At 46.7% G+C, this 57,671-nt stretch carries 47 protein-coding genes (2 of these 47 cut by a window edge); 23 read left to right on the forward strand and 24 right to left on the reverse strand.

Translation table 11 applies throughout. The features are described 5' to 3' along the window. Positions 1 to 191, reverse strand: the 5' portion of a protein-coding gene (locus FC652_RS07855; RefSeq protein ID WP_176298137.1) for a nitrogen fixation protein NifW. It extends 85 nt beyond the left edge of the window; the window shows 191 of its 276 coding nt (coding positions 1-191); its start codon is at positions 189 to 191; the stop codon falls past the left edge of the window. Positions 192 to 441: 250 nt separating this feature from the next. Here FC652_RS07855 and FC652_RS07860 point away from each other — a divergent pair, with 250 nt between their 5' ends. Together FC652_RS07860 and FC652_RS07865 are read left to right on the forward strand one after the other, a co-directional pair. Continuing rightward, positions 442 to 813: a MazG nucleotide pyrophosphohydrolase domain-containing protein gene (locus tag FC652_RS07860; RefSeq protein ID WP_176298138.1), complete on the forward strand. Its 372-nt coding sequence runs from the start codon at positions 442 to 444 to the stop codon at positions 811 to 813. A gap of 15 nt (positions 814 to 828) precedes the next feature. Beyond that, positions 829 to 1,284, forward strand: a complete 456-nt coding sequence (locus FC652_RS07865) for an NUDIX pyrophosphatase (protein WP_176298139.1) — start codon at positions 829 to 831, stop codon at positions 1,282 to 1,284. Between the two features lie 60 nt (positions 1,285 to 1,344). Here FC652_RS07865 and FC652_RS07870 read toward each other — a convergent pair whose 3' ends face one another. The 3 genes from FC652_RS07870 to FC652_RS07880 form a co-directional block, all read right to left on the reverse strand. Further along, positions 1,345 to 1,956, reverse strand: coding sequence for a sugar O-acetyltransferase (locus tag FC652_RS07870; protein WP_176298140.1), 612 nt, complete (start codon positions 1,954 to 1,956; stop codon positions 1,345 to 1,347). Between the two features lie 175 nt (positions 1,957 to 2,131). Beyond that, positions 2,132 to 2,806, reverse strand: coding sequence for a response regulator (locus FC652_RS07875; protein WP_176298141.1), 675 nt, complete (start codon positions 2,804 to 2,806; stop codon positions 2,132 to 2,134). Then, positions 2,803 to 4,368 carry a sensor histidine kinase gene (locus FC652_RS07880; protein ID WP_176298142.1) on the reverse strand — a complete coding sequence of 522 codons (1,566 nt, stop codon included), beginning with the start codon at positions 4,366 to 4,368 and terminating at the stop codon, positions 2,803 to 2,805. Before FC652_RS07880 ends, FC652_RS07875 begins: the two co-directional genes overlap by 4 nt. Positions 4,369 to 4,644: 276 nt before the next feature. On the opposite strand from FC652_RS07880, the gene FC652_RS07885 reads away from it, so the two are divergent. Together FC652_RS07885 and FC652_RS07890 are read left to right on the forward strand one after the other, a co-directional pair. Continuing rightward, positions 4,645 to 6,048, forward strand: coding sequence for an anion permease (locus FC652_RS07885; RefSeq protein ID WP_176298143.1), 1,404 nt, complete (start codon positions 4,645 to 4,647; stop codon positions 6,046 to 6,048). A gap of 155 nt (positions 6,049 to 6,203) precedes the next feature. After that, the gene (locus FC652_RS07890; RefSeq protein ID WP_176298144.1) at positions 6,204 to 6,992 is read left to right on the forward strand and encodes a lipase; all 789 of its coding nucleotides are present in this window, start codon (positions 6,204 to 6,206) and stop codon (positions 6,990 to 6,992) included. Positions 6,993 to 7,070: 78 nt separating this feature from the next. Here FC652_RS07890 and FC652_RS07895 read toward each other — a convergent pair whose 3' ends face one another. Both FC652_RS07895 and aroG read right to left on the reverse strand, forming a co-directional pair. Next, complete coding sequence (locus FC652_RS07895; RefSeq protein WP_176298145.1) at positions 7,071 to 7,325, reverse strand: nitrite reductase; 255 nt, start codon at positions 7,323 to 7,325, stop codon at positions 7,071 to 7,073. Positions 7,326 to 7,518: 193 nt separating this feature from the next. Beyond that, entirely contained in the window at positions 7,519 to 8,571 is a 1,053-nt protein-coding gene (aroG, locus tag FC652_RS07900) for a 3-deoxy-7-phosphoheptulonate synthase AroG (protein ID WP_176298146.1), read from the reverse strand. Between the two features lie 768 nt (positions 8,572 to 9,339). Between aroG and FC652_RS07905 the strand changes: the two genes are divergently transcribed. Further along, entirely contained in the window at positions 9,340 to 9,720 is a 381-nt protein-coding gene (locus FC652_RS07905; RefSeq protein WP_176298147.1) for an STAS/SEC14 domain-containing protein, read from the forward strand. Between the two features lie 95 nt (positions 9,721 to 9,815). On the opposite strand, the gene FC652_RS07910 is transcribed toward FC652_RS07905, so the two are convergent. Both FC652_RS07910 and FC652_RS07915 read right to left on the reverse strand, forming a co-directional pair. Continuing rightward, positions 9,816 to 10,184 carry a PilZ domain-containing protein gene (locus FC652_RS07910; protein WP_217904561.1) on the reverse strand — a complete coding sequence of 123 codons (369 nt, stop codon included), beginning with the start codon at positions 10,182 to 10,184 and terminating at the stop codon, positions 9,816 to 9,818. A gap of 215 nt (positions 10,185 to 10,399) precedes the next feature. Further along, the gene (locus FC652_RS07915) at positions 10,400 to 11,416 is read right to left on the reverse strand and encodes a signal recognition particle (RefSeq protein ID WP_255199148.1); all 1,017 of its coding nucleotides are present in this window, start codon (positions 11,414 to 11,416) and stop codon (positions 10,400 to 10,402) included. 492 nt (positions 11,417 to 11,908) lie between these two features. On the opposite strand from FC652_RS07915, the gene FC652_RS07920 reads away from it, so the two are divergent. Then, entirely contained in the window at positions 11,909 to 13,672 is a 1,764-nt protein-coding gene (locus FC652_RS07920) for a M4 family metallopeptidase (protein WP_176298148.1), read from the forward strand. Positions 13,673 to 13,757: 85 nt separating this feature from the next. On the opposite strand, the gene FC652_RS07925 is transcribed toward FC652_RS07920, so the two are convergent. From FC652_RS07925 to FC652_RS07955, 7 genes are all read right to left on the reverse strand, one after another. After that, entirely contained in the window at positions 13,758 to 15,032 is a 1,275-nt protein-coding gene (locus FC652_RS07925) for an MgtC/SapB family protein (RefSeq protein ID WP_176298149.1), read from the reverse strand. A gap of 141 nt (positions 15,033 to 15,173) precedes the next feature. Next, positions 15,174 to 18,269, reverse strand: coding sequence for an efflux RND transporter permease subunit (locus FC652_RS07930; protein WP_176298150.1), 3,096 nt, complete (start codon positions 18,267 to 18,269; stop codon positions 15,174 to 15,176). Then, entirely contained in the window at positions 18,269 to 19,348 is a 1,080-nt protein-coding gene (locus tag FC652_RS07935) for an efflux RND transporter periplasmic adaptor subunit (RefSeq protein WP_176298151.1), read from the reverse strand. Before FC652_RS07935 ends, FC652_RS07930 begins: the two co-directional genes overlap by 1 nt. 434 nt (positions 19,349 to 19,782) lie before the next feature. Beyond that, positions 19,783 to 21,819 (reverse strand): EAL domain-containing protein, encoded by a 2,037-nt coding sequence (locus FC652_RS07940; RefSeq protein WP_176298152.1) that lies wholly within the window; start codon positions 21,817 to 21,819, stop codon positions 19,783 to 19,785. Between the two features lie 323 nt (positions 21,820 to 22,142). Then, complete coding sequence (locus FC652_RS07945) at positions 22,143 to 22,988, reverse strand: mechanosensitive ion channel family protein (RefSeq protein ID WP_176298153.1); 846 nt, start codon at positions 22,986 to 22,988, stop codon at positions 22,143 to 22,145. A gap of 165 nt (positions 22,989 to 23,153) precedes the next feature. Next, on the reverse strand, positions 23,154 to 23,621 hold the full coding sequence (locus FC652_RS07950; protein WP_103185966.1) for a DM13 domain-containing protein: 468 nt from the start codon (positions 23,619 to 23,621) through the stop codon (positions 23,154 to 23,156). Between the two features lie 284 nt (positions 23,622 to 23,905). Next, positions 23,906 to 24,412 carry a copper resistance protein NlpE gene (locus tag FC652_RS07955; RefSeq protein WP_011152523.1) on the reverse strand — a complete coding sequence of 169 codons (507 nt, stop codon included), beginning with the start codon at positions 24,410 to 24,412 and terminating at the stop codon, positions 23,906 to 23,908. A 282-nt stretch (positions 24,413 to 24,694) separates the two neighbouring features. Between FC652_RS07955 and artP the strand changes: the two genes are divergently transcribed. The 5 genes from artP (at position 24,695) to FC652_RS07980 (ending at position 28,378) form a co-directional block, all read left to right on the forward strand. Then, positions 24,695 to 25,423, forward strand: a complete 729-nt coding sequence (artP, locus tag FC652_RS07960; protein WP_011152524.1) for an arginine ABC transporter ATP-binding protein ArtP — start codon at positions 24,695 to 24,697, stop codon at positions 25,421 to 25,423. Between the two features lie 123 nt (positions 25,424 to 25,546). Continuing rightward, complete coding sequence (locus tag FC652_RS07965) at positions 25,547 to 26,278, forward strand: arginine ABC transporter substrate-binding protein (protein WP_045595878.1); 732 nt, start codon at positions 25,547 to 25,549, stop codon at positions 26,276 to 26,278. A 1-nt stretch (position 26,279) separates the two neighbouring features. Continuing rightward, positions 26,280 to 26,969: an arginine ABC transporter permease ArtQ gene (artQ, locus tag FC652_RS07970; protein ID WP_176298154.1), complete on the forward strand. Its 690-nt coding sequence runs from the start codon at positions 26,280 to 26,282 to the stop codon at positions 26,967 to 26,969. Next, entirely contained in the window at positions 26,966 to 27,634 is a 669-nt protein-coding gene (artM, locus tag FC652_RS07975; protein ID WP_015728208.1) for an arginine ABC transporter permease ArtM, read from the forward strand. Before artQ ends, artM begins: the two co-directional genes overlap by 4 nt. A gap of 183 nt (positions 27,635 to 27,817) precedes the next feature. Further along, positions 27,818 to 28,378, forward strand: a complete 561-nt coding sequence (locus tag FC652_RS07980) for a pyridoxamine 5'-phosphate oxidase family protein (protein ID WP_011152529.1) — start codon at positions 27,818 to 27,820, stop codon at positions 28,376 to 28,378. A 58-nt stretch (positions 28,379 to 28,436) separates the two neighbouring features. On the opposite strand, the gene FC652_RS07985 is transcribed toward FC652_RS07980, so the two are convergent. Further along, a complete protein-coding gene (locus FC652_RS07985; RefSeq protein ID WP_176298155.1) occupies positions 28,437 to 32,054 on the reverse strand; it encodes an Ig-like domain-containing protein in 3,618 nt (1,205 codons plus the stop codon). A gap of 877 nt (positions 32,055 to 32,931) precedes the next feature. Here FC652_RS07985 and FC652_RS07990 point away from each other — a divergent pair. The 5 genes from FC652_RS07990 (at position 32,932) to FC652_RS08010 (ending at position 37,794) form a co-directional block, all read left to right on the forward strand. Continuing rightward, positions 32,932 to 33,315: a DUF3302 domain-containing protein gene (locus FC652_RS07990; protein ID WP_011082385.1), complete on the forward strand. Its 384-nt coding sequence runs from the start codon at positions 32,932 to 32,934 to the stop codon at positions 33,313 to 33,315. Continuing rightward, positions 33,315 to 34,445 (forward strand): HlyD family secretion protein, encoded by a 1,131-nt coding sequence (locus FC652_RS07995; RefSeq protein ID WP_011082384.1) that lies wholly within the window; start codon positions 33,315 to 33,317, stop codon positions 34,443 to 34,445. Before FC652_RS07990 ends, FC652_RS07995 begins: the two co-directional genes overlap by 1 nt. Positions 34,446 to 34,678: 233 nt before the next feature. Further along, positions 34,679 to 35,227 carry an ECF-type riboflavin transporter substrate-binding protein gene (locus tag FC652_RS08000; RefSeq protein WP_045619801.1) on the forward strand — a complete coding sequence of 183 codons (549 nt, stop codon included), beginning with the start codon at positions 34,679 to 34,681 and terminating at the stop codon, positions 35,225 to 35,227. A gap of 6 nt (positions 35,228 to 35,233) precedes the next feature. Further along, positions 35,234 to 36,958, forward strand: a complete 1,725-nt coding sequence (locus FC652_RS08005; protein WP_176298156.1) for an ABC transporter ATP-binding protein — start codon at positions 35,234 to 35,236, stop codon at positions 36,956 to 36,958. After that, positions 36,955 to 37,794, forward strand: coding sequence for an energy-coupling factor transporter transmembrane protein EcfT (locus FC652_RS08010; protein ID WP_011082381.1), 840 nt, complete (start codon positions 36,955 to 36,957; stop codon positions 37,792 to 37,794). Before FC652_RS08005 ends, FC652_RS08010 begins: the two co-directional genes overlap by 4 nt. A 58-nt stretch (positions 37,795 to 37,852) precedes the next feature. Here FC652_RS08010 and FC652_RS08015 read toward each other — a convergent pair whose 3' ends face one another. Both FC652_RS08015 and FC652_RS08020 read right to left on the reverse strand, forming a co-directional pair. Continuing rightward, positions 37,853 to 39,034 (reverse strand): MFS transporter, encoded by a 1,182-nt coding sequence (locus tag FC652_RS08015; protein WP_015727563.1) that lies wholly within the window; start codon positions 39,032 to 39,034, stop codon positions 37,853 to 37,855. Positions 39,035 to 39,185: 151 nt separating this feature from the next. Continuing rightward, entirely contained in the window at positions 39,186 to 42,452 is a 3,267-nt protein-coding gene (locus tag FC652_RS08020) for a S41 family peptidase (protein ID WP_176298157.1), read from the reverse strand. A 288-nt stretch (positions 42,453 to 42,740) separates the two neighbouring features. Between FC652_RS08020 and FC652_RS08025 the strand changes: the two genes are divergently transcribed. Beyond that, entirely contained in the window at positions 42,741 to 43,241 is a 501-nt protein-coding gene (locus FC652_RS08025; protein WP_176298158.1) for a GNAT family N-acetyltransferase, read from the forward strand. 49 nt (positions 43,242 to 43,290) lie between these two features. Here the strand turns inward: FC652_RS08025 and FC652_RS08030 are convergent, their stop codons facing one another. After that, positions 43,291 to 44,634, reverse strand: a complete 1,344-nt coding sequence (locus FC652_RS08030) for a DEAD/DEAH box helicase (RefSeq protein WP_176298159.1) — start codon at positions 44,632 to 44,634, stop codon at positions 43,291 to 43,293. A 353-nt stretch (positions 44,635 to 44,987) separates the two neighbouring features. Between FC652_RS08030 and FC652_RS08035 the strand changes: the two genes are divergently transcribed. Then, positions 44,988 to 45,266 (forward strand): Lpp/OprI family alanine-zipper lipoprotein, encoded by a 279-nt coding sequence (locus FC652_RS08035; RefSeq protein ID WP_176298160.1) that lies wholly within the window; start codon positions 44,988 to 44,990, stop codon positions 45,264 to 45,266. 20 nt (positions 45,267 to 45,286) lie between these two features. Here FC652_RS08035 and FC652_RS08040 read toward each other — a convergent pair whose 3' ends face one another. Genes FC652_RS08040 through FC652_RS08055 form a run of 4 tightly spaced genes read right to left on the reverse strand, consistent with a single transcriptional unit; the run spans position 45,287 to position 49,369 of the window. Beyond that, a complete protein-coding gene (locus tag FC652_RS08040; protein ID WP_176298161.1) occupies positions 45,287 to 46,204 on the reverse strand; it encodes a L,D-transpeptidase family protein in 918 nt (305 codons plus the stop codon). Then, positions 46,205 to 47,614 carry a deoxyribodipyrimidine photo-lyase gene (gene phrB / locus FC652_RS08045; protein ID WP_176298162.1) on the reverse strand — a complete coding sequence of 470 codons (1,410 nt, stop codon included), beginning with the start codon at positions 47,612 to 47,614 and terminating at the stop codon, positions 46,205 to 46,207. It abuts the gene before it with no gap. Positions 47,615 to 47,622: 8 nt separating this feature from the next. Beyond that, the gene (locus tag FC652_RS08050) at positions 47,623 to 48,426 is read right to left on the reverse strand and encodes a MerR family transcriptional regulator (protein ID WP_176298163.1); all 804 of its coding nucleotides are present in this window, start codon (positions 48,424 to 48,426) and stop codon (positions 47,623 to 47,625) included. Then, complete coding sequence (locus FC652_RS08055; protein WP_176298164.1) at positions 48,416 to 49,369, reverse strand: DUF523 and DUF1722 domain-containing protein; 954 nt, start codon at positions 49,367 to 49,369, stop codon at positions 48,416 to 48,418. Before FC652_RS08055 ends, FC652_RS08050 begins: the two co-directional genes overlap by 11 nt. Positions 49,370 to 49,782: 413 nt before the next feature. Here FC652_RS08055 and deoD point away from each other — a divergent pair, with 413 nt between their 5' ends. From deoD to FC652_RS08080, 5 genes are all read left to right on the forward strand, one after another. Continuing rightward, positions 49,783 to 50,493: a purine-nucleoside phosphorylase gene (gene deoD, locus FC652_RS08060; protein WP_011082389.1), complete on the forward strand. Its 711-nt coding sequence runs from the start codon at positions 49,783 to 49,785 to the stop codon at positions 50,491 to 50,493. A 51-nt stretch (positions 50,494 to 50,544) separates the two neighbouring features. Further along, positions 50,545 to 52,014, forward strand: a complete 1,470-nt coding sequence (locus tag FC652_RS08065; protein WP_176298165.1) for an IS1 family transposase — start codon at positions 50,545 to 50,547, stop codon at positions 52,012 to 52,014. Positions 52,015 to 52,175: 161 nt separating this feature from the next. After that, positions 52,176 to 53,648 carry a hypothetical protein gene (locus FC652_RS08070; protein WP_176298166.1) on the forward strand — a complete coding sequence of 491 codons (1,473 nt, stop codon included), beginning with the start codon at positions 52,176 to 52,178 and terminating at the stop codon, positions 53,646 to 53,648. A gap of 2 nt (positions 53,649 to 53,650) precedes the next feature. Further along, a complete protein-coding gene (locus FC652_RS08075) occupies positions 53,651 to 55,234 on the forward strand; it encodes a GGDEF domain-containing protein (RefSeq protein WP_176298167.1) in 1,584 nt (527 codons plus the stop codon). Positions 55,235 to 55,807: 573 nt separating this feature from the next. Beyond that, positions 55,808 to 56,146 carry a YggL family protein gene (locus tag FC652_RS08080; protein ID WP_176298168.1) on the forward strand — a complete coding sequence of 113 codons (339 nt, stop codon included), beginning with the start codon at positions 55,808 to 55,810 and terminating at the stop codon, positions 56,144 to 56,146. A gap of 105 nt (positions 56,147 to 56,251) precedes the next feature. Here FC652_RS08080 and FC652_RS08085 read toward each other — a convergent pair whose 3' ends face one another. Next, a protein-coding gene (locus FC652_RS08085) for an efflux RND transporter permease subunit (RefSeq protein ID WP_176298169.1) crosses the window boundary here: on the reverse strand, positions 56,252 to 57,671 show its final stretch. Its footprint extends 1,718 nt past the window's final position; only the last 1,420 of its 3,138 coding nucleotides appear in the window; its start codon lies beyond the right edge, outside the window; its stop codon occupies positions 56,252 to 56,254.

The raw sequence follows: 57,671 nt of genomic DNA on the forward strand, positions 1-57,671 counted from the left end.
TTTTTTAACGCGCGACGTGCAGAAAACCAATCGTCGGGTTTAGTTAAAATAACGTAGCCATTAAAGCGCTTGACCAGTTCGCTGCGGTACTCTTCAATGAAATGGCTGTCGTAGCCGATATCAAAGTAGTCGAGAGCCTGTTCGATGGCGGTAAAACTCGCGATAACCTGCTGGATGGATTCTCTACTCATAAAAATTCACTGACTCACTCAACGCTTTGCCGCACAGTGTAGAGCGAAATGCCACCCAGTTCTTTGACTTATGCTAGCTAAGCATAAGTCACTCTTTTTGACTTGGATCCAGTGACCTCACATATCGTGAATCACACTGAGCAAACTTAATGATTTTTCATCAAAAAATTCAGAAAACTGCTATTTAGATCGCTACAAAAAAACACCTTTGATCGTTACACTTCCGCCCCTCGAACATGGAGCACAAACAATGGATGAATTTGAACAATTCCTCGAAGTCGTGAGACGCAAAGCAAAATACGACCAGAGTAACACTTGGTATTTGGGCCCCCAGACTTATCTCCATGAACTTAAAAAAGAAGTGGATGAGGTGCTTGAAGAGATACCAAGAGCACGTACTTGCTACTTAGAAGATGAGCTTGCCGATGTGCTTTGGGATTACCTGAACGCCGTACTTGCCCTTGAAAAAGAGTCGGATGTTCGCTTGGACTCTATTTTACGCCGAGCGCATTTGAAATACGACCAACGTGTCGCGGCCATCGAATCCGGCAGCGACTGGGATAACGTGAAAGCAACGCAAAAACAAGCTCTTGAACAAGAGTTTTCCAACTCTTCCCACTAACGTATAGGAACAGATATGATCCCTTTTCAATCCCATGCTGTGTCGGGTGTAGCACTTTCCCGTTTTGATGGTCAGCACAAGATTCTGATGATGAAACGTACAAAAGGCAACTATTGGTGCCATGTGGCCGGTAGTATCGAAGACGGTGAGGCAGGTTGGCAGACCATCATTCGAGAGTTTGCCGAAGAGACTGGGATTCAAGTGGCAACGCTTTATAACGGCCAATATCTCGAGCAATTTTACCAAGTTGCAACGAACTCCATCGTCAACATCCCTGTCTTTGTGGTCTATTGCGATGATAATCAAACCGTTACGCTCAACGATGAGCATACCGAGTATTGTTGGTGTGATTTAGAACAAGCCAAATCGTTGGCCGAGTTTCCGGGGCAGGAAGCGCTGTATGATCACGTTTGGCAACACTTTGTACTGCGAGATCCTTCTCCACTCTCACGCATTCCACTCAATGGCTAGCGAGTTGAACGCATCCATCGATGAGGTAATTAGGTGGATGCGTTACTACCCCTATTCGTTTTAGGATTGGGGTAAATCGTCGATCGCCTTATCGCGATAAAAGAAACGTTTATCGTGTTCGCCAATTGGCCTCAACACTCGACATGGATTTCCCACCGCGACTACGTTTGCGGGAATGTCTTTGGTGACCACACTGCCTGCACCAATCACGCTGTTTTCGCCAATAGTAACGCCCGGCAACACCACACTATTTGCCCCAATCCAAACATTGTCTTTGATGTGCACAGGAATGTTGAATTGCGCCACTTTTCGTCGCAACTCTGGATCGATTGGGTGGCCAGCGGTTGCTATGGTGACGTTTGGTGCAATCATCACTGAGTTGCCAATGTAGATATGCGTATCGTCCACCAGCGTTAAGTTAAAATTGGCATAAACGTTGTTACCCAAATGTGTGTGCTTGCCCCAGTTTGTTCTCAACGGCGGTTCGATGTAGCAGTTATCGCCCATCTCCGCGAAAAGATCGCGTAATATTGCTTCGCGTTTCGCCATCTCTGATGGTCGGGTTTGATTAAAGTCATACAGCGTTTCAAGGCAGGCTTGCTGCTCCAACGCCACGCTTTCATCATCGCAAAAATAGATCTTCTGCTGATGCATCCGCTCTCTTACGCTCATCTTTCTCTCCATCAATACATGCATTTAAAAGTGATTCGATCACTAAGGTAGGCGAGTCAAAAACCGTCAATCAACACTCATCAATACGGTCACTCACTCTAACAGATGCGCAGGAGCACTTTGACTCTGTGCAATAAAAACAGAGAAGCAGATTGCAAAATTTCCACTGTTAAACTCATGGACTTAATGGCTTATTTCGGTAGCAACGTGTCGGTCGGCCAACTTTTCCATGCTCAAGGAAGGCGTATAAATCCCCCCGTTCCACCGCTTTGTCCAAATAACGCCGGGCAGTACTTTTGCTCACACCCAACAGCTCAGCGACACTTGCCGCAGTATGCTCACTGTGGGCATGTGGGAATAGGGAAATCACTTGTTGCAACGTAAACTCATCCACGCCTAAGTTTTCGTCACTGTTCATTTCAATATTGTGGAAAATACCATCCAACTCGCTCTGTTTTACCGTTGTTTGCGCAGCAAGCAGCTGCTTCATCTTCAACAAACGTGACAAGCTGGTTTGCAAACGACTGTAGTTGACAGGCTTCACTAAGTAATCAAACGCACCGTAACGATGAGCGAGATTGACCGTGGTCGCGTCATTTGCTGCTGTGACCAAAATGCACTCGGGCTTGGGGGTTAGTGTTAGACAATGTTTGACCAGCTCGACACCCAAACCGTCAGGCAAATAATTGTCGATAATGACTAAATCCGGTTTACCGACCTCTATCAGTGACTCAGCAAGAGACAGGGTGGCCGCCACGCCAATCACTTCAAAGCCGTCAATCTGCGTCACGAAATATTGGTGAAGCTCTGCAATTCGTGTTTCATCTTCAACGATCATCACTTTGATCATGATGTCTCCTTGGCCAGATAGACGGTAAAAAGGGTTTCTTGCTCATCGCTGTCGAGTTCAATGTGCCCACCAGCTAGTTGCACAATACTTTTCACAAGGTGAAGACCAATGCCACGCTCGCCATAACTGGCTTTGGAGGAAAAACCGTACTGACAGAGCGTTTCAAGGTCTTGCCCAACGACAGGACCATTGTTGGCAAAGGTCAACACAAACTCGTTGGTGAAAGCACTGAAGTTGACATTCACCGTCCCCTTTTCTTGGCCGAAACACGCCTCTAAGCCGTTATCGACCAGGTTGCCAACCAAGGTACAAAGCTGTTCTTCGCTGAGGCGATCGGTGATCCCCTCCAGCTCACTTTGACAGGCGATATTCAATACCACGTTGCTTTCTTGCGCTTTACTCAACTTTGCCAACAGTAACGCCGTCAGTTGCGGCAGTTTCTTAATACCCTGCAACGAATCAATACGCGTTTGGTTTTGATGCGCTTGCGCCAAACAGGCCGTTAGCGCTTTATCATACTCTCCCATTTGCAGTAGGCCTGAAATGATTGAGAGCTTATTTTGATACTCGTGGCGTGTGACTCGCATGCTTTCCATATATTTATCAACCTGACTAATACGATCGGACAGGGCTTGCAACTCAGAGTGCTGCCGCAGCGTAAACACGGCTCCCGCTCTTTCACCCGATGAGGTGTAGATGGTCACACGATTGATGATCACCGCCTTGCCGTTGACCTGCGCCATTTTGTCGAGGTAGTCATCCCCCTGTAAAGCAAACAAATTCGGTGTTGCCTCTATCAGATCCAAAGAGGTGCCAATCCAAGAGCAATGCCCCAATATCTGTTTAGCCGCATTGTTGGCGACGTAAATTTGACCGAGTGGATCAGCGGCTATTACCGCTTCATGAGTCGCATCTAGTACGCCTTGGTGTGTTTTTAGTGCCTGCTTAAGCTGCCAAGGTTCAAGATGTTGCATCTGCCGTTTCACGTAGCCAGAAAATCGCCACGACAACAACAGAAAAAGCGTCAAAGCGGTGAGTGCAAACAGCAGTAATGGCCATAACTTCTCACGATTCCACAGATCAAGCGTTTCCAGCAGGTAGCCCACTTTGACCATGCCGACAATCTCCCCTGTTGGAGAAAAAACCGGAGAAATGAAACGCACGGAAGGGCCAAGTGAACCGACACTTTGTGAGAGATACGCTTCGCCAATCGTCAATGCTCGTTGAATGTCGCCACCCACAACGGGTAAGCCAACACGGTCGCTGACGGGATGTGCCAAACGAATTCCTTGCTCGTCACTCACCGTAATAAAATCGGCATCACTGACTAGCTGCACGACTGAGATAATTTCGGACACTCGCTCACTGTTGTTGCTTTCTACCGCCTCAATCAAACTCGGTAGTTTGGCCAATTGCTGAGATTGCACCTGAGCTCGCAACGCGATTTGACTATTAAGGACATTCTCTAATTGATAGGCGCTGTAACTCCACCAAGCGGCAATCCCGATCAAAACGGTACAACTCAAAATAAACGCTAACTGTCGCGTAAAAGATAACGTCATGACGACCTACCAAAGAAAAATCCAACGAGGCAAAGAATAAACCGAATCGTGCGCGTCAAAGCTGATCTTGAGACCAAAACATGACGCTGATCGCCAGATTAAATTTTATGAGTTTTATTTATTTAACGTTTCTAATCTCAGCGTTTTTTCAGGACAACTATTCGCTCACCGACAGAATCAAAACGGAGTTTATCAATAGTAATATGAAATTGATTTTGCTCACTTTATCTCACCCACGCCCTCCTATTATCGCTGTAACTATTTGGAGGTTTTAATATGAATAATACCAACTTAAAACTGCTCGTTCTGTTTGTTCTGGGCGTGGTGATGTGGTTTTTACCCGTCCCTGAAGGGCTTTCTGAGCCTGCATGGCAAATGATGGTCATTTTCGTTGTTACGGTACTCAGTTTGATTCTCGCACCACTGCCACTAGGGGCAATGGCATTACTGGGTTTAACCGCGGCGACCCTAACTGGTGTGCTGCCAATTAAAACCGCGTTAAGCGGCTTTGCCCACCCAACTATCTGGATGATTGCGGCCGCTTTCTTTATTTCTCGCGGATTTATCAGCACTGGCTTTGGTCGCCGCGTTGGTTACTGGTTCATCTCAAAACTGGGCCATAACTCATTGGGGTTGGCCTATGGCTTAGTTCTGACCGATCTCCTGTTCGCTCCAGCTACTCCGAGTACCACCGCTCGCTGTGGCGGCATCATTGCACCACTTTTTCGTTCAGTCGCTAGCGCGTACGATTCTGATCCAGAAAAAGGAACACAAAACCGTATTGGTGCATTTTTAGTACAGTGTATTTTCCAATGTAACGCGATTACTTGTGCCATGTTCTTAACTTCCATGGCTGGTAACCCGCTGGCCGCTAACTTCGCCAAAGAGCAAGGAGTAGAAATTACGTGGGCAGGTTGGGCCGCCGCCGCGATTGTCCCTGGTCTACTTTGCCTTTTCCTTATTCCTTTAGCGATGTATCTCTTTTTCCCACCTGAGTTGAAAAAGACGCCCGAAATGCGCGCTATCGCCAGAGAAAAATTACAGCAAATGGGCGCGATGAGTCGTGATGAAATCATGGTTTGCGTAACATTTATCGGCATGGTGACATTGTGGGTACTTGGCCCAACGCTAGGGATTCACGCCACGGTGACGGCGCTGATGGGCTTGGTCTTCCTTCTACTTAGCCGCACCATTACTTGGGACGCAGTACTTAGTGAGAAAGAAGCGTGGCACACCATCACTTGGTTCGCCGTACTCATTATGATGGCTTCTGAACTGAATAAACTTGGCTTTATCAAGTGGTTCAGTAATGGCATTGGGGAATCTTTATCTGGGTTTGGTTGGGCAACCACCGTGATTCTATTGCTGTTGGTCTACTACTACAGCCACTACTTGATGGCGAGTGCTATGGCTCACATCAGCGCCATGTACTCCGCTTTCCTTGCCATTGCGATCTCCGCAGGCGCACCTCCGATGCTCGCTGCAATCGTGCTGGGTATTTTTAGTAACTTGTACATGTCGACAACCCATTACTCTTCTGGCCCTGCGCCCATCTTATTTGGAACAGGATTCCACACCCTACAAAACTGGTGGAAAATTGGCTTTGTCTTCTCGCTGATTGTGATTCCAGTCTTTATCTTTGTTGGAGGAATGTGGTGGAAAGTGCTCGGACTGTGGTAAAGCACATCGTCTCGCTTTCACCTTCTCAAACCACAGAGCAATGCGCTCTGTGGTTTTTCTTTACAGAGACACACATCGTCATTTTAGCTTCACACTCACTTTGCACAATTGCCATCAAATACGCTCTTCCAAATCAAATAAGTGAAATCAAATCCGTGAAGCCACTTAAACGATACCAGTATGAACGCTACGCCGTTTTATGTAACCTCGCCTATCCAAGAGTATTTAAACAGACACGTTATGGTTTTGATCCCAACGGACAACGCATTATTAAGAATCAGTTTGGCAAAACCATGATTCGGGTGCTTTGGAGTAAAGAATCGGATGAAGTGGTGGTCGTAATTAAAGGCTCACATAGCCTGAGTGATTGGCTGCTTAACTTCGCGCTATGGACTCAAAGCGTCACACAACTGGGGTTACCCTATCGAATCCATGCGGGTTTTTATCACTTACTGATGCAAGAAAGTCAGCCATCACGTAATCAAGACAAGCTTGGCATGAGCGTGCTTGAGAAACTCGAACAAACCTTGCTTGAACGACTTTTTGAGGGAAAAAGGATCGCCATTACTGGCCATTCTTCTGGAGGTGCGATTGGTTGTGTGTTTGCCGATTACTTTGAGCGAAAATACCCCAAAAGCATCAAACGCGTGGTCACGTTTGGTCAACCCGCAATTGGCGATTGGCGTTTTGCAAAACACTACTCATTGGCGCATAAAACCTATCGAATTTGCTGCGATCTCGACATTGTCACCTTTATGCCGCCGATACCTTTTGTTTATTCACACAGCGGAAAACTGCTATGGCTCTACAACGGCAGAATTTACGAAAACACACCCACTTATGAACGCTTGGGACGTTCTGTGTTGAGTTGGCTGATAAGGCCTTTTACCTATCATTTGATGAGTAAATACATTCGCAACAAAGACTTTTTTGACGAACGATAAACACAGATATGTCAAGAAGAGGCGCCGACCTCTTCAACGTTATGTTTGCTGATTCCGCGAAAACGGCATGGTTGAAGGTTACAGAGAAGCGATCTCTTTTTCCAACTGGTATTTCTGGTCCGTAACGATTTTCTCTAGCACAATGACGCGTTGTGTGAGTTTGTCGATCTGCTGCTGCATCGCTTGTTGCGCTTTTGTCGCTTCACCTTCCGACTTCGTCAACTCAAGTGCTTTGACTTTTTCCCGGTGATTCAAAAAGATCTTCAGCATGCCACTACCAAAAATGGCAGTGAAGATGATCAAGACAATTAGAACATTCCCTACTTCTTCCATGTTGTTCCCTTAAACTCAAAAACGTTAACTCATTTATAAAATATAACTTTTGCCAAAACAACCGGCTCTGTAACACAAATCGAAAAGCGCCATTTATTATTCATAATCTTAGCGAGGCTATTAAGAAGAAGGGTTGTTGAGAAAGTAAAAAAGCCAGCAACGCTGGCTTTCAATATAGACATCATTCGTTAAGTTATCGCGCTCGTCTATCTGCAACCGCTCTTGCAAGCTGACGCAGCACCGTTTCGGTATCGTCCCAACCAATACAGGCGTCAGTGATAGATTGGCCATAAGTGGCGGTTTTTCCATCGATAAGATCTTGTCGCCCTTCAACAAGATGAGATTCAATCATTACACCGAAAATGGCCTCTTCACCCGCAGCAAGCTGCTCGCAAATGTCATCAGCCACCAACATTTGACGTTTGTATTGCTTGGAGCTATTTGCGTGGCTGAAATCAATCATCACTTTTTGTGGCAAGCCAGCCGCCGCCAGCTCTTCCTTGACAGCAGAAACGTGGGCAGCACTGTAATTAGGCTCTTTGCCACCACGTAAAATGATGTGGCAATCAGGATTGCCCGTTGTTTCTACAATCGCAGAATGGCCATATTTGGTGACTGACAAGAAGTGGTGAGAAGAGCTGGCTGAACGAATCGCATCACTGGCGATCTTAATGTTGCCATCGGTACCGTTTTTAAAACCGACTGGACAAGATAGGCCAGAAGCAAGCTCACGGTGAACCTGAGACTCTGTCGTACGTGCTCCGATCGCTCCCCAACTAATCAGATCGGCCACATACTGAGGTGTAATCATATCTAAGAATTCGCTGGCCGTTGGTAAACCCATGTCGGTTAAGTCCAGCAATAGTTTTCTTCCCATACGCAAGCCGTCGTTGAGCTTGTAGGTGTCATTAAGGTACGGGTCATTAATCAGGCCTTTCCACCCTACTGTTGTACGTGGCTTCTCGAAGTAAACACGCATTACAATCTCAAGATCACCTTTTAACTCATCACGTAATGCTTTAAGGCGTTTGCCGTACTCGACCGCAGCGGCAGGATCGTGGATAGAACACGGACCCACGATAACCAGTAAACGATCATCGTTACCAACCAGAATATTGTGGATATCATTTCTAGATTGGAATGTTGTAGAAGAAGCCGTTTCTGTTGCAGGGTACTTCTCTAATACAGCTACTGGTGGAAGTAACTCTTTTACTTTATTAATTCTTACATCATCAGTTTGAAACATTGCTTCTTCCTATCACTATTGAGTGGGGCAACAGTACGTACCATAGGTCTTTGTGTGCCCGTTCGCTTTTCTTATCTTTGCCAAGTAACTTATCGGCTGAGAACAATTACCGCAAGCACTTTTTTAAAAATAAAGCAAACTTAGTGTTAAATTTACAATTTACACAGAGTGTAAATTAATAATTACACGACCAATAACAAACTAAGTGCTGACTCTGTTCCACGTTTAAACCGACAAATCGATGGTGTTCAAACGTGAAAAGGGCTGACATTGCTGCCAACCCCTTTACATCTTTGCATTACACTGCGTGTTATTCAGGTCAAACGCTCGCTTCGTCGCTCTTCACATAAACAGCAGGAAACCAGCAACGACACCCAGAGCGAGAAGGCAAGTTCGGCCGATAACGCCAAAATGAGTGGGTTGAACCATTTCTTGATGCTGCATATCCATACTCCTCACGTTACTGTTTATTCACATCCTGTTGACAGTATTGATATGTCTTCACTGGAACACAATCCATAAATAGATGAAATTTTTATGACGACTCGGTGAATCATTAGTGACATTTTATTCAGGGATATTATCTCGCTCCCAATCACCCCCTCTCACCATTTACTTACGCTTGTCAGCAAAGCGAGTCGATCAGAATCGTATCGAGCTTGACGGTATCGAAAGGCCTTGAGCCACTGAAATTCTAAATACAATCCTCGTGATTGTCCCGATTGTCCTCTATGCTGAAGTTAAAATTCACAATAAGGAATAAGAACTATGAATACTCAGCGTCACGGCATAACCTTTGGTGTAAATCGTATCGGCTCTGAATCCATATTAGTCTTTAAGGCGACTGGCACATTAACCCATCAAGATTATCAGGCGATCACCCCAATTCTGGACAATGCGCTTCAAGGCATTGATCCCCAACAGATGAAAATGTTGGCAGACATCACCGAGTTTTCAGGTTGGGAACCCCGCGCTGCGTGGGATGACTTTCAGCTTGGTTTAAAAATGGGTTTAAATATCAAGAAAATTGCCATTTACGGAGACAAAAACTGGCAAGAGCTTGCAGCCAAAATAGGCAACTGGTTTATATCTGGCGAAATGAAGTCATTTTCAGATTATGAATCTGCCATTGAATGGCTTAAGAATTAGTCGATCCTAAGCAAACCGACATCAATGATACCCTTGCTACAATCAATCTCGGGTTGAAGGAAATAGCACGCTTCAACCCATCACTAAGCACTATACTAAGCAACTTGATTAGCAGAAGCTCGACGCAGCATACGGACATGAGTAGGAAAATGCTGCAAAAGATATCGTTGCTCTGCGGCCATGTGTTTAAAGCTCGGCCCTTTAGACAGTTTTAACACCAATTCATCTTGATCGAAACGTAGAATTCGCCCCTCAATGGCCAGTACACAGTTGAGTAACTGCAAGGTACCTCGAATGAGTAGACCTTGATGGAAATGATGGATGCTGGAAAGCGTAACCCGTAAGCCCCCTTCTGACACTTCGTTCACATTGTAAACATCTCCATTAATGCGAATACGAGGTAGTGCTTTTAGTGGATATTTGAGTCGGTAATACTTTCGCTTTTGATCGTCATTGTTTTGCATACTGATTGCCTCCCTGTATCGGTGTTACCTATCAAAAACGCCGTCTTGTATCTCAAATCGATTCTCAATTTGAGAATCTGATAACTCACGGCAACGTTTTTCATGGCAAACCAAACTCAATGTATTCTTTAAGCAAAAGTCGCGCCAAATTGGAGAGAATGACATCAAAAAAAGCCAACTTGAACAGCAAGTTGGCTTTTTCTAATTCAAGGGAGTTAATTCCCCGTGATATGCGTGAGAAGCTGTGTGCGTTGAGACCAATGAATGATCATCGCTTCGTTGACGTCTGCTTCTGTCATGTGAGCAATGTGAAACTCGAATAAACGCAACTCATCCGATGGTTGAACATAGATTCGATTGAAACGAATTGCTTTGGCGATCTCGTCGGCTTGTTGAGCCGTTGTTGACTTCAGTTCTCTTTTCAATCGTTCATGACGTAACTGAACTTGAGCTGCAAACTCATCAGCAGAAACATTCCCATTGCGTGCATTGTGCAGTGCAGCAGAGAGCACTTCTTTTGCTTGTGAGATCTGACTGGCATCATTTAGCTCTACGATAATACTGCTGATCAGTTGGACACGATTCCAACGCTCTGTTGCTTTAACAGATACAACAGCCACGTTGGCATCGATCAGTTGTTTCTCAACACGAGCGACAAGTACATCATCCGCCAAATGACGCTTAGTGGCTTCTTTACGATACATTTTACTGTCGTCATCCATCTCATCATGAGCGCTCGTGGCAATAAGACGCACGGCGACAGCTTGTGTTTCCTCTGTCGCTTTTGGCGTAGGGTTAAACAGGCTTACAGGCGCTGAATTAGACATCTCCGCCGAACTAAACACGATGTCGATTTGGTCAATCGCATCTTTTACATTCACATCGCCAACCAAGATGAGGGTTTGAGTGCTGTTTGGTGTCGATGGGAGCTTGCCGTTCACTTCGATTTGCTCGCGAAGTTGCAACAACCCCTCTTTCAACTGGGTTTGCGACAAATCCGCTTCTTGCGCAACCAACCAAGTTTGATTGGTCGAGGTTTGTAACTCGAAACGTAGAGAAAGGGCGTTTTGTGCCGCTCGCGAAGGCATGACAACAAAACGCATTCCGTTGTCTAATGTACCGATTTTCATTTGCCTGGGTAGGTTGAGGTCGGTCACTGGCATCCAGTTTTGATCAGGCGTCAGAATACGAGTTTCAGAAGTGGCGGCGACCGAAAAACTTGCGGATGCCAAGAGTAACCCCGCTAAAGCACTACACTTTAACGAAGAAAAAAATAAGTTTGATATAGACAACAAAGCGGAAACCTCAATCAGTCCAAATATACAATACAAGCCAACTTGTTATTTCGGTTGATTAAGACGTCTAAAACTGACTTCCTTGTTTATACTCTACCAAAGTAAGCAATCCAGTGACAAAACCACAAGTAGAGAAAACTGATTTATGGGACATCTTAGAAAAATTCGCTGAGATTATAGTTCATTTATTTATCACATCAATCACTCTCTCCCATTCGTCTCATAAATAACACAATTAACAATATATCCACTTCATTATTCAGATAAATTATTATCAACTCCGCAATGAGGTTTGATCCCACCTACTTTCCTTCCTAAGCTTAGAAGTAAAGGTTATTGCAACCATGACCGTTGCTCTACTCGCTTAACTCTGGCCGACTTTCTTATCTCTGGCGGACAGACATAACGGCTCCTCATCCGGAGGTTAGAATGAAACTCGTCCCTATCGCTGCCGCATTTGTGGTTGCAACATCGCTACAGGTTGCCTCTGCGGCCAATGATTCTTCTCACACTGCACAGGCACACGTACTGAAAGGCAAAGCCGCAGCCCATTTTCGCTTGCCCGATCACGCCACGCTGATAAAGAACTATTCACTCAATGCTGATGGTATGCAGGCAAATCGATATCAGCAACGTTTTGAAAATGCGACTGTGTTTGGTGGAGAGATCAGTGTCATCGTCAATGCCCGTGGAGAAACCGCCGCTGTAATCGGTCGTCCTTACGAAAAGCTGTTGTCGAGCAACGAGGTTCAACTCAAAGCCGAAGCAGCGAAGGGCATCGTGATGATGAAGATCGGTGGGCATGGAAAGTGGCACGTCGAACTCTACATTGACCCCAATAACGGCCGATTTTTCTACATCGTCGAAAATCAACGTGTCGACAGTCGTTGGCACTATTGGATTGATGCGGAAACGGGCGAAGTCCTCAATGCTTATGACGGTCTCACCACTGGCAGCGGCACCGGCGTTCATGGTGATACCAAAGATCTGACCAGCCTAACGACCTATAATCGTGGCAAGTTTGAGATGGTTTCGAGCGATGGTCGTGTGACCACCTACGATGCCGGTGGGCGAAGCCGATTGCCCGGGACTCTAGCCACCGACGATGATGACAATTGGGTAACGCCCGGTCGCACTTCTCCAGGCCAAGCAGCACTCGTCGATGCGCATTTTTTTGCCAACGTCACCGATCACTATTTCCGTACGGTTCTTTTATTTGATTGGGTAGAGCACTACGCTCAGGGCATGGTTTCATCGGCTCACGTCCGCAACAACTATAACAACGCCTATTGGAATGGCTCTCAAATGGCTTATGGTGATGGGGACGGCGTCACCTTCGTCAATCTGTCTGGTGATTTAGATGTGGTCGGACATGAGCTTTCACACGGTCTGACCGACGCCACTAGCGATCTCATCTATCAAAACGAATCTGGCGCATTAAATGAAGCTTTCTCTGACATCATGGGAACCAATATCGAGTTCTTCTATGGCAGCGGCAACTGGACGATCGGTGAAGACATTACCCCTAGCACCAATGGTATCCGCAATATGGCCGATCCGGGAGAAGATGGCGACCCATCTCACTACAACGAACGTTACACCGGAACAGGGGACAATGGAGGCGTCCACATCAACAGCGGGATCATTAATCACTGGTATTACTTATTGGTCAACGGAGGACAAAATTCCGATGGGCAATTTGCTTCTGGTACGGATGTCTCTGGCATTGGTTTGAGCGCAGCAACGCAAATTGTCTTCAGCGGCTTTACTACCCTTCCTCCCAATGCCGATTTTTGCTTGGCGCGCAGTGCGACCGATGCGGTTTCTGGAACTTACTCTTCAAATGTTCTGGCTGCCTGGAATGAAGTGGGGGTGACTGAAACCCTCTGTAGTGGCGGCGGTAGTGGTTCAGGCGGCACTGGCGGTGATATCGCGATATCCAATGTCAGTAGCCGCACCATCAAAGGAGTGAAATTCCAAATTAGTTGGGAAACCGATGTGGCTTCTTCAACTGAAGTGACGTTCAGCTGCTGTGGAACCTACGTCAAAAATGAACAGGTGACGAGTCATTCGTATAACTTCAATGGTTCAAAAGGGGTGGCTTACGAATATTACGTCACTTCAAAAGTCTATGATGCTGCTGGTAATGTCACCTCAAGCGCCACTGCGGGGCCTTTTGTTCACCAAAACTAGCAGAATCATATTGTCAACCTTCCATAATGTCCTAGGCCCAGCTCATGCTGGGCCTCTGTTTCAACACGGCTGTTCAGGTTTTCGTTTAGTTCGTCAGCCAAAAAACCAAAGCGCCAATCACCACACTGGACAACATAATAGGCCCAACACGGATCCAGAGTTTGCGATCACCAATGGCCATCACCATGCCACCTTTGACTAGCGTATTCACCGATGCGGCGATAAAAACTCCCAGTGTTGCAGTGGTAACACTTAACCCCTGTGTGCTTTGTCGCCCCAAGGCCAGCGATATCGCATCCACATCGGTGATACCCGAAAGCGCAGCCAGCATGAGCGTGCCCGCACTTCCAAACCAATCAGACAGCGCATGTGAAAGCAACATGATCACCGCCAAAATGACACCAAAGAACAACGCCGACTGTAACGCTAACGGGTTAGTCTGTTTGCCAGGTTGTTCGTTAAACGCCACTTCACTGTAGCGCCATATCCACCAAGCTGGTAGATAAAGCGCGGCCATCATGACCAAGACAATCGGCCATAAATGAGCCACTAAAGCCGGATTGAGCACAGACAAAACAATGAGTAAACGAGGAAACATAGTACCGCAGCTCAATAAAATGCCACTCGCCAGCAAAGGGCTAATATTGGGCTCCTCCCGCGATAGATTGGAGAACTGTAAGGTTAATGCCGTTGAAGAACTTAAGCCTGCAAAGACCGAGGTGAACAGCACGCCACGTTTCGCACCACCGATCTTAATCGCGAAGTAACCGACAAATGAAATGCTAGCGATCAACACCACCATCCACCAAATCTCATAAGGGTTAAGGGCGTTCCAAGGACCATAAGTTTGATTGGGTAACAAAGGCAATAACACCACGGAGATCATCATGAGCCGCAATGCGGCGTCTAGCTCGTATTCTTGCAATCGTTGTAGGCCTTGGTGTAGCTCTTTTTTATTGTCTAGCACCACCGCGGTAATTACGGCGGCAGACGCTGCCAACACAGCTTCCCCAGCAACCGCAAGGCTGCCAATGACAAAAGTCACGAGCAGGCTCACCACACCAGTAATACTGATGTCTTTGCTATTTTTCTGCTGAATGATGAAGGCGATAGAGGCAAGCGCAACCAACGCAATAAGGGCAAAGCCAAGCACAAACGGTGAGGTGTGGCTGGCCAGTAGCGTGGTTAAACCACCAAAAAGACCCACCAAAGAGAACGTCCGAATTCCAGCAACACGACTGCCTTCGGCGCTGTTTCTCATTACCCAGCCACGCTGTGTACCAATGATGGCACCGAGCAACAAAGCGATAATGACATTCCAGACTTGATGTTGACCACTGACCAGTTCATTGAAATCCATAAGAGACTCCTTTGACGATGGGGTAACTTAAGTTTAACTACTTTTGTAAAAGGTTCTGTGAAGTGGCATCCGTTGCATACAATCGGTGAGAAAAAGCTGAAAAAACAAACGCTACCCTGTTGAATAGCGTTTGTCTTTGCCTTAGCCGTGGGTCACTATTTTCGCGGGTGACGCCATCTGTGTCTCTTTTCCGTCCAGGGGTCTAACACGAAACAAGATGGCGTAAAACAGCGGGATAACCACCAATGTCAACAGGGTTGCAAACAACAAACCAAACATGATGGTGACCGCCATACTCTTGAAAAATGGATCCACCAGCAATGGCGCAACGCCTAAGATGGTGGTCAATGCGCCCAATAATACTGGCCTTGCTCGGCTCATCGCAGCATCAATGATGGCTTGGAATGCTGGCTTACCCAATCGAGCTTCCACATCCGCTTGATCCACCAAAACTATCGCATTTTTCACCATCATACCGATCAAACTCAAAAAACCGAGAATCGCCATGAACTCGAACGGGGTTTGAAAGACAATTAGGCCGATGGTCACACCTATCACGGCGAGTGGTGCAGTGAGCCAAATCACCAGCGGTTGTCTCAAGGCGTTAAACATAAAGATGACCGAGAGAATCATGGCAGAGAACCCATATGGTGCTGATATCACCAAACCTTCATTGGCGTCATTCGAAGCCTTGTACTCACCATACCAAGTTAGCTCATAACCCGGAGGCAAAGGAATCGCCTCAATTTTCGCTCTAATGTGCTTAAACGCATCGCCAGTCATGACTCCCGGCGCAGGATCGGCTTGCACCAATATCGTTGGTACGCGATCGATGCGGCGTAAAATCGCGTCTTGCCACACCACATCCACCGATTCAATCAGTTGACTAACGGGCACGGATTGGCCAATTGAATGGCTAAACACCAACGTATTTTCAATCGCTCTAGCGTGTTGGCGTTCTTCTTGCGGTGCGCGCAAAACAATCGGAATTAAGTCATCTCCTTCACGGTAGACACCCACATTTTTGCCCGACAGCGTTTGGCTGATCGCTTGGTTAATCTCCTGATTCGTTAAACCATAGCGTTGCGCCTTTTCGGTTGAGTAAACCGGTCTCACCACTGGCATTTGTTGACGCCAATCATCTTGCACCGCGATCAGATCATTGTCTGCCATCATCAAGGATTTTGCTTGCTCAGCTAAACCACGCAGCACCGCACTATCCGGGCCTCTAAAGCCAGCTTCAATCTTTTTGCCACCACCACGGCCCAACATGAACTTCCACACTTTAATCGACGCATCGGGATACTTGGCGTCTAACTCGCGTTGCAAATCGGGTAACAGCGCCGCGATCTTTTGATAGTCGTCAATATCTATTAACAACTGACCATAGCTGGTGTTGCGTGCTTCTGGTGAGTAGGTCAGCATAAAGCGCAAACCACCACCACCGATAAAACTGGTGATGTTTGTGACACCCTCTTTGCTTGCCACATCTTGCTCAATGTCTGCAACCATTTGCTCGGTTCGACGAATATCCGATCCCTGAGGTAAGTAAACATCTACGACAAACTGCGCACGTTGTGAATCCGGCATAAAACCAGGTGGAATGAATTTCATGCCCCATAGCGACGTGAACAGCATGGCAAGAATTGCCATCACGCTCACCACTCGATGTCGCAACACCCATCGGAGCAACCCACGATACGCACTCATCATACCGCCAACGGGTTGATCGCTCGGCACCGTTTTGACCTTCAAGAAGTCATGACAGAGCATCGGCGTTACTGTGACAGCAAACACCCAGCTTAACAGCATGGAATAGAGGATCACCCAGAACAATGAGCCTGCGTACTCCCCCATATCGGAAGGTGAAAGACCAATCGCACTGAAGGCGCAAATGCCCACCACCGTACCACCCAATAGTGGCCATTTAGTCGCATCCACCACCTCATTGACGATCGTCAGCTTGTCAGCCTTTGGCTCTTGCTGCAATCGCACCAAAATACCGTCAGTCACCACAATCGCGTTGTCCACCAGCATCCCTAACGCAATGATCAAAGCACCGAGTGAAATGCGCTGCATCGCGATGTCATCGATGAGCATGATGCACAACGTTCCTGCTACCGTCAGCAACAGCACAAACCCAATGATGATGCCCGAACGCATCCCCATGAACAGCAGTAGCACCACAAACACGATAGCAACAGCAGCAATCAAGTTGTCGATAAAGTTAGCCACTGAGGCACGTACCGAATCCGATTGCATCGAGATAAGATGAAGATCCATCCCCAGTGGCCGCTGGCTTTCCAATTCAGCTAGGCGTGCTTTCACCGCATCGCCCATTTCCACCACATTGCCCCCCATCACATTGGAAATACCAAAGCCAATGGCGCGCTCACCATTGTAACGCATCAACATTGTTGCTGGCGTCTTGTAGCCACGAGTCACCTCAGCGATATCAACTAAGCGAATCACTTTGCTGTCACTTCCTAGCCCAACTTGCAGGTTGCGAATGTCGTCTAAAGAGCGGATCGAGCTATCGGGAATCACTGGTAAGCGCATCGCATCGGTTTCAATGCTACCCGCCACTGTAATCAGGTTCTGCTTTTGCAGCACTTGAGTCACTTTATCCAGCGACATGCCCAACTGTTTCAAACGCTCCGAAGAGATCTCGACGAAAATTTGCTCTTGTTGTTCCGCCAATGTCGCGGTTTTGGCAACACCAGGCACCAGCACCAAATCACGGCGCAATGTATCAACATAATCTTGCAGCTGTTTATCAGAAAAACCGTCACCGGTTACGGCAAAGAAAAGGGCGTAAACATCTGAGAAATCGTCGTTGACAATCGATGGCCCAGCTCCCGGAGGCAGTTGACGCTGTACATCGGAAATCTTACGACGTAGCTTATCCCAAACCTGCTGGAGCTCCGCCGAACTCTTAGCGAACTCGAGTTTGATCTCGACAGTGACTTCCGACATCCCTTGCTTAGAGACCGATTTCACTTCTTTTAATTCTTGAAGCGATTGCACTGCGCCTTCAATCAGATCGGTCACTTCGTCAGAGACCTCTTGCGCAGTGGCACCGTTATACGGCGTGTTGATCACGGCTTGACGAATAACAAACTCCGGGTCTTCAAAACGCCCCAGTTTCAGGTAACTGACGTACCCTCCCAGTAAGATTAAAGCAATCAGCACCCACACACTGGTGCGTTTCGCAATGGTGTAACTGGCAATATTCATTACATTGCTCCTTGAGCGGATTCAGTATAAGGACGTACCTCCATTCCTTCGCTCAAGGCGCTCGTGCCCGCTATCACCACGGTTTCCCCCAACTGTAAGTTGGCGTTAATCTCAATGCGATTTTGCTGCAAATTTCCCACCTCAATAATGCGTTTGTGCACTTGATGTTCATTGTTCACCACCCAAACGTATTGGCTCCCTTGGTTATCTGACACCACCGCGGTTAAAGGTAAAGTCATCACACCCATTGCACTTTGATCAAACTCTGTGCGATCAGGCCGTACTTTCACCGTCATCCCAGGAAGCACGCGATAGCCACTGACATCAGTAAAAGACAACGTCACGGCATAAGTTTGTGTTGCCGCATCGGCTTGAGTCGAATAGTGCTTCAGGGTCAAAGGAAAACGGTGCTTCGGAATCGCCGCGAGTTCGGCAAACGCTCGTGTGCGATGACGTTCTGTCAGCATCACGGTATCTGGGATATTGACCAAGACCTCGAGCTGATGCAGGTTGTGCAACGTGATAATCGGTTGATTGGCTTGAATCTGCGTATGATTGTCAACCTGCTTTAGCCCCACTACACCAGTAAATGGCGAGTAAAGACTGGTGTATTCCAGCTTACGCTGCGCTTCTTCAACCCTGTTTTTAGCCAAATTAAGGCGAGTGCTTAACGCATCTAGGTCGCTTTGGGTGATGGCGCGACTTTTCTCAAACACCGCCTTAGCACGGGCATATTCAACTTGCACGTTATCAAACTCTGACTGAGCGGAAGCAAGCGCGGTTTGCGCATCGCGAGCATCAAGCTGGGCCAGTAATTGACCTTTCTTCACCATGTCTCCTTCGTTGACCAACAGCTGTGTCAAACGACCAGAAACACGAAAGGCGAGATCGGCTCTTTCTGCCGCTTGCACAACACCATTGAAACTCAGTGTTTGTGCCTGTTGCGATGCAACTTGCTCAACCAACGCAGGACGAACAACAGGCACACTGATCACATCCGCTGCCGGTTCACTGCAACCCATTAACATCGCTGATGAAATCATTGAGACCAACAGTGCTTTGCTTCGCCTTCCACTCATAAACGTTTTTTCCACAGCCATTTTCCACCTAGTTATACAGCCAAAAGTAAACTTACGAGTTTATTTTATTTAAAAAATGCAAAAGGTAAACTTAAAAGTTTACACTCTAAGTCTATTCTTGCTTACTTTGCGGATTTGAGCAGTAGCAAAAGTGGATTTTGGGATAGATTCATTCTTAATAGATATAAAAAATCAATATCATACTAAGAAAACTTGGTGTTATTGGTTAGCGGTCGAAGCATACAGTCTTATGAGCCCGCCCAGAGCATTGATTGGCGGCGGTTACGGGACTATCAACAACGTCAACCATACCGCTGTTGTTTATCCTGGGAAGAGATTACGATAAAAAGCCCCACATTGTTTGTAGAGGGGCTTTCATCATCAAATGAGCAATAGTGTCCGCTTTATCGAAATGTTAGACATCTTAAGAACCGTTAACAGCGGTCGTTAAAGGCAAGTTTTGCGACGTCACAAAACGGCATCGGTTTGTAGAAGTAATACCCCTGAACCAATTGAATGCCCTGCTGAGCAATAAAACGTAACTCGTTTTCCGTTTCAACGCCTTCGACGACGATCTCTGCGCCAGTGATTTTAACCAGTTCACTGGTTAAGCGAAAAAGCTCTTGCCCTTTTGGATTGTCGAGGTTTAGTACCAATGAACGGTCGATTTTGACTTTATCAAACTCAAACTTGGAGAGATAACCAATCGAGGAATAGCCCGAGCCAAAATCGTCCAGCGCGATTTTGACACCTTTTTCTCTAAGCGCATTCAGCACCCTCTGCGTACTTTGTGCGTCTTGAATCAGTAACTCTTCGGTGATTTCCAGTTCCACTTGAGTAAACTCTAATGCGCTTTCTTCAATCATGCTGATCACCAGTTCAGCGAAGTTGGGAATCAAGCACGTTTCTGGAGAAATATTGATCGACACTTTAAAACAGCAGTTCACCGCCAACGGTGACACCTCGATTAAGGCCGTCCTGACAACCCACAGATCCAGTTCTGTCGTCAGCTTCAGCGTTCGAAAATCATCGAGAAAATAAGGGGGGGAGATTTTTCCATCATGATCTTGATGTCGAATCAGCACCTCTACCGAATTAATCCTGTGATGCTCCAAGTCAAACTGAGGCTGATAAAACAACACAAAATTGCCAGTTGCCTTCAGTTGAGCCACCCGTTGTTGAGCTGAGAATTTTTCCATCATGTTGGGAAAAAGCGGGCTTGTGCGTCGGCCTTGTTCGATAGCTTCATAGTCAAAAAAATCGTCCGAAGCGGATTTAAACAAGGTGCTATCCGTACTGGCAATGTGGTCCATGCGACGGAAGAATGGATAATAAATCAGGATCCCCGCCAAAATGATGATGATTTGCAAAATCGCCGCCGACAGATGACCACCAGTGGCAATGTAACCACTCCAAATCGGCGGAGACATCCAACTGATGACCGCAGAGATTGGTGGCACCAATCCGAAAAACGTAGCGTAGTAAGCAACGACCAAGCCAAACACAGGGACCAATAGGAACGGAACAATCAAAATAGGGTTGAACATGATGGGCAAGCCGAAAATCACCGGCTCGTTGATGTTAAACACGCTAAGAAGCAATACCGCCAAACCTAAAGAACGGTAAGCTTTATGTTTCGTCAGTAAAACCATGCAAATCACTAAGCTCAAGGTGTTTCCAGCCCCACCGATGCCAGCGTAAATATCATAGAAATTGCTGGTTAAAATTGGCAACGGTTCGCCTGTTTGAGCGCTAATGTGAAATGCCGCCTGCGTCATTTCATAAAGCTCAGCCTTATATGGTGCAAGCACAATGTGTCCATTGATGCCCAAGCTCCAAAACAAGTTTCTCGCCAGTTCATAGACAACGCCATGGGTTAAACAATCCAAGGTCAGCGACGGTAGCATCCACTCAGAGACCTGCGTGAGATCGACGGCTGTGCTTAACAAGAAACTGAGAATGCTGTAGAGCACCACCAACAAAAATGTCGAAGCGACAAGATTAAGTGATTGATCAACCACATTCGGTAAACCAGAATTTACAAACCAGCCACGCTGTGTAGCACAGCGAATGGTCAAACTCACTAATACTGGAATGATGATCGCCAGCGGGTAGTTACTCGGCACAATCGTGCCCTGTTGTAGCAAACCCCAGTTGTGGCAGACCAAAAAATAGATCAGCAGCGCAGGGGTAATAACGGTGACTTTGGAAAGTTTGTGCAGCGATGCTAAAAATAAGCTGTAGTAGACCAGTAAAAGAATGGGAAAAAGGCGCCACACAATGTCGCTGGCTCGTAACACTTGCCCAGCGACATCGTCATACCCAATCAAACCAAGAAGATTGCTGATCAGCGTGCTAAACGCAGAGATGAGGGAAATTGGTAGTAAAACAACAAAGGTATTACACAGACCATTTAAATAAGCATTGCTTGATAATTTTGTTAGTAACGAGAGTAAGGGTAATTTTTTCATTAGACCAGATGATTTCAAACATCAAGCCATTGCATTCTTAATAACAATCCATAAATTACAAATCATCATTAAAATAAATACCATGACTTATTTAGAAAAATTAGCCACACCGTAATTCCATTTGAGTTCAACTGTAGACAGAAGAAAGTTGCTCTTTCAACTTAGGCAAGATTATATTTTTATTTCCAATCATAGAAATAAAAATAATATTAAATTAAAACAAATAAACCCAAATTATCATTAGCATGAATCTTGGGGCGTGAACAATACGCCCCAAACTCGATAATTACCATTTGAAAATACAATCGTAACGATAGAATTTTTCAATTTATCGCATTAGGATGACGGGATTGATAGAGCGACATAAAATCTTGTCTTATCAGACTTTCTAAGTGTACTGCTTTTTCTGTTGGGCAAAAAATCATGAAATTAACGACTTGCTCACCTGCTGGCGCACTCGAGATGTGAATATGTGGTTCCGCACCAGGCAAATCTACACCTGCGTGTTTTTCGATCATGGCATTATAACGTTTCGCAACGTCCGAAAAATAATGACAATGTTCTTCTATTTTATTTTCCAACTCTTCTAACATTGGATAGAGATTGACAAAGTCAGGCACAACAATGGCAAAGTTATGATAAACATAACGCTTCATAAAATTTAAGTTTTTCACCGGATAAGTAAAAAACATACTGTTGGGCAATGTCACTGTCTTTCCAGTGTAATGATATTGACCGTGGTTTAAGTCTATTTCTTGGATCACCGTTGCCATCATATTATGATCAATCACTTGACCTGATATTTTTCCTACTTCAATCCAATCCCCTACGCGAAATGAGCGTGAGCTAGCACGCTGTATCGAACCAGTAAAACAGAGAATAATTTCTTTTGACGCCACCACAATCGCTACCGCAATGGCGGTCACCGATAGCGCAAACTGGTTGATTTCCGATTGCCACAAAACAAACAGAATTAAACTGGTGATGGCAAAGGCACCGTTTTTGGTGCGAGACATCCAGCTACGTTGCTTTTCCGTGATGAAGGCCACTTCGCCACGAATACGAGCCAAGATCACTTGTCTCACTAAAACAACAAAGATGATGATCAATGCTGTGAAGAAAAGCTTATGCTGCAATAAGAATTCAATGATCAGCTGTACTTTTTCCACTCTAAAACCCCGGTGTGTAAATGATGTTCTGTACTTTAGCGCGCTACTCTATAAAAAAACCGACATTAATGGAAATTGGTAGTGATAAAAACGTTAACTTTTGGGAAAATCAGTCAATCCCGCCATCGTTTGACACTTGTTGGTGTCACCGTAGTCAACGCGGTGTTAACGATATTTGGCTGACGAGATAAATTGATCGAAGCTTTCACACCATACAATCGCCGTTGTGTAGTTTGCCACGTCCACATCACTTGGAATGGGCAGAATAAAACGGTCAAATGTTTTGACATCTCCAACACGGACCAACTGCTCTTTGTTGGCTAAGAAGTCAGCTTCTGTCTCAATAAACGTTGGCGATAGATAAAGCTTATAGTCGGGACCTGGAGCGAGTTCACCCGAAAAAGCAATACTTTGCGCATCAATCACAAGCTTGCCTTCTCCCCAATGTAAGAAATCGCTGTCAGCACGATCGCGGCTAAATTCCCCTTGATAACTTGGGGCAAGCATGACGCTTGCAACCGCCTGTTGAGAGGGGCTCGTAGGTTGAATCAAAATCGGCAGAAGATAAATCCCTAACCCAATACCACAAACCAACATCGCGATGTGAGAAATGATTAAAAGTCCGTATTTCATGTTCTGTGTTCCTGTTTCTTTTTCTATCATCAACTTTTAACGTGCTTCAACGTGTAACGCTTGGCGAATCAAAGATTGTCGTGACGATGGGTGATGTTGGTTTTAAATTGGGTGAATGAATAGAGAGTATATACCCTAGTGACTTCAAAATGCTGGGATCTAGGCGGTATCAGCAACATCAAATCAATACACATCAAGAGAAAGAAAAGTCCGAAGGTTATCACCCTCGGACTAGATTAGAGCATTCAACATGGATCCTGATAGGGGATCCGTTTCACCTTTGCTTATTGCTTTTTAAGACGGTAGAAATCAGCCAAATCACCCGTGATCTTCTGACCGTTGATGTCGAGCATCATCAGCACATTTTCGCCAACGAAGTATTGGTTCAGTGACCCCTCTCCTTCCAATGTCACCACACTGCCACTCTCGTCCCAGTTAAAGTGGCCTTCAGACTTGAACGTACCATCTTGTTTGCCTTGGTAAGTTTCTTCTAAAACGTAACTGCCATCGTTGTTCAATGTTAAGGTCACATCGATACCGCTGCAATCGGCGCAAGGTAGAGTACCGGTATACGTACCATTCCAGTCCAATGCGTTTTTCGCATTGTGCGCACTATCGACAAACGTTTCAGTGGTCACAACATCCGTATCCGCAGATTGGTTAGGCTCCACCACGACAACAGCTTGTGTCTCTTCGCTAGGCGTGGCTGCAGGGGCTTGTGCTTGCTTGTCATCTTGGCAGCCCGCTAAAAGAATCACCACACCACCTAACGCTAACATTGTCTTTTTCATTTGATATTCTCCATATCCATCACTGTCACTCTATAGTAGCGAGCCTTTCAATTTTCACGTCAATAGAAAGTCATGCTGTGATCGTTTCCGGTTAGAAATTCTCTGCAATGTCAATATTGTGTTGCCAAGAAAACGCCAACTGCTCACACCAGTAGGAGACACTACTAAAGCGATTAAATAGTGAACAATAATTTAACAAACTAAATTTTTATACATTTTTATTGCATAGATCCGCAAAAATGCTAGCATAAGCCAAAATGACAACCGATGCAGATTAGTAGCATGTCTATTCAAGTAAAAAGCGTTAATAAATCTTATGGTTCCAACCAAATTTTGCACAACATTAGCTTTGAGTGTGCGAAAGGCGAAACATTGGTTTTACTTGGCCCAAGCGGTGCGGGTAAGAGTTCTCTACTGCGTGTGTTGAACTTACTTGAATCCGCAGACAACGGCCAACTGACCATCGCGAATCAAGCCTTTGATTTTGCTTCTTCTCCAAGTGAAGCCGATGGCCTGCTGCTGCGTCGAAAAGTCGGCATGGTGTTTCAACAATACAACCTCTGGCCACATCTCACTGTGATTGAGAACCTGATTGAAGCGCCGATACGAGTACTGGGCGTCGCTAAAGCAGAGGCGATTGAGCAAGCAAGAGAAATTTTGGCGACCTTGCAGCTAGCGGATAAAGCGGATGCATGGCCGTTGCAACTTTCTGGTGGCCAACAGCAGCGTGTTGCGATCGCGAGAGCATTAATGATGAAACCGGAAGTGCTGCTTTTTGATGAACCTACCGCCGCTTTGGATCCTGAAATCACGAATCAAGTCGTGAAGATCATTTCAGGCCTGAGTGATACTGGCATCACCCAAGTTGTCGTTACTCACGAAGTCGATTTCGCTAAGAAAATCGCTAGCCATGTCCTTTATCTCGAAAAAGGTCATATCGTTGAGCACGGCACCAAACAAGCTTTCAGCGAACCGCAAACCCGCGCGTTTGCCGAATATTTAAAACACTAACAACCCATCCAATCGGTTTAGTTTGATGGCGACAAATCACGCCAAACCTGAACAGAACGGAAATGACGATAAGCTGACTGTTCGTCTTTGACGTCAGCGCACAGATAGACACGGAGTATTGCAATGAAAAAGATTTTACTGGCGTCCCTTATCGGCCTTGTTTCTGCCAATGCAGCAGCGCAACAAGAGATTAAATTTGCGATGGAAGCCACCTACGCACCATTCGAATACATGGATGAGAATAATCAAATCCAAGGTTTCGACGTCGATTTAGCGAACGCACTTTGTAAGCAACTGGACGCAAGCTGTTCCTTCCATAACCAAGCCTTCGACAGCTTGATTCCTGCTCTGAAATTCAAACGTTATGACGCAGCAATCTCAGCGATGGACATTACCGATGCACGTTTAGAACAAGTGGCTTTTAGCGATGCGTACTACGACAACTCAGCGGCTTTCGTGTCATTTGCAGGCAAGGTCGCCGACCAAGCAGCACTGAAAGGCAAGCGTGTAGGCGTACAAAATGGCTCTACTCACCAAAGCTTTTTGCTAGAACAAATGGCTGGCGTTACTGCCGTACCATACGCAAGCTATCAAGATGCGTTTCTTGATATGAAAAATGGTCGTATCGATTCCGTGTTTGGTGATACCGCGGTTGTGGCTGAATGGTTCAAGAAAGAAAACAATCTCGCTTATGTCGGCGAGCACGTCACCAACGCACAATACTTTGGTAATGGCTTTGGTATCGCGGTCAACAAAGACAACCAAGCCTTGGTCGACCAACTGAATGCCGCTCTAAAAGCGGTGAAAGCAAACGGCGAATACCAAGCAATCTTCAACAAGTACTTCGGTAACTAATATGGCATTAACGGGTTACTCTCTTTCTCTCGCCCAAGCAAGCTGGATGACCATCCAGCTTGCGCTGGTCAGCTTAGCCGTCGGTTTAGTGTTAGCGGTTGTTTTCGCCGGTGGCGAGATGACTCGCCACCGACTAGTGAAATGGCCAACTACTGCGCTGGTGACGGTGCTACGCGGCTTGCCTGAGCTTTTGGTGGTGCTGTTCATCTACTTTGGCTCAACACAAGTTCTGTTTCTACTGACTGGCGATTTTATCGAGGTAAGCCCGTTTCTTTCTGGTGTGATTGCCCTTTCTTTGATTTTTGCTTCTTACGCTTCTCAGACCATTCGCGGCGCATTGAAAGCCGTTAATAAAGGCCAACGTGAAGCGGCCAGTGCTCTAGGCATGAGCAAAAGTCGTACTTTTTTTAGAATTGTGTTACCCCAAGCGGTGCGCCATGCGCTGCCGGGACTCACCAACCAATGGTTGGTGTTATTGAAAGACACGGCGTTGGTGTCATTAATCGGCGTGACGGATCTTCTCAAGCAAGCGCAACTGACGTCGGCGGCCACTCATGAAGCCTTTACTTGGTATGCCACCGCAGCGGCCATTTACTTAGTCATCACGCTTGTAACCCAGCGCGCAGTAAAAATCATCGATACCAAATTTTCCGCACAAGGACTGAGTCTTGATCAAGGAGCCAAAGCATGAAAGAACAACATCTCTGGCAACTGTTAGAAGGCTTAGTCACCAGCCTTGAGCTGACAGCGGTTTCACTATTGGTGGGCTGTATTTTATCGTTGCTGATGACCGCGACGCTTATTCTACGCACACCTCTCTTACACTGGTTCAGTCGCGGCGTGATTACCTTGTTCACCGGCACGCCACTGCTCGTACAGATCTTTTTGATTTATTACGGCCCAGGCCAGTTTGACGCCATTCGCGACAGCTTTGTTTGGCAATGGCTAAGCCAGCCTTGGTTTTGTGCCATGCTGGCACTGGCTCTAAACACGGCCGCATACAGCACCCAATTGTTCAAAGGCGCATTCAACGCGATTCCATCAGGGCAGTGGCAAGCTTGTCGCGCGCTTGGGATGAACAAATTCGTGACATTGAAGGTGTTGCTACCTTACGCACTGCGCCGCGCCGTACCAGCTTATTCCAACGAAGTCATTTTGGTGTTCAAAGGTACCTCGTTAGCGAGCACCATCACCATCATGGATCTGATGGGATACGCGCAACGCATTAATGCGCAAACGTACGATACCTTGACGGTATTTGGTGTGGCCGGTGCTTTTTATCTCACCATCAACGCCATCATGACGCTGATTTTCCGCCAGGTAGAGAAAAAAGCGCTCGCGTTTGAAGCACACTGAAAAGCCTATCTTGCATCACATTTCGGCCGAAAAATTTCCATCTTTTCGGCCATTTAGCCGCTAAATGTTCTATTCGGTCGCTTTTTTGACGACAACTAGCCGCGTTCTCACTTTTCCCCTCTTCGTTGCCTATCTTTTGCTCTAAAGTAATGCTATCGCAATGCCAATTTTTTAGGAGAAGAGATGGGAAAACAGTATTTGGAGTTAACGCCGCAACACATCGACTTTATTCAACAGCAAAAGATTTTCTTCGTCGCAACCGCCGCGGAAACAGGCAGCGTCAATCTCTCCCCAAAAGGAGGAGACTCGCTAAGAGTTATCGACCATAAAACCATTGTTTGGCAAAACTTAACGGGCAGTGGTAACGAGTCCGCGGCTCATACGATTAAAAACCCACGCATGACTCTCATGTGGTGTGCGTTTGAAGGCGCACCCTTGATTCTTCGCACTTACGGCAACGCCACCGTACTTCATCAAACTGACCCACTATGGCAAAAGTACCTTGCCCTTTTCCCGGCCAGCGTCGCTACGCGGCAACTATTTGTGTTGGACATCAACCTAGTGCAATCCTCTTGTGGAATGTCGGTTCCATTGTTTGATTATCAAGGTGATCGAGACGAACTGGCGGCATGGTCAGAGAAACAAGGCAAAGAAGGCATTGAGGCCTATTGGCGCAAGAAAAATCAGCAAAGTATTGATGGTTTTGAAACGGAAATTGTCATTCGCACGGGTATCGAGAATTGATAAAAAAAGCCACCACTTTTCAGTGGTGGCTTCGCTTGTCGACATGACTCGGTCGCAATTATCGAGGATCAAGACCCAGCTTTTGCAGTACCAGTTTGAAGTTCTCGCGACGTTCTTTTACGTTGTGAACATCACCTGTCGAACAGGTCAAATCCGGACAACCACGGTTAACGATACCTGAGACGTCATCGATAAATTGAGAGCCTTGCAGACCGCTGTCCACGTACTTCTTCAACTCATTGTAGTAGTTCCAATCCGCGTATTGACCACCTTCATCGTTGTAGGCTTGTACTGAGGTTACCCAGTAGAAAAGACCTGCGATCCACTTGATCTCTTTATTCTCTTCCGAGCTACAAATCAGACCTGGGTTAGAACAGAAATCCAATTCTGCATAGAGTGGGTTCTCTGGTGGTGCTTCTACCGTGACACCGTCAATCGTTTTACCAATGGTTGATGGATCAACGTGCGAGCGACCTAGGTAGTGGTTGAGCGTACCGAAGTTTTGACGACCTGTGGTTTGGATAACGCCACGACCCCACCAGCCACAGCCTTCTACGCTTTCTTGGCTGCTGCCATCCCAAATGAACTTACCGGCTTTCTGGCCAACGTAAGTCTTACATTCGTCGCGTTCCCATACTTGTTTTGACGTATCCACGTTTTCAGGAACATCGTTACAGTGACCGTTGTTGGTCCAACGACCTGCCGCACCGTTCACCAATAAACCGCGCTCTTCCAGCACGGCATCAGGCGCTGCGAAGACAGGAGCGGGTGCGCCATACCATTTCGCATGCGTCAGAGCACTCACTTCCATCTTGGCATCGCGTGGACAAGAGTACGCATGATCCAGACCAGAGACTGGGTTGACACCGTAATCTGCGTATTTCTGACCAAGTTGACCACAGCTAGCGGTCATTGGGTAATCCGTTGGCGCGCCGTATTTCACTTCAGACCAGTTGTTTTCATCACACGCGTTGTAACGAATGGTCTCTTGCATACTTTGTGCAAGGAACGCAGCAATCGCGACTTTCGCGTATTTGATGTTGGTCGCATCATCGACTTCGTCGTCCATCAGCCAGAACTTGTTACCCGCCACACCAATGTTGTGCATTGCGTTCAAGCCATCGAGGAAGTCGTTCCACTTGTACACCGTTGACGGAACCCACTGAGACTGTGGCGTTTCGTATAGGAAAGCTTCGTTGTTCATTACACTCTCAGCGTTGGCTAACTCTTGGTTTAGCGCTTCAATGCGAGTCAATGAACCTTTCTCTAGCTCTTCACCCACGTAGTACAGTGGCACTTTCGCCGTTTGATACAGTTCAATCTTGCTGGTGAGTGCAGGTGAGTCTTGATCAAACATCAGTGCAAACACGTTACTGTAAGCCGCTTTACGAATTTGCTGCTCACTTTGTGTATTGCCCATGAAGTAGTTCGCGGTTTGCTCTGTCGGCATGTTCGCGAGCATTGCCGGTGCTTCAACGTAATCTGTGACCTGTTTGACGAACTCGAGCGCGTGATGCCACTGCGCGCTGGTTAGCGCCGCCGTCTCGCTCGACTTAGTAAACGCGACAAAGTCCGCTTTATTTACAGAATCCGCTTGGTAAAGCTCGAAGCTATCCAGCAAATCCGCAGATAAGATCGACGCTTCATCCCATACCGATTGACGGCCAGAATGCGTATCGTACGCGAACTCACCAATGCTCAATGACCAACCGAATGTCGCTTGTGGGGCAAGTGTCGTGAAGATCAAGTTGTGTGCATGCGCCCAACCTTTCACGTCATCACTCAGTGCGTTGATCGCATCAATATCAATACGGCTGCCCGTGATATCAATGGCGTTCGTCAGGGCTTGTTTAACCGCAACGGTACCAAACGACGCACCTTTGTCTCGCGTGGCAAGATCCAGAACATCCGATTGAATCACGATAGATGCTGAGCCTGCGTTCTCGGCCTGCTCTAGGACAGAGACAAACGAACGTGTAAGCAGCTCTACATCTGTTAGCGCATCACTGCTGCTTGCTTCGACCGTCAGAGTATTTGGAGCTTGCGTTGATGGGCTCGCCACAACGAATGTGTTTGGCCAGCCAGCCACTTCTAGACGCACTGGGTCCATTGGGTTACGCAATGATAGTGCAGGCGCAGTACCCGGCTCTGTACCGTCACAGTTTAGGTGCAATGACCACGAGCTATCACTGCCAGGAACAGATTGCGTCCAGTAAACCGCTGAGTAAGCAATGTTTTTGTGCACCATAATGTCACCGCCTGTTGCGTGATCACCACGAGTCCAATCTGGGTACACGTTGAAATCGGCACACAACCCACCGGTTGGCGGAGGGGTCGGTGTTTCTACTTTTTCAACGGTGATGCTAACACGAGCGGTTGATGTGAGGTTTTGCGCATCGGTGGCCACCGCTTCAAGCGTGACATCACCCACTTGAGATGCCGTCCAATTGCATGAGTACTGACTTTCCGTCGACGCGTTAAACTCACAAATTTGCTGGTTGTTTGCTGTTACGATAACGCGCGACAAATCATCATCAGCGTCCGTTGCGCGAACGGTGATCGCAACGGTGTTACCGTCTTCAAACTTAGAGCCATTCGCTGGCGAAATAAAGCTCACTTCCGGGCTTACAAAGCTTGGCTCATCTTGAATAGAAACCGCAATGCTGCGCTGCTCAACCACTTGGTTATCCTGGCCTAGCACCACCACTTTGAGGGTTGCGTTACCCACTTCGCTCGGCGTCCAAGCGTACGAGTACGTCGTTTGGGTTGAAGTGATACTACGTTGACCTAGCTTGCGGTCGTTTGCCCAAAACTCAAGAGTTGAAATCAAATCACCGTCAACACGCGCTTGGATTGTTGTCGCCTGATCAACAGTAAGGGTTTGACCTTGTGTTGGTGCCACAAATGTCAATTCACGCACGACAGGATCGAGCGGTGGCTCAACCTGCTTCTCTTTGACCGTAATGCTGACGGCTTGTTCTTGTGTTAGACCAGAGTTACTTTCCACCATCGCTTTAATCGTGTGTGGACCCACACCAGCTGACAGCCAATTTGCTTGGAAAGGTGCTTGTGTTACGCGTGCGACTTGTGTGTTGTCGACAAAGAAAGTCACCGCTTTAACAGTGGTGTTGGTTGCGGTTACGTTTGCAAGCATGGTAACCGCTTGGCCTTCTTCAAACTCCGCGCCATTCATTGGTGAGGCGATTTTCAGAGAAAGCTCTGGCTCCCCCACTTCATCGTCAGCAATCAAGCGAATCGTATCTTGTAGCAGAGTCATATCCAGCACACCGCTCACACCCAGCGTTAGCTCAATGCGCTGACCAGCAGGTAGTTGAGATTTCACCCAGCTTCCGTTATCAAAAGCCAAAGCCAGCGTGTTTTTGAACACGTTTCCTTGCGCATTGCTACTGAAACTCATATTGGGGTAGCTGATTCCAGCCGCTGACCAAGAAGGCGAGGACATCGTTAGGTTTGAATCAAACACTATTTTGGCATCGCGTAATTCAATCGCTTTCGATCCTGTATTGGTAAGGCTCACCTTGTATGTGTTCCACCATTGGCTTTCAGAACCAACAATTGAAATTTCGCTATTTACTGCCGCCTGAGCGACAGGAAAAGCCATACTCACTGCGAGCGCAAGGACAGTAGGCACTAACCTTAGAGCTTTATTATTCATAATTGGGCAACTTATTTAGTGATGATAATTTACATACCCAAATAGCCTCAAGATGTTTGATTCAGAACATAGGATGAATTTGCCATTCAATCACTAGATGGTTGAATAAATCATACTCTTTTAATATAAACAAAATCGTTCTGAACCCAGAATCTTGAAACCATTGAGATATATCCATTATATGAATCGCTCATCCATTTATTTCATTTCGCCGATGTAACAAAGTATTTCAATAAAAATTAAATACAGGTTTTATTTCTCAACAAAACGGTTTCTCACCCTAGATAATTTTAGATTAAAAATTAGATCTCAGTTCCTATACTAAGAAAGAAAAAATAACGATTCATCATCTATCCAAATAGATACGATGAAAACAAAATAAAGACATATGGTTTTGTAGGAATATTCTCTCAAGGAAATATTTGTGTGTTTTAATAAAGATGAAATATTTAGTTACATATTGTTCAAAAACAAACCAGAGCACAGTTAGTAGGTGAACGAAAAATCATAACCACCTCCAATGATTATTAATATTTTTAATTTATACACTGAATTGTATAAATTAATTGAGGGAATTATTTAAAAACAGTCACAGAGACTCGCCGAAGAATCATAAAGAGAACGATTGAAAAGGCTGCGCTACAGACTTATCCGCATCAAATGATGCCTTCTAGAAACAAGGCCATACTCGCAATCTAGCAGTCGGTTTCCTGAAACGATAGTGATCGCCTCTGGAGGTGTCACTATTTCATTCTATACGCCTTGGATCGTTTTGCATTATCCCCTTGCATATAAAGGGATTTTCACCAATAATTCACCGATTGACTTTACCAATTGTTAACACTTTTCCACCATTCAATCAACGCAAGGAAGTAAGATGTTTCTCGATTATTTCGCATTGGGATTGCTTGTTTTCGTCGCTTTGGTCATTTTCTACGGCATCATCGTGATTCACGATATCCCTTACGAAATCGCTAAAGAACGTGAACACCCACATCAAGACGCTATTCACTACGCAGGCTGGGTAAGTTTATTCACTCTACACACCATTTGGCCTTTCCTTTGGATCTGGGCAACTTTATGGCGCAAAGAGCGCGGTTGGGGCTTCCAAAAACTCGAAGAAGAACAGCACGACATGCACCATCGTGTTGATCAATTAATTGATGAAGTCAAACAGCTTCGTGAGGAAGTGGATCAATTGAGAAATGCGCAACGTGCGCCTGCCACGCCCGTCGTTACCAGTGAAGAGGAGAAGCAATAATGGATTTACTGTTGATCCTCACTTACACCGCATTGTGTATTGCGATTTTTAAGATTTTTAAGATCCCATTGAATAAATGGACGGTACCTACCGCGGTTTTGGGTGGCGTGGTGCTCATTGGTACACTGATTTTATTGATGAACTATAACCACCCATTCACTCAATTGGGCAACCAAGTTTACTCAACCACTCCAATCGTGTCGGGCGTTCGTGGTCGCGTGATTGAAGTGCCCGTTCAAGCAAACCAACCGCTCAAACAAGGGGATGTGCTGTTCCGTATTGATCCTATCCCATTTGAAGCAGAAGTGGCCAAGCTCGAAGCTAAAGTCAAAGAAGCCAGCCAAGGTGCACTTGGATTGGAGTCCACACTGAAGGAAGCGGAAGCGGCCGTTATCAAAGCCATCGCCGAGCGTGATAAAGCGAAACGCGAATACGAACGTTATAAGCGTGGCTACGAGAAAGGCGCATTCACAGAGCAGCAAATGGACACCACTCGTCAAGCGTTCAAAGCTGCGCAAGCCGCTCTTGAAGTCGCACAATCGAAGCAAGAGCAAGCGCAGATTGCTTTGGATTCCGAAGTCGGTGGTGAAAACACTCAGGTCGCACAGCTATTAGCGGAATTGCGCAAAGCACAGTTTGACCTTGAGCAGACCGTTGTGCGCGCTCCGACCGACGGTTATGTCACCCAATTGGCGCTGCGCCCGGGTGTAATGTCAGTGCCATTACCACTGGCGCCTGTGATGACGTTTGTCCACAGTGAAGAGAAAATCTACACGGCGGCATTTCGTCAGAACTCACTTCAACGCCTACAACCGGGTTTTGAAGCCGAATTCATGTTCCGCGCCTTGCCAGGTAAAGTCTTTAAAGGTGAAGTGATTGAGGTGCTTCCAGCCATTGGTGAAAGCCAATTTCAAGCTCGTGGCGCACTACTCGGCACGGAAGCGCTGCGCACCAGTGGCCGCGTATTTGCGACGTTGCGAATCACCGATGATTTGAGCGAGTATCATCTGCCAATGGGCACTGCGGTGGAAGTGGCGGTGTACTCAGACAGTTTCACCCACGTCTCCATCATGCGTAAAGTGCTTATTCGTATGAAGAGCTGGCAAAACTACCTCTATCTCGATCATTAATTTTACGTTTTATTGTAATCAGGGGCTGACATTAAGCCCCTGATTGCTTTCTAGACATCCAGACAGATAGCATTCCCACTTGAGGGTTTCTTCTGTATAATGCGCGCCTTATTTTTCCACTTGCTGAAAAAATAATCCAAGGCGCAACATCGTGCCACTTCTTGGTTAAAGCCTTGAAGGAAATAACGAAAACAGCAAGTTACGTTCTTTAGACAATTGAACTGAGGTTATCTATGAATCTTTCCGCTAAAACCGTTGTGGTGATTGCCATCGGTGCTGCTCTTTATGGTATTGGTGGGTTACCCATGTTTGGTATCCCCGTGTTTGCAAACACCACCCTCAAACCAGCCATGGCGGTTCTTGCCCTATTTTCGGTTCTGTTTGGTCCTTTAGTCGGTTTCTTGGTGGGCTTTATTGGCCACTGGGTCACGGATCTTTTTGCCGGCTGGGGCGTTTGGCTAACCTGGGTTCTTGGTTCGGGCATTGTCGGCCTTATCATTGGTCTATTCCCTTCTCTTACTCGTCATCGCTTAGAGAAAGGCGAATTCAATCTCAAAGATTTCTCTCTCTTTGTTGTGCTCGCTCTGCTTGGCAACGTATTTGGTTACGGCTGTTCCGCGTTTCTCGACACCATTTTGTATGCAGAACCGTTCACTAAAGTGTTCACGCAGCTCACCATCATTGCTTCTGGTAACACCGTATTAATCGCTATCGTTGGCTACTTCATTTTGAAATCGGTAGCGAAACGCAATAAACAAAGCCGCAACCTAACAGAGGCTTAATGTCGAATGACAATCGAATTTTCTAACTTCTCTTTTAGATATGAGTCGCTGGACAAACCGACGCTAAGAAATATCAATCTAAGGATAGAGAAAGGAGAGAAAATCGTCATTATTGGTCCAAGTGGTAGTGGTAAATCTACCCTTGGCCAGTGTTTAAATGGGCTTATCCCCCACGCAATCAAAGGTGAAGTGTCCGGCTCTTTGACCATCAACGGTCAAGAAACGGCGACGTTCGCCATGCACCAATTCACCGAACAGGTGGGGACAGTGCTGCAAGACACCGACAGCCAATTTGTCGGTTTAAGCATCGGTGAAGACATCGCGTTTGCACTTGAAAACCAGCTCACCGCCAATATTGAGATGTACTCGCTGGTGAAAGCCACCGCGAAGATGGTGGACCTTGAGCAAATGTTGCAACGCTCGCCACACGATCTCTCGGGCGGACAGAAACAACGTGTTTCACTGGCAGGCATTCTCGTGGATGATGTCGATATTCTGCTGTTTGATGAACCTTTGGCAGCGCTCGATCCAAAAACCGGCAAACGCACCATTGAAATCATTGATGAGCTCCATCGCAAGACAGGCAAAACCGTGGTCATCATCGAGCACCGTCTCGAGGATGTGCTGCATCGTCACGTCGACCGCATCATTCTGATGGAAGGTGGTGAGATCATTGCTGATGCCACGCCAGACGAGCTGCTTGCTTCGCCATTATTGGCACAATATGGTATTCGCGAACCGCTTTACTTAACGGCGCTAAAATCCGCTGGTTGCCATCTTGCGCTAGACGATCACCCCTCAAGCTTAAGCGAGTTACCCTTGGCCAATTATCAGCACGCAATGGCAGATTGGTTTCACCAAGCGAACACGACAAACAACCACATTCGTTCAGAGACTTTGCTTGACGTGCGCAACTTAACCTACTCCTACGATGGTGAGAAAAACGCATTAGAAGGAGTAAGTTTTAATGTGCAACGCGGTGAATTTGTCTCGATATTGGGCAAAAATGGTTCCGGTAAATCGACCATCACCAAGCTGATCATGGGTGTCATTGAACCCGATGACGGCGCGATGTACTTAAACGGCCAAGATCTTAGCGAGCTGACCATTTTCGAGCGCAGTCAAAAAGTGGGTGTGGTGATGCAAAACCCTAACCACATGATTTCGCACCATATGATTTTTGACGAAGTCGCATTTGGCCTGCGCAATCGAGGTTGGGACGAGCAGCACGTCAACGACAAGGTGCTTGAAGTACTCGAATTGTGTGGTCTCAGCAAATATCGTCATTGGCCAATTGAAGCACTCAGCTACGGCCAGAAGAAACGCGTCACTATCGCTTCGATTCTCGCCTTAGAGCCTGAACTGTTGATCCTCGACGAGCCCACCGCAGGTCAGGATTACCGCAACTACACCTCAATGCTGAGTTTCATTGAAAAACTCAATCGAGAGCTAGGCATCACCGTCGTGATCATTTCTCATGACATGCACTTGGTACTGGAATACACCACACGCTCAATCGTGATTGCAGATAGCCAGCTTGTGGCGGATGCGCCGATGACGGATGTTTTCAGTAACCCTGCATTGCTAGACCGAGCAAACCTAACCACCACCAGCCTGTATGAGCTTGCGACGCGCTTAAACATTGCTGAAACCAACGCCTTTATGCAGCATTTTATTGATGTAGAAAAAGCTTCTCGCTTAGAGAAAACCGTTGAGAGAAATGTGGCATGAAAGACAACAAAATGAAGTTTGGTATCAATTACATCGATACCCAATCTCCGCTGCATAAGCTTAACGGCATCACCAAGTTTTTGCTGTTCATCGCTTGGGTGACGGTCGTCTTAACCACGTTCGACCTGCGCTTGATCAGCGTGTTGATCATCGTTGGCCTTGGGCTACTCAAAATGACCAAGGTGCCTTTTCATGTTTACAAGCCATTGCTACTCGGCACCGCCAGCGTATTGTTGATCAATGCCTTGTTTATGTTTGCCCTCGCACCACAGCAAGGCAGTGAGTTCATGGGCTCGACGACAGTCTTATTGCCATTGCCCGGTCAATACTCTTTGACTCAGGAAACCTTGTTCTATCTACTGACGGTCACGCTCAAGTATTTCAGCATGTTCCCGATTGCGTTGGTGTTTGTTTTCACAACCCATCCAACCGAGTTTGCCGCCAGTTTGAACCGTTTAGGCGTGCCGTACAAAATTGCTTATGCAGTAAGCTTAACACTGCGTTATTTGCCGGAAGTGAAAAAAGATTTTGTCAATATCATGCATGCACAACAAGCAAGAGGGGTCGAACTGAGTAAAAAAGCGCCCCTGTTCACGCGCATGAAAAACGTCGCGAAAATTCTTGGTCCACTGATTTTTTCAAGTCTCGATCGTGCCGATCAAATCTCCAATGCGATGACGCTGCGTGGTTTTGGCCGTCACAACCAACGCACTTGGTACAGCTTAAAGCCGCTGAGTCGCTCCGATAAGCTGTGTATGATGGGCATTGCGCTTATCGTGACACTGGCCATTGCCAAACGTGTCATCGAGCCTCAGCTCTTCTGGTACCCATTCTGATGATCACAAAGGGATGCACACTGCATCCCTTTGTTTTTGCCCCAATAGAACAAGCCTGTTAACTCCACTTGAGAATCCGAGTCTCGTTGCCCTCTTCCGGTTTGGCGGGAATATTGAAAGAAAGCAGTAAACTTATCGCCGCCATAAACGCGCCAATGTAAAACACGCTGGCAGGCGAGACGAGCCAAATCACACCGAATGTTACGGGGATCACCACCGCGGCAATGTGATTAATGGTAAAGGCGACACCAGCCGTCGATGCCATATCCGCAGGGTCTGCAATCTTTTGAAAGTACGTTTTAATCGCCAACGCCAAGGCAAAAAAGAGATGGTCGATGATGTACAACGCGGCCGCCCATTCGGCGGATTGCACTAGCGCATAACCGACAAAGACAAAGATCAAACCTACGTATTCAAACGTCAATGCTTTGCGCTCACCCACCACACCGATAAAACGGCCAATACGTTTGGCAAACAAAAAGTTGAACAGGTAATTTGCCAAAAACAGCAAGGTGATATCGGCAGCGGAATAACCAAACTTCTCCACCATGAGGAACCCTGCGAAAACAGTAAAGATCTGTCTACGCGCCCCGCTCATAAAGGTGAGCGCGTAGTAGAGCCAATAACGCTTTCGCAGTACCAACTTCTTGTTCTGCACCACCGTCGTTTGAAACTGAGGAAAAGCAAACGCCATGACCATCACCAGCACAAAGCCAACCCCACCTGCCAGCAGATAGACCATTTGAAAACTCAGTTGCCACACCTCAAGCAGTAGCCAAATCGCACCGTAAGTGACTAACGACGCCAATGCGCCAATCGAGACCAGTTTACCCAACATCTCCGGTGCTTCTTCTTTGCTTAACCACTGTAATGACAGCGATTGCTTCAACGTTTCGAAATAGTGGAAGCCTGTCGACATCAGTAACGTCGTCGCTAACAAGCCAAACAGCGAAGGAAAGAATCCCGTCAATGCCGTCCCCAACGTCAACATCGCCAGTGAGATCAGCATGAAGCGCTGTTCTCGTACAAACAGCAAAACAAACACAACCGTAAAGGCAAGAAAACCCGGGATTTCCCGAACACTTTGTAGCAAACCAATATCGGCGCCATCAAACTGTGCCTTTTCAATCACAAAGTTATTGAGCAGCGCCATCCACGTCGAAAATGCGATAGGGACGATGATAGAAATGAGTAATAAAAAATTTTGGGGTGTTTGCCAGCGATGGCGATGTGCACGCATGGGCTATCCTTAGTTCTGCGTTAGGTAAGAGCATTGTTATGCCACCATCATACCCATGAGATGCACTTCAAGAAACCATCGGGATGAAAAAAGCAAAGGCTCAATACCACCTTCGTTGTATTGAGCCTTTGGTAACGATAACCCTAGAGCGTTACTGCGTTTTGTCTAATTGTGCTAACAAGCTTTCAATCGCAACTTTCAGTTGGCGATCGTAATTGTTCGCAATGTCTTCTGGTGAGTTATAAACCAACACATCAGGCACCACTTCTTGGTTTTCGAACCATCGACCTTGGTCATCTTTGAAGCCGAGCTGCGGAATGCCATACACCAAACTCTGCTCTTGTTGTGGTTCCCACAACACCGCCGTTCCAGTACCCGGCACTCGTTCACCCACCAACTGACCAATGCCCTCACGCTGGTAGAAATAAGGCACAATCGAGCCATCGGAATAGCTAGCGGCGTTTGCCAGCATGATGCTCGGTTTTGCCCAGCGGCGCTCTGGGAATGTCGACAGTTGATAGCCATCACGGGTCACTTGAGCACTATGGCGCGTACCGGAAAGGGTTTCCATCAGTTGATCATGTAAGTTCCCGCCCATGTTGTAGCGGATATCGATGATGACCCCTTCTTTGTCGTTGTACTCACCAAATAACTCATTGACTAAGGTTTCGTAAGACGCTGGTCCCATCTCAGGAATATGGATATAACCCAGTCTGCCTTGCGAACGTTCCTCGGTTAGGGCTTTGCGTTGTTCAACCCACAACTCATAAGCCAACTGAGCCTCTTGTTCAAGCGACGTCGGCACCAGCAGCACATTTTGCGCGGCTTTATCACCCGGTTTGAGCACACTTAAACGAACGCGTTTACCCGCTTTGTTATCCAGCAGCGGATAGATATCCATTTCTGGAGCCACCTCTATGCCATCCACAGAGTAGATGATACTGCCCGCCTTGATCGGCGATTGGTAGATGTCCGCAGGACCACCTGGAATCACCGCTTTAACACGAACGCCTTTGCCGCGGTATTGGTCATCATAAAACAACCCAAGTGACGCAGGCTCCGACCAAGTTGAATGGTAGCTACTGTAACTTGCTCCGGTGTGTGACGCATTCAACTCACCCGACATTTCACTCAGTAACTCCGCAAAATCTTGGTAGTGATGAATCCCTGGCAGATAACGTTTATATGCCTCGCCATAGCCTTGCCAGTCCACGCCATGCATGCCTTTGTCATAAAAACGGGTATCCGTTTGACGCCAAGCGTGATCAAAGATGTATTCCACTTCCGCACGGAAATCATAATTGGCGTCTGCTTGGTAATCGACATGGTTGCCCTCACCACTTGGCAGATGCAACTCTTCAATACCGTGCGCACCGATAATCACCAAGGTTTCGATATCTGGCTCCATCTTCACCGCAGCAACATCTTCACTGCTGCGTGTAAACAGAACGTTCGTTTCCCCGGTTTGGGTATTGATGTCGGTGAACTCTACTTCATCGCCGACCAAGTTTGCCACCAACAAGGATTGATTGTCCGGAGAAAGGTAGCTGAAAATTGGCGTCATGGAATACGGCGTAACTCGATAGGTACGATGTTTGAGCCCTTTACTCTCCACCACGGTCTCTTGTGGGGCTTGCTCACCTGGCTCTTCGCCGGAGTCCGCTGCGCGCTCCTCTTCGAGCCAACGTTGCTCATCGTCCTTCTTCCAATTGAAATCCGCTTCTTGGTTGAGAACCGTCAGATAGATGTCTGACTGCACCGCCCACTTATCGATCTCTCTCAAGCTATTTCGATCAGTGCTCCAATAGATCATCTGCCCGTCGTGGCTAAACTTCGGCTCACCCTCAATAAAACCGGTATTGGTAATTTGCAATGGTTTTTCACTGCCATCCGCTTTTAGCAGCACAATATCAGCGTTGTAGGAGGCACGATTACGGGTCACCAAGTATTGGCTATCTGGCGACCACTCATAACTCAGATCCTGATCGACGTAGGAATAGAGTTGCGAAGAGTCTAACAGCACGTGATAACTGTCGTTTTCGATGTCATACACCTTGATCGAATTGCTGTTTTCGCGATAGGCGATCTTGGTCCCATCTGGAGAATACAGCGGCTGAGTTTGGTCAACCGCTTCATCCGAAAGCTGTTCTTCCACCACATCAAACGAAGTGGAAAAGCTTCTGCCCGTATCATTAATGTAGCTGTGGAAGACATCCCAATTGCCATTTCTCTCCGATGCATAAAGCAATGAAAGACCATCATTTGAGAAAGAAAGATAGCGCTCTGCTTGCGGGGTTTTGGTCACGCGCTTAGTCGCTCCTGAGAGCAAAGAAACCACATAAACATCACCTCTGGCGACTATGGCAACTTCTGGCGCCACCGGCGAAACCGCAATTTCAGTCGCTTCATGATTGAGGTTAACAAATCGCTTCCCTTTGCTGAGAAAGGATTGCCGAATAGTCACCTGTAATGGTTTAGCATCCGCTTCATCTTTGCCTTTAAACCAAATATCGCCATCGTAGCCATAGGCGAGATCACCTTGCTGGCTAATCGATAAGAAACGCACGGGTAAAAACTCGTGTTGGGTTATCTGTACGGGTTCAACCGAAGAGTCGGATAACACACGTTGCCAAACATTGAAGCTGCCTGAACGCTCAGACAAATAGAACATAGAGCGGCCATCTTCAGCCCACACCGCATTGCGGTCTTCACCACGATAATTGGTCAGTTTTGTGTGCTTACCCGTTTTAGGGTCAAAGCGCCAGATATCGCGCGCGGCGTCAGAGACATCGCGTTTACGCCACTCTTGCTCCATCGGTGACGGCAAATCGGTATAGAGATACTCGCCTGTTTGCCCATTAATCGACAAACTGCTGATTGGATTGGCAAGCAGCAGCTTTTCACGCCCTCCACTCACATCCACCGAGTAGATCTGCGCTGACGCGCTACCCGCGAAGCCATTGTTCACACTGCTCTCGATATCACCGATCCGCGACGATCGAAAATAGACTTCTTGTCCATCCGGACTAAAAGCGTAAGGAACATCTTTGCTAAAGTGGTAAGTCAGTCGCTTTGCGTCTCCGCCGTTCGCGCTCACCAAAAAAACGTCACCTGGCCCGAAGCGATCGGTCGTAAACGCAATGGATTCCCCGTCCGGTGACCAAATGGGATTTTCACTGTAGCTGTCAGCAGAAGTGAGAGGAATGGCTTCTCCCCCTTTGCTTGCGATAAGCCAGATCTGCCCTGCGTAGGTAAACGCGATTCGTTGACCGTCTGGCGATAAAGCGATGTCTCGCAACCAGGTGGGTTGAGAGTTTGTGGTCGTTGTAGCAACACTTTCTTGAGCTAAGCTCAGATTTGAAAGACTGGCCAGTAAGACCAATGCAATCGAGTTGGCAGTAAAACGTTGAATTCGCATCCGTTTTCCTTGCGTTATTGTAATAAGAATGAGCTTGAATGAATCAAACACTGTTTTTTATACAGGTTTTTGACTATAGATAACAGGGAAAAATTCCATCAAAAAATCAAATAGGACCAGTGAATGATTGAACATTAATACAGCACTCACTAATACACCTTAATCCATAAGGCTCTGAGGGTTATTCACTATTGCCATTTCTAACCTACTCAGTTTGTTAATAAAAATCTGGTTTTCATTAACAAATGCCGTTAGATTGATAAAACAACAACAAACAAGGAGAAATGCATGGAGATTACTATTCGTCCAACCTCAATCGAGGACGCCGAAGCACTCGTTGAGCTTTATTCTCAACCTAAGGCGCAACGTGAGACCCTGCAGCTCCCAAAACCGTCAGTGGCGATGTGGAAGGAAAGGCTATCGAGCATACCTGCGGGTGTGTATAGCTATGTAGCAATAGTTGATGGGAAAGTGGTCGGCAATATTGGATTTCAGCACTCACAAAGGCCAAGAACCGCGCACTGTGCTTCATTTGGCATTGGCGTACACGATGATTTTCACGGCTTAGGCATTGGCAGCAAGTTGATCGAAACCGTCACGGAACTGGCAGACAACTGGCTCAATGTGAGAAGAATTCAGATCGAAGTGAACGTCGATAACGAGAAAGCGATAGCACTGTACAAGAAACATGGCTTTGTGATTGAGGGTGAAGCGACCGATGCCTGCTTCCGAGAAGGTAAGTTCATTAATACCTATTACATGGCACGCATCAAATCCAATAAGGCGTAACCGTAAAAAACCGCCAGCGTTGGCGGTTTTTTACTGCGAGCGGTTGATACTACTCTTCGGTTGGCGCGGCCGGTTTTTTCTTAGGAATAAACACGGAATCACCCACTGCAACGTTTTGGTAGAAGCTCTTATCGCGCTTCGCTGGTGTTTTCGGCACAGACTTCTTCTGTGGGCGTGCTTTCTTCGTCGTGTCTTGTTTCTTCCCACGGAAATCGGGTTTACGTGGTTTGATGCCTTTGAACTTACCCTTAAGATCATCAAATTCAGAGAAAGCGATGTCTTGCTGAAGGTAAGCTTCTACACGCTTAAAGCTATCCCAGTCTTTCGGGCCGACCAAGGAGATGGCATCGCCTTTGTTACCAGCACGGCCAGTACGACCAATACGGTGAACATACTCTTCCGTATGCTTTGGCATATCAAAGTTGATCACGTGCGTCACGGTTGAAATATCCAAACCACGCGATGCCACATCTGTCGTCACCAAGATCTTGAACACGGTACGTTCAAACTGGCTCATGATGGTATTGCGCTGGCTTTGATTTAAACTGCCGCTTAGCGCGATCGCTTTCAGCTTTTTCTCATTCAGTTTTTCAGTCAGACGATCGGTATCCGAACGTGTCGCCGTGAAAATGATCACCTGACGGTATTCTGCTTCGCTCAACACACGCTCGAGAAGCGCTTCTTTGTGATCTAAGTGATCACACAAGTAGAAACGTTGAGTGATGTCTTTGTGCTCTTCGTTCGATACGCCGATCGCGATACGCTTTGGTGCATCCAGCATTTCTGATGCGATGTCGTTCACTTCTGCGTGATCCAACGTAGCAGAGAACATTAAAGTTTGACGACGACGGTGCTTCGCTGCGTTGTGGATACGACGTAACTCTGGTGCAAAGCCCAAATCGAGCATACGGTCCGCTTCGTCTAGTACCAAGGTCTCAAGACCTTCTAAGAACAGAGATTTGTGCTCTAAGTGATCCGCAAGACGTCCTGGAGTCGCGACAATGAATTTAGGATAGCGTGCCAGCGCTTTTACTTGATCGTTAAAGTTCTCACCACCCACGATCAAGGTTGCGTCGTAGGAAAGACCGCCCAGCATGGTACGAAGCTCTCCATACACTTGTTTTGCAAGTTCACGAGTAGGCGCAAGAATGACACCACGCGGGTCACGAGCTGACAATGCTTTTGTTTTTAAAGACTTATGAAGCATAGGTAAAACAAACGCCAGCGTTTTGCCAGAACCTGTTTTTGAGGATGCCAGCAAATCTTTACCAGCAATCGCAACTGGAATCGCTTGCTGCTGAATTTTTGTCGCTTTCTTAAAATCTAAGTGCTGTAGGTTCTTCAGTAGACGATTATCTAGGCCTAAATCTTTAAATTGCAAAGGTTTCTCCACTATTTCTAGCTATCTTGAGCGCCATTTTGGCGGCTGCGAAGGAATCATAAAAAACGCGCAATGATACCTCAAACGGCATAATAAAGGATAGAGATCACAGAAAATTATTCCAGTTTTCATCTAACTTAGCGTTAGGGGCACTGAAAGCGCTCTTATGTCAAGATTGGAACCCTCTGATTTCGATTCATCACAGATAAAAAAGTCTCATCTTTGTTAGCGCTACGTAAAAATCCTTCAATATGTGGGCGTTGCTCACTTTTTAATTCGCTGATGTCATTTATTGTCGCTACAATCAAAGAGTCATATGACATTAGTGTCAATAATGACAGACAATTATAGAACAAGGAGTTTTTATGAATAAGATCCTAATTGCAGCTGCTACTACTTCTGTTCTTTTACTTGCCGGTTGTGCATCGGGGCCAGATGAACAAACCAAAGCAGCCATGGCGCAGGTAGAAGATCTTAAAAATCAAGTGGAAGTATTGTCTAAAGAAGTGGCAGCACTGAAAAGCAATCAAGCGGACGCTGAGATGAAAGCCAAAGAAGCTGCAACCGCAGCGATGGCCGCTCAAGAAGAAGCAGAGCGTGCGAACGAGCGTATCGACAACATCGCTCAGTCGTACACCAAGTAATTGCTGTAATCTGCGTCAGGTTATTCAAAACCTGGCGCAGCTACCTCTACTGGCACACCATTTTGTGCCGCAATCACCGCTTTCGCTTTCGAATCATTCAGATTTAACTCGCTCAACCACCAATCCAACTCTATTGGCACAACTAACTCATCCTGAACCCCATTGCTTCTGGTGAGTGGCTCGTGCGCTTCAAGGTAAACAATTCGCCCCGGCTCAAGGGACACTTTCACCGGTTGGTTGATGATCTTCACTCTCTGTCCTTTGTCCACTTGAGAAAACAGCCATTCAATATCTTTTGGCTCCATGCGAATGCAGCCAGCACTGACGCGCAAACCGATACCGAAATCTTTGTTCGTTCCGTGGATCAAATAATCACCGCTGCCATACGCTAAGCGAAGGGCGTACTCACCCAGCGGATTGTCTGGTCCAGCAGGGACAATTTTAGGCAGTTCGATGCCTTTTTCTCGATATTCTTTACGAATGGAAGCTGGGGGTGTCCAAGTTGGATTCGGTCGCTTTTCACGAATTGACGTGACCATTTCTGGCGTATCACGCCCGACTCGGCCGATTCCAACTGGAAAAACGTGCACCTTACCCAACTCAGGCTCAAAGTAGTAAAGCCTTAACTCCGCTAAATTGATCACTATGCCTTGGTACTCCACGGGCGGAAGCACCATTTCACTAGGGATGGAAAGCACATAGCCTTCCTGAGGCAGAAATGGGTCGACTCCTTTATTGGCTGCCATCAAGGCCAGAAAACCCACATCATATTGCTTGGCGATGTTCGCCATGGTTTCGCCTTTTTCAACAACATGATGCTGGATGCGTCCAATCAACCGACTGCCTTCCGCGGGAAGATCATAAGTCGCAGCGTCGCTCGTCCAACTCATCAATGCCGCACAGAAAAGCGTCATCAATGTGGGTTTTGGCATTTTCATTCAGAGACAATCCTTGGCTTGGGTATACAAAGACAAGGTTATCTCTCTTTCCTGTTTGTGATCAACCATTGGTGCTGGGTAATCTAGCTGCTTGTGACCTGGCCAGTTCCACGGTTGGTGAACGAACTTATTCGGCACCTCTGCTAGTTCTGGTAGCCAATGCTTCACAAACTCGCCATTCGGGTCAAACTTCTCTCCCTGCGTAATTGGGTTGAAGATCCGAAAATAAGGTTGACCGTCACACCCTGTCGAGGCACACCATTGCCAGCCACCATTGTTCGCCGCAAAGTCACCGTCCACCAGTTTTTGCATAAAGTATTGCTCGCCCAGCCGCCAGTTGACGTGCAAATCTTTGGTGAGAAAACTGGCCACGATCATGCGCAAGCGATTATGCATCCATCCCGTTTGGTTGAGTTGCCGCATCGCTGCATCCACAATGGGGTAGCCTGTTTCCCCTCGGCACCAACGTTCAAACCAGTCCGGTTTTGCTGGCCATAGCAGATGTTTTTCCCACTCAACAAAGCCCTGCCCTTTGACCAACTTGGGTTCGAAATGAATCAGGTGATGATAGAACTCACGCCAAATAAGCTCGCTCAACCACACTTCACGACCATTCGACAGATAACTTTGCTGCCAATACAGTCGTGCAATGCATTGCCTGACCGAAATGGCACCGATCGCCAAATAAGGGGACAGCACGCTCGTGCCAGCAGTGGCAGGGAAATCTCGCCGCTCATGATAGCGATCCACTTCCTCATGGCAGAAGCGTCTTAACGTCTCACGAATCTGTTGAGAATCAACAGACCATGCCTCGCTGCTTTGTCGTGGGTAGCTAAACGGCGCCTGCTCATGCCAAAGTGATGATTGCAACGCTTCAGGCAATACAACCGGCTGCGCCGCTGAGGTTTTGATGATCTGTGGAGGAACAAACGATTTCAGCCATGATTTTTTAAACGGTGTAAAGACTTTGAAATAGTCCCCCTGTTTATTCAACACGCAGCCAGGTGCCTGCGCACACTTATCTTCAACATCTAGGACACCAACCTCTGATGATGCGAGCTGATTGATTAACTGTTCGTCACGAACACGCTCATTGACTTCATATTCGCGGTTAAACACCACTTCACTAACCGCCAATTGTTCAGCCCAGTTCGCAACGCGTGTTGCGCTTTGTGCGTAGTCATCCACTTCGTCGTACAACAGCGGGATGTTGAGCGCGTTGAGTTCTTCCGCCAACACCGCCAAACGCCGTGCAATGAGATCGGCCTGCATGGGCGCCATATGATGATCACGCCATTGCAAGGGGGTGGCCACAAAACAGGCAACCACCTCTTGTGATGTCGCAATGGCATGATTGAGCGCAGTGTTGTCCACACTGCGCAAGTCTCTGCGTAACCAAACCAGCTTCATTGCCATTCCTACCCAAATTGGAGTCGAGCCAAAACATCGCTCAACGTAACTTTGTTGTTATCGAGCATGGACTTAACCATGTTGAGTTGTTTCTCTTGCAACGCTCGATGCGAGAAAATATGCACACGCTGATAGTGTTCGGCGACATCGGCAAAATCGAGCCCAGAAAGATCTTCCACTCCATCAATCAAAGTGACATACCAACCTTGCTCGCTTAACGTCACCGCCTCCATCCATCCTGCAATAAAATCTCCGCCTTCATAGGAAAGCAGTAAGCACTTGCCTTTCTTGGCCGCTTTCCGCTCCGCTTCGACAATAAAGGTGAGACGAGTATGCAGCATCGATCGAAGTAAACCTTTTTGTAGGCTACGAGTGGTACTTTTAACCCGCTCCAATGCCGTCATGACCGGATATAAGAACTGATCACAAACCACCGTAAATGGATACTCTTTCAGCACCGTATTTAACACCGACTCAGCCTTACCTGAGTTCAGTACAGACAGAGCCGACAACATTCGTTCAACTTCATCTAACTCACGACTCTCCACCGCTAACGCGCCTTCGGCGTCGGGATTTGCCAGCAGATCTTTCACCTTGCCGATGGCAATGCCTTTGGCGAGCCAACCCTGAATCTCGCGAATCATCTCAATATTGTCTTCGCTGTAGAGTCGATGCCCTTTCTCAGTACGCTCTGGCTGGACCAAATTGTAACGTCTTTGCCAAGCTCGGAGCGTCACGGGTTTTACCCCAGTTAGCTCTGACACTTCGCGAATGGCATACAGTTTTTTGTCCATTGGTTGTTTACAATCCATAACGCAGTTTCAACTCCTGGGGATAAGGTTTGAGGTATTTTTGGCTTTCCAAATAGCCATCAGGATGGGTATTGAGATAGTGGCGAATCAGAGTTAATGGTGCCAACAGCGGCAAGATACCTGTGCGGTAATCTTGTATCACTTGCACCAACTCGCTTTTCTGCTCTTTGTTCAGTGCCGTTTTAAAATAGCCTTGAACATGCATCAACACATTGGTGTTGTTTTTGCGGCTTGCCCTATGGGTTAGCGCGGCCATCAACCCTTGACGGTATTCAACAACAAACTCGTTGATATCATAATCAGCGATTTTGGCGACCAAACGGCCCAAGGATTTGTAAGACTCTGGATGATGCGCCATGAGAGTCAACTTATACCTAGAGTGGAAATCTACCACGCTCTTTCGTGATAAGTGACGCATGACACTGCTGTTGAAATCATGTAGACAGTAGACTCGAGTAATAAAATTCTCTTTTAATACTGGATCATTCAGGCGACCGTCTTCCTCAACCGGAAGCCAAGGCATCTTGCGCATCAGCACTTGCGTATACAGACCAACACCTTCTTTCTCCGCTCCATGGGCTTTGTATATCTTCACCTTCTCCATGCCACAGGTCGGTGATTTCGCACAAACAATGTAGCCACACAACTCTTGGGCTTGCAGTGCGTCGACTTGCTGTTCTGAATAGGCAAGCATTTCTTGGGTGTATTCTTTGTCAGGGTTCTTTGTTTCTACCATTGAGATTCGTTCTTCATTCGAAATTAGACGAATCGTGGGGCGAGGCACAGGCATCCCCATACCGACTTCTGGACAGACAGATACAAACTCAAAGTGAGGCATCAGTTCGTTGACCACAAACCGACTCTGCTTATGGCCGCCGTCAAAACGAACTTGGCTACCGAGCACACATGCACTGATTCCAACTTTAATTCCTGAAGAGTTCATCGCAATCACCTTGTACAAAAATATTTGTTGTATAGGTATAGCACTCACAAATGAGTTGTACAAATATTTTTTTCGTACAACACATGCAAAATTTCCACAATTAGCGTTACTAAAGCATGTCATTAGTTAGCAAGTTGTAACGAGCAGGATAAAAATGCGACATACAAAAGCTTTACAATGCACTGATGACCAAGGGTGAGAAAAGGCAAATCGATTGCCTATTGAGTTTCAACATTTTTAGTTATCAATAGGGGTTATAAATGTATAATCAGGAGCTTTTGTGAGCCACCTCTCATGGAATGGCGAATTATCTAGCTAGTATTGCCTCAACGAACGAAAACAGTTTCAACAGAATTGGTAATTTGACTCTGTTTTTGATGACAATTACCTCAATAGAAATATTGGAGAATACTATGGCAACCCCACACATCAACGCACAACCAGGTGATTTCGCAGAAACCGTACTGATGCCAGGCGATCCGCTACGCGCTAAGTACATCGCAGAAACTTTCTTGGAAGATGTAAAACAAGTTTGTGACGTTCGTAACATGTTCGGCTTCACTGGCACTTACAAAGGTAAAAAAGTGTCTGTTATGGGCCACGGTATGGGTATCCCATCTGCATGTATCTATGTTCACGAGCTGATCGCTGAGTACGGCGTAAAAAATGTTATCCGCGTTGGTAGCTGTGGCGCGGTGCGCGACGACGTTAACCTGATGGACGTTGTGATCGGCATGGGTGCTTCGACGGATTCTAAAGTAAACCGTATCCGCTTTAACGATCACGATTTCGCTGCACTGGCGGATTACGGTCTACTCGAAGAAGCGGTGAAACAAGCACGTGCGCAAAACGTACCAGTAAAAGTCGGTAACGTTTTCTCAGCGGATCTTTTCTACACACCAGAAGCAGACATCTTCGAGAAGATGGAAAAACTGGGCATCTTAGGTGTGGATATGGAAGCGGCGGGCATCTACGGTGTGGCTGCGGATCTGAAAGCCAAAGCACTGACTATTCTGACTGTTTCTGACCACATCATCCGTGGCGAGAAACTAAGCTCTGAAGATCGTCAAAAGTCGTTCAACGACATGATGAAAGTTGCTCTAGAAACAGCAATCAATCTATAAGTTTTTAGGCTGGGTTCGCCCAGCCATCCGAATAATCCTGAGGGGGCGATCGTGTCTAACGGCGAACTGCCAAAAGACGCAGATGGGTTACAACTCAACTTTTGTAAAACATTGGCGTGTGACAACTTTGGTCTGAGCGATGCAAAACGGTATGTTTTGCAACATGCGAATCCTAAGCGTCCAGCGATGGTCTGTCGTGAATGTGGAGCTTTCCCCCCCTTACTTAACAACCGTGAAGTGTTGAATGAGCTGCATCGCTTACGTCAACTTCACAGTGATGGTTTGCCAGCGTGTCGCAACGATGACTGCGCAAACTTTGGCCTTTCCGTTCACACCCACAAGCATCTCTACCATGCCTTTGGCTACAGTGGTGATCGCCAACGCTATCGCTGCAAATCCTGTCAATCAACGTTTGTCGATAAGTGGTCTGGCGCCAACAAAAAGCTTCAGTTTCAAGAAAACTTGATGGGCCTGTTGTTCACCGGTTATTCGGTACGCGAGATTTGCCGTAAACTGGCCATCAACCCAAAAACGTTTTATGACCATGTTGAACACATTGCCAGCCGTTGCCGCCGTAAATTGGCAACGATTGATGCGCGATGGGTCAATCATGCGCTCAATTACGAACTCGCATCTCATTACCAACGCTTGCAACCCAATAGCGACAATGGTGTGTATTGGATGGCTACAGGTGATGCGCATTCTGGCTATATTCTTTGCCAACATGTGAACTACTCTGCCAAAGAAGAGCCATTAGGTACGGTTGATCACAACCCCTATGAAGCGGTTTCACGCTTTGTTTCGCCGCAGTATACCGCTGAGGCAAAAGAGCCTGAAAACACACCGTCTGATTATCTGCGTGAACGTATTGACCAGAAATACCAAACCATTTTGGCCCGCGGCAACGTTGAAGATCCTATGGGAAATATGGCGACCTTCAACTACCCGACGAAAGGAGCCGTAGTTCGTCCGCCTTACACCTCTTATGCGCATTATTTGCATGTGCTGGACATGTGTAATGAAGCCGGACGCGTCTCACTTTACATGCCACAAGATCCTCTATTGCGCTCTGCGGCACTGAGTGTTTGCCTCCCTCGAATTCAAAGTCAAAATGTTGACCTACTTTATGTTGAAGAAGACAAAGGCTGGGACCGTGATCAGCCATACGAAAAGTTTGACATTGTCTACATGAGTTGGTGGCGAGATCGCTGGGCTATCGCCAATCAAGGCAGAAAATTGAAAGGTATCTGCTATTTAGCTGGCAATAAAAACTTACCAGAACAGTGGTTTAATAGTGCAACCACACGAAATATCTCTTTCTATCAGTCACGTTTTCATTTGCTTTTTGAAGGTTTCGTTAATGAGCCAAGGAGAAAGTTAAGGCCCGGAGGCGTCTTGCCATTACTGGACATTTTCCGAGCTTGGCATAATTTGTGCTACCAAGATAAACATGGACAAACGCCAGCGCAGCGTCTAGGTGTTACTAAAAGCCCATTGACGATTAAACAGCTTTTGTCCTAAATGCAGTCTCACTAATCAGGGCTGAGAATGTGAAACGACACCCAATATTGATATTCACTTACCATCCCATCATCGAATTTTAATCAACGGATGATGCGAAAATGCGAAACGTCAATATAATGAGTGTGTTGTACGCCAAGTGAATCGCACGGATGTAAATTTTGGATAAGAGCCACCTTCAGTTAGATGCTGAACTTAGACAAATCAAAGCTCTCATTAATAATGAGCCAGCCAAGGTACTTAAAATTGCCGAGCAATGCTACTTGCGTGCAGAGCAGATTGTCTATCCTGAAGGCGAAATTGAGGCCCTACTAATCCAGTCCCACTGTTGCTGGTGTTTAATGGATTACCGGCGCGGTCTGAAACTCATCAAAGACGCGCACAACAAACAAAACCGTCTCGATAACGATGATCGACTCCCGCAGATTCTTCATATCTATGCACTCCAATATTGGGGGCAAGCGAAATACTATTCCGCTCAGCAATTTTGGATCAATGCGCTCGAACAGTCCGCTTTAATTGATGAAACTGAAATTCAGATTGAGGCACTCATTGGGCTTGGCAATGTTTGGCGCATCACCAATGATTATAAGTTAGCCGCTTCAACCCACGAACTTGCTGTAAAAGTCGCAAACAGCGCCCGTATTAACTGGGCTGAAGGCAAAGCGCGGATTTTGCTCGCTTGGGATTACTACCTACTGAACAATTATGTCGAAATGCTGACGGTCTTGGACGGTGCGACCGAAGTGTTAAGAGACCATCACGACAACACATGGCAAGCGGAAATTTGGGATTTCCGTGGCTTGGCGCTATTGGGATTAGAGCGTCTTGATGCGGCAGATGAGGCGACCAAGAAAGCGCACGACCTCGCAGTTGAACACAATTTGACTTGGATGAAAGCGCACTCTTTTATTAGCCGAGCGCGTCTTGAACTGCTGAGAAAAAACACCTTCAACGCCTCTGTACTATTGGACCAAGCAGAGTTGTCTGCACAACAGTTCGATAATGGCGAACTTCTTAGCCAAATCTGCTTTCAACAGTCAAAAGTGGCTGAAGAACAAGGGCAGTATGAGGCAGCCTACATCGCGTTTAAAAAGTATCGTCAATACTCTTTGCAAATGCTCAAAGAGCAAACCAATCGCGTGGGTCTAGACAAAGCACGCAGTTCCAAACGGCAACTGGAACAACGAGCGCGTAAGCTCATCAATCGCATTCGAGCTCAACATGAATACGATCCTGAAAGACAGTTTTCAAACGTAGTTTCAGAGACTTACTGGTGGGAGCAGTTGGTTCTATTCAAAACGGAACTTAAAGACGCTAATCATTCGATTATTATGATTCAGCACTCAGATGCGGCTTACCTTGAAGTCTGCACCGAGTTGGCTCATAGCCTTTCAACGCCGAAAGATCTCATTTCTCGATTGAGCAAAGACCGAGTCGCTATGTTAATCAGCGAGAAAGGTGAATCTGCGGAAGCACTATTCAAAACTGTCTCAACCATGCTATCCCTCTATCCATGGCAGCGTAGAGGATTAAATGGATCGCTGCCTAAGCTTACGCTCCAAGATATTCTCACCTTCCCTTTCACACTGGAACAATTAGAAGACTCAAAAAATAGTAAGGGTAAAAAATGAGCATGGAGAAGCTGATAAACAAAGTAACGGATGCGGGTTTTGATCCAGTTTCAGTGTCTGGTGAAGAAGCCATCATCTTGTGGAACCACGTTCGACAGCATATCGCTTCAACCAATAGCGAGAAAGCGTATTGTTATATCATCAGTGCAGAATACCGATATAAACTCAAGCAGTTACAGCTCAGCATTGACGAATTGAAGCAAGCACTTTCACTCCTCAGTTTGCCAAACGATGCCGAAGATATTTTGACGGTGAAAGCCAACCTTAGTGAACGGCTCATGGATAGTGCCGATTATGCTGGTGCACTACACGAATATGTCACGGCGTCCAATCTCGCTGTTGAACATGGCTTTCTAGACGAGTACGTCACCGCAGTTCTAGGGATGGGCAACTTATGTGATGCCTATGGTGATCATCAGCGGGCGCTTCGTTACTACCAGAAAATTGATAGTATCGATCACGCCATTGGCAGCCGTTCTCTGCGTTTACGTTACAAGCTCTACATGTTGTCCTGTTACATTAATTTGGGCAGGATAAACTCGGCAAAAGATCTCATGAGAGAGTGTGAAGAGCTCAGTATCTTAGTGAGTGACAAAATCCTTTCAGGTCAAATATTGCTCTACCAAGCGAAAATTTCCCGCTTAGAGCAAGACTATACTGCGGCGCTGATGTCACTTTCAAAAGTACAGTATATCTATGGCAATCTAAATTCGACTTGGTTGTCAGTGATGAATCGGATTGAAATGACTTACTCGCTCTGCGCCATCGGCAAAAAAGAACTCGCTGATCTGCTGCTAAATAGCGCGTCTAAAAATATAGAGATGAAAACGTCACCCATCATTGCTAAACAGTTTTACCAAGCGATGAGTGAAGTACTCGCCGCTCAAGGGCACTTTAAAGAAGCGTTGACGTTTGAAAGGAAAGGATTTCGGATTGAAAGTGATCTGATGAGGCATATCCCCATCGGTGAACTTGGCCCTTCTCAGCTGAGAAGAATTTCACGCTTTGAACTGCAACTAAAACTGATTCTCTCAGAGATCGAGAACAGAGAACTGAAAGAGACGACACAGCAACATAAAAATGCGGTTGCGCAGTTGCAGCAAGATGTCTTTACCGACCCGCTGACTGCCCTTCACAATCGCCGTTGGCTCGACGTTAAACTCAAAGATCTTCTACTCCACGACACTCCTTTTGCATTAATGGTGATTGATATTGACCATTTCAAATCGATCAATGATGAGTTAAGCCATCTGGTCGGTGACAAAGCCATCGTCAACGTGTCTTCTGAATTAGCCGCGTATTTTCGCTTTAGGGGCGCCTCATGCGTGCGTTTCGGCGGTGAAGAGTTCTTGGTGATATTAGAGAATACCGACTTGGCCAAAGCCGAGTTGCATGCGGAGAATTATCGTGAACGGATTTATCAGTTTGGCTGGAAAGAGATCCTCGGTGAGCGCGGATTAACCGTTTCTATTGGTATTACCCTTCATCGAGATGGAGAAAACACGCAACGCACTTTCTATCGTGCAGATAAAGCATTGTACAAAGCGAAAGCAAATGGACGTAATCAGGTTTGTGTAGAAGACTAGTTATTCTGGTTGAAGAATGCCTTCAACCAGCGTAAACCTCTTTTACTCGCCGGCACTCTTATCCTACCACGCCCTGCTTACCCTTATGACTACATTATTCCAGCGACTAATGGCGCCATAAACAGATTGAATCAACAAGCAGTAAGTCAGGTCTATAGCCATACTTTTTCCTCCCCATTTGAAGGCTGTCATTGGCACCCAACAGTCCGAGAGCACAACACAATCGCGACAAACCTTGCGCAGTTTATTCGTGATCACTCGCTTCTCTAAACCCAAGCGGTGTCAGTAAATAACTTCTACAGAGAACAGCGAGACAAACTTGCTTAAAGTGCATTCTCACGCGCGGTGAGAAATAACAAAAACGCGCTAACATTATGGCGGTTTTGTTGTATTTGTGTTGTCAGCTGGTCAATTCCTTGAGTTTTGACTCGATTGTATTTGGTTTCATCGACGAACCAGAGTATAAAGGGCTCGACTTTGCTTCAGAGCACTGTTATTTCAGTCTGCAATCGGTTCTGAGTGACAAGCAAACAGGCAAAGCTCCTTTCAGTCATACAACATAGAGAGAAGATCATGAAACTAGATAAAGTGGAAAACAAAAATCGCCGCCTACGCAAAAAACTCTTTTTAGGTGAGTTCTCTATTCTCGGTTTCGAGATCAGCTGTGAAACCGATATTCATGATTTTGAACGTTACGATGTGTTCGTTGATGATTTTATTGATTTTATTGACGCACAAGGGCTTTGTTTTGGCGGTGGCGGTCTTGAACACTTTGAAGGCTTTATCTGCGCTAAAGAACGTTACCAAAGTGCAACCGAAGAGCAACGTGTTGCCGTGCTCGAGTGGCTAAAAGCGCGTGCTGAAGTTAAAAACGCATTGGCAAGCGATCTTGCCGACGCAAACTACTTGTAAATATCGTCATCCAGAAGCCTAAGGCTTTTGAACCGACCGCACTAAGCGTATTGTTAAAGCCAAACACCTCATCGAGCTGTTTGGCTTTTTCACAACTGCCTTACTTTACGTGCGTACCTTTGCTACTTGAGCTAAGCGTTGCAATGGATAACGAATACCTCGCCCCATTTTCGCCAACAAATGTTTGATGTCTTCCAGCATCAAGTAAAGACATGGCACCAGCACCAGTGTCAAAACTGTTGCAAAAAGCACGGCAAAACCGAGCCCCACCGCCATTGGTATGACGAATCTAGCCTGCAAGCTGGTTTCAAACATGATAGGTAACACCCCTACGAAGGTCGTGATCGAGGTAAGTAAAATAGCGCGAAAACGTGCACAACCAGCTTCAACAACCGCCTCTTTGATTGAGAGCCCCTCTCTGCGCACTTGGTTGACGTAATCGGTCATAACGAGTGAATCGTTTATCACCACTCCTGCCGCCGCGATCAGACCAAAGGTCGACATCATGCTGATGTCCAAGCCAAGCCAGAAGTGTCCCCAGATTGCCCCCGTCAGGCTAAATGGGATCACAGACATCACTATCAACGGTTGGGTATAGCTTTTTAAAGGCACCGCTAACAGAATGTAGACAATGATCATCCCAGCGACAAAGAAAATGACTTGCTCATTTCGCTGCGCTTGCTGTTCTTCAATACTGCCACCCAGTTGCGTTCTCACGTCCGGGAACTTCTCTTTTAATTCAGGCAAGAGGGAATTTTGAATCGTGCTAACCACTTCATTTGGTTCCACTATTTCCTCATCAATGGAGCCGTACACGTAGACGGTTTTATAGCCTTGCTCGCGTCGGATACTAGTGATACCTGCCTGTTCCTCTATGTTCACTACATCACCCAACATCACTTTCTTACCTGCTGGTGTAGTGATCACCGCGTAACGAAGCGATGCAAAGGCCTCGCGCGTCAACTTCGGATAACGCACCATCACCTTCAGCTCCTCTCCATCGCGGATGAAACGTTGTGCTTCACCTCCATAGAAGCTGCCGCCGACTTGTTCAGCGATCATAGTCAGATCCAACCCAAGGTCGTAGGCAACAGGCGCAAGAGAAAGCAATACTTCTTTACTACCAGAATCCATGCTCGATGAGATATCAAACAAGCCATTTTGATCTTGCAAACGCGTGATCAAATACCGCCCCGCAGCGTTAAGCTGCTCGATGTCCGTGCCAAACAATCGGTAACCAAACTCATCGCCGCCATCACTGCTGTTCGTCGCATCGTTAATGGTGAGACTTTTTACCCCAGATATGACAGGCAGCTGCTCTCGCCACATGCGCGACAACTCGAACGTATTGAACGGTCTCAGTTCTTCATCCACCAATGGAACCACTATACGCCCTTCCGTTCGGCCACGATTGTACGAAAGCATATCGCGGATCATTCCCCGTCCAAACTCAGCAATGGTTTGTTCTTCTACCGTTTTAATCACATGTTCTATTTGCTTCAAAGCCGCAATAGTTTGCTCACTG

Origin of the sequence: Vibrio sp. 05-20-BW147 (assembly GCF_013369385.1) — a bacterium.
Lineage (GTDB): Bacteria > Pseudomonadota > Gammaproteobacteria > Enterobacterales > Vibrionaceae > Vibrio > Vibrio floridensis.

Excerpts from the sequence above, each read along its gene's own strand:
- FC652_RS07860 (WP_176298138.1), top strand. The coding sequence starts at position 442 with ATGGATGAATTTGAACAATTCCTCGAAGTCGTGAGACGCAAAGCAAAA.
- FC652_RS07865 (WP_176298139.1), top strand. The coding sequence starts at position 829 with ATGATCCCTTTTCAATCCCATGCTGTGTCGGGTGTAGCACTTTCCCGT.
- FC652_RS07870 (WP_176298140.1), bottom strand. The coding sequence starts at position 1,956 with ATGAGCGTAAGAGAGCGGATGCATCAGCAGAAGATCTATTTTTGCGAT.
- FC652_RS07875 (WP_176298141.1), bottom strand. The coding sequence starts at position 2,806 with ATGATCAAAGTGATGATCGTTGAAGATGAAACACGAATTGCAGAGCTT.
- FC652_RS07880 (WP_176298142.1), bottom strand. The coding sequence starts at position 4,368 with ATGACGTTATCTTTTACGCGACAGTTAGCGTTTATTTTGAGTTGTACC.
- FC652_RS07885 (WP_176298143.1), top strand. The coding sequence starts at position 4,645 with ATGAATAATACCAACTTAAAACTGCTCGTTCTGTTTGTTCTGGGCGTG.
- FC652_RS07895 (WP_176298145.1), bottom strand. The coding sequence starts at position 7,325 with ATGGAAGAAGTAGGGAATGTTCTAATTGTCTTGATCATCTTCACTGCC.
- aroG (WP_176298146.1), bottom strand. The coding sequence starts at position 8,571 with ATGTTTCAAACTGATGATGTAAGAATTAATAAAGTAAAAGAGTTACTT.
- FC652_RS07905 (WP_176298147.1), top strand. The coding sequence starts at position 9,340 with ATGAATACTCAGCGTCACGGCATAACCTTTGGTGTAAATCGTATCGGC.
- FC652_RS07910 (WP_217904561.1), bottom strand. The coding sequence starts at position 10,184 with ATGCAAAACAATGACGATCAAAAGCGAAAGTATTACCGACTCAAATAT.
- FC652_RS07920 (WP_176298148.1), top strand. The coding sequence starts at position 11,909 with ATGAAACTCGTCCCTATCGCTGCCGCATTTGTGGTTGCAACATCGCTA.
- FC652_RS07925 (WP_176298149.1), bottom strand. The coding sequence starts at position 15,032 with ATGGATTTCAATGAACTGGTCAGTGGTCAACATCAAGTCTGGAATGTC.
- FC652_RS07930 (WP_176298150.1), bottom strand. The coding sequence starts at position 18,269 with ATGAATATTGCCAGTTACACCATTGCGAAACGCACCAGTGTGTGGGTG.
- FC652_RS07935 (WP_176298151.1), bottom strand. The coding sequence starts at position 19,348 with ATGAGTGGAAGGCGAAGCAAAGCACTGTTGGTCTCAATGATTTCATCA.
- FC652_RS07940 (WP_176298152.1), bottom strand. The coding sequence starts at position 21,819 with ATGAAAAAATTACCCTTACTCTCGTTACTAACAAAATTATCAAGCAAT.
- FC652_RS07950 (WP_103185966.1), bottom strand. The coding sequence starts at position 23,621 with ATGAAATACGGACTTTTAATCATTTCTCACATCGCGATGTTGGTTTGT.
- FC652_RS07955 (WP_011152523.1), bottom strand. The coding sequence starts at position 24,412 with ATGAAAAAGACAATGTTAGCGTTAGGTGGTGTGGTGATTCTTTTAGCG.
- artP (WP_011152524.1), top strand. The coding sequence starts at position 24,695 with ATGTCTATTCAAGTAAAAAGCGTTAATAAATCTTATGGTTCCAACCAA.
- FC652_RS07965 (WP_045595878.1), top strand. The coding sequence starts at position 25,547 with ATGAAAAAGATTTTACTGGCGTCCCTTATCGGCCTTGTTTCTGCCAAT.
- artQ (WP_176298154.1), top strand. The coding sequence starts at position 26,280 with ATGGCATTAACGGGTTACTCTCTTTCTCTCGCCCAAGCAAGCTGGATG.
- artM (WP_015728208.1), top strand. The coding sequence starts at position 26,966 with ATGAAAGAACAACATCTCTGGCAACTGTTAGAAGGCTTAGTCACCAGC.
- FC652_RS07980 (WP_011152529.1), top strand. The coding sequence starts at position 27,818 with ATGGGAAAACAGTATTTGGAGTTAACGCCGCAACACATCGACTTTATT.
- FC652_RS07985 (WP_176298155.1), bottom strand. The coding sequence starts at position 32,054 with ATGAATAATAAAGCTCTAAGGTTAGTGCCTACTGTCCTTGCGCTCGCA.
- FC652_RS07990 (WP_011082385.1), top strand. The coding sequence starts at position 32,932 with ATGTTTCTCGATTATTTCGCATTGGGATTGCTTGTTTTCGTCGCTTTG.
- FC652_RS07995 (WP_011082384.1), top strand. The coding sequence starts at position 33,315 with ATGGATTTACTGTTGATCCTCACTTACACCGCATTGTGTATTGCGATT.
- FC652_RS08000 (WP_045619801.1), top strand. The coding sequence starts at position 34,679 with ATGAATCTTTCCGCTAAAACCGTTGTGGTGATTGCCATCGGTGCTGCT.
- FC652_RS08005 (WP_176298156.1), top strand. The coding sequence starts at position 35,234 with ATGACAATCGAATTTTCTAACTTCTCTTTTAGATATGAGTCGCTGGAC.
- FC652_RS08010 (WP_011082381.1), top strand. The coding sequence starts at position 36,955 with ATGAAAGACAACAAAATGAAGTTTGGTATCAATTACATCGATACCCAA.
- FC652_RS08015 (WP_015727563.1), bottom strand. The coding sequence starts at position 39,034 with ATGCGTGCACATCGCCATCGCTGGCAAACACCCCAAAATTTTTTATTA.
- FC652_RS08020 (WP_176298157.1), bottom strand. The coding sequence starts at position 42,452 with ATGCGAATTCAACGTTTTACTGCCAACTCGATTGCATTGGTCTTACTG.
- FC652_RS08025 (WP_176298158.1), top strand. The coding sequence starts at position 42,741 with ATGGAGATTACTATTCGTCCAACCTCAATCGAGGACGCCGAAGCACTC.
- FC652_RS08035 (WP_176298160.1), top strand. The coding sequence starts at position 44,988 with ATGAATAAGATCCTAATTGCAGCTGCTACTACTTCTGTTCTTTTACTT.
- FC652_RS08040 (WP_176298161.1), bottom strand. The coding sequence starts at position 46,204 with ATGAAAATGCCAAAACCCACATTGATGACGCTTTTCTGTGCGGCATTG.
- phrB (WP_176298162.1), bottom strand. The coding sequence starts at position 47,614 with ATGAAGCTGGTTTGGTTACGCAGAGACTTGCGCAGTGTGGACAACACT.
- FC652_RS08050 (WP_176298163.1), bottom strand. The coding sequence starts at position 48,426 with ATGGATTGTAAACAACCAATGGACAAAAAACTGTATGCCATTCGCGAA.
- FC652_RS08055 (WP_176298164.1), bottom strand. The coding sequence starts at position 49,369 with ATGAACTCTTCAGGAATTAAAGTTGGAATCAGTGCATGTGTGCTCGGT.
- deoD (WP_011082389.1), top strand. The coding sequence starts at position 49,783 with ATGGCAACCCCACACATCAACGCACAACCAGGTGATTTCGCAGAAACC.
- FC652_RS08075 (WP_176298167.1), top strand. The coding sequence starts at position 53,651 with ATGGAGAAGCTGATAAACAAAGTAACGGATGCGGGTTTTGATCCAGTT.
- FC652_RS08080 (WP_176298168.1), top strand. The coding sequence starts at position 55,808 with ATGAAACTAGATAAAGTGGAAAACAAAAATCGCCGCCTACGCAAAAAA.